50 protein-coding genes, 3 tRNA genes and 2 pseudogenes are annotated in these 51,910 nt (G+C 38.2%); 42 read left to right on the top strand and 13 right to left on the bottom strand.

Annotation, left to right across the window (positions count from 1 at the left end):
- Positions 1 to 104: 104 nt before the first annotated feature.
- Entirely contained in the window at positions 105 to 2,129 is a 2,025-nt protein-coding gene (locus J3U73_RS10550; RefSeq protein WP_267410406.1) for a hypothetical protein, read from the bottom strand.
- Between the two features lie 173 nt (positions 2,130 to 2,302).
- Here J3U73_RS10550 and J3U73_RS10545 point away from each other — a divergent pair, with 173 nt between their 5' ends.
- The gene (locus tag J3U73_RS10545) at positions 2,303 to 5,848 is read left to right on the top strand and encodes a TIM-barrel domain-containing protein (protein WP_267410405.1); all 3,546 of its coding nucleotides are present in this window, start codon (positions 2,303 to 2,305) and stop codon (positions 5,846 to 5,848) included.
- Positions 5,849 to 6,043: 195 nt separating this feature from the next.
- Positions 6,044 to 7,036 carry a tagatose 1,6-diphosphate aldolase gene (locus tag J3U73_RS10540; protein WP_220269207.1) on the top strand — a complete coding sequence of 331 codons (993 nt, stop codon included), beginning with the start codon at positions 6,044 to 6,046 and terminating at the stop codon, positions 7,034 to 7,036.
- A gap of 149 nt (positions 7,037 to 7,185) precedes the next feature.
- On the opposite strand, the gene J3U73_RS10535 is transcribed toward J3U73_RS10540, so the two are convergent.
- On the bottom strand, positions 7,186 to 7,947 hold the full coding sequence (locus tag J3U73_RS10535) for a MurR/RpiR family transcriptional regulator (protein ID WP_220269208.1): 762 nt from the start codon (positions 7,945 to 7,947) through the stop codon (positions 7,186 to 7,188).
- A gap of 120 nt (positions 7,948 to 8,067) precedes the next feature.
- Between J3U73_RS10535 and pfkB the strand changes: the two genes are divergently transcribed.
- From pfkB to J3U73_RS10525, 3 genes and pseudogenes are all read left to right on the top strand, one after another.
- Positions 8,068 to 8,997 (top strand): 1-phosphofructokinase, encoded by a 930-nt coding sequence (gene pfkB / locus J3U73_RS10530; protein WP_267410404.1) that lies wholly within the window; start codon positions 8,068 to 8,070, stop codon positions 8,995 to 8,997.
- A gap of 1 nt (position 8,998) precedes the next feature.
- A pseudogene (locus tag J3U73_RS10930) lies at positions 8,999 to 9,299 on the top strand (PTS fructose transporter subunit IIB); the annotation flags it as partial.
- A gap of 62 nt (positions 9,300 to 9,361) precedes the next feature.
- Positions 9,362 to 10,894: pseudogene (locus tag J3U73_RS10525) on the top strand (fructose-specific PTS transporter subunit EIIC); the annotation flags it as partial.
- Positions 10,895 to 10,932: 38 nt separating this feature from the next.
- Here J3U73_RS10525 and J3U73_RS10520 read toward each other — a convergent pair.
- A complete protein-coding gene (locus J3U73_RS10520) occupies positions 10,933 to 11,517 on the bottom strand; it encodes an NAD(P)H-dependent oxidoreductase (RefSeq protein WP_220269211.1) in 585 nt (194 codons plus the stop codon).
- Position 11,518: 1 nt separating this feature from the next.
- Entirely contained in the window at positions 11,519 to 12,055 is a 537-nt protein-coding gene (locus tag J3U73_RS10515) for a TetR/AcrR family transcriptional regulator (RefSeq protein WP_267410402.1), read from the bottom strand.
- Between the two features lie 769 nt (positions 12,056 to 12,824).
- Between J3U73_RS10515 and J3U73_RS10510 the strand changes: the two genes are divergently transcribed.
- Positions 12,825 to 13,487 carry an SLAP domain-containing protein gene (locus J3U73_RS10510; RefSeq protein WP_220269213.1) on the top strand — a complete coding sequence of 221 codons (663 nt, stop codon included), beginning with the start codon at positions 12,825 to 12,827 and terminating at the stop codon, positions 13,485 to 13,487.
- A 90-nt stretch (positions 13,488 to 13,577) separates the two neighbouring features.
- Here J3U73_RS10510 and J3U73_RS10505 read toward each other — a convergent pair whose 3' ends face one another.
- Positions 13,578 to 14,300 (bottom strand): GntR family transcriptional regulator, encoded by a 723-nt coding sequence (locus J3U73_RS10505; protein WP_267410401.1) that lies wholly within the window; start codon positions 14,298 to 14,300, stop codon positions 13,578 to 13,580.
- A gap of 183 nt (positions 14,301 to 14,483) precedes the next feature.
- Between J3U73_RS10505 and J3U73_RS10500 the strand changes: the two genes are divergently transcribed.
- From J3U73_RS10500 to J3U73_RS10430, 15 genes are all read left to right on the top strand, one after another.
- Positions 14,484 to 15,479, top strand: a complete 996-nt coding sequence (locus J3U73_RS10500) for a sugar isomerase (RefSeq protein WP_267410400.1) — start codon at positions 14,484 to 14,486, stop codon at positions 15,477 to 15,479.
- Between the two features lie 260 nt (positions 15,480 to 15,739).
- Complete coding sequence (locus J3U73_RS10495) at positions 15,740 to 16,162, top strand: PTS sugar transporter subunit IIA (protein ID WP_267410399.1); 423 nt, start codon at positions 15,740 to 15,742, stop codon at positions 16,160 to 16,162.
- Positions 16,159 to 16,629: a PTS sugar transporter subunit IIB gene (locus tag J3U73_RS10490; RefSeq protein WP_103753083.1), complete on the top strand. Its 471-nt coding sequence runs from the start codon at positions 16,159 to 16,161 to the stop codon at positions 16,627 to 16,629. Before J3U73_RS10495 ends, J3U73_RS10490 begins: the two co-directional genes overlap by 4 nt.
- Positions 16,630 to 16,646: 17 nt before the next feature.
- Positions 16,647 to 17,438: a PTS mannose/fructose/sorbose/N-acetylgalactosamine transporter subunit IIC gene (locus J3U73_RS10485; protein WP_220220785.1), complete on the top strand. Its 792-nt coding sequence runs from the start codon at positions 16,647 to 16,649 to the stop codon at positions 17,436 to 17,438.
- A gap of 11 nt (positions 17,439 to 17,449) precedes the next feature.
- Complete coding sequence (locus tag J3U73_RS10480) at positions 17,450 to 18,286, top strand: PTS system mannose/fructose/sorbose family transporter subunit IID (protein ID WP_103753081.1); 837 nt, start codon at positions 17,450 to 17,452, stop codon at positions 18,284 to 18,286.
- A gap of 55 nt (positions 18,287 to 18,341) precedes the next feature.
- The gene (locus J3U73_RS10475; protein WP_220220787.1) at positions 18,342 to 19,319 is read left to right on the top strand and encodes an SIS domain-containing protein; all 978 of its coding nucleotides are present in this window, start codon (positions 18,342 to 18,344) and stop codon (positions 19,317 to 19,319) included.
- Between the two features lie 402 nt (positions 19,320 to 19,721).
- A complete protein-coding gene (locus J3U73_RS10470; protein WP_220232803.1) occupies positions 19,722 to 20,426 on the top strand; it encodes a GntR family transcriptional regulator in 705 nt (234 codons plus the stop codon).
- A gap of 224 nt (positions 20,427 to 20,650) precedes the next feature.
- Positions 20,651 to 21,709, top strand: coding sequence for an SEC10/PgrA surface exclusion domain-containing protein (locus J3U73_RS10465; protein ID WP_267410398.1), 1,059 nt, complete (start codon positions 20,651 to 20,653; stop codon positions 21,707 to 21,709).
- 119 nt (positions 21,710 to 21,828) lie between these two features.
- Positions 21,829 to 22,347 (top strand): GNAT family N-acetyltransferase, encoded by a 519-nt coding sequence (locus tag J3U73_RS10460; RefSeq protein ID WP_267410397.1) that lies wholly within the window; start codon positions 21,829 to 21,831, stop codon positions 22,345 to 22,347.
- A gap of 208 nt (positions 22,348 to 22,555) precedes the next feature.
- Positions 22,556 to 22,627 (top strand) — tRNA-Gln (locus J3U73_RS10455).
- 231 nt (positions 22,628 to 22,858) lie between these two features.
- Positions 22,859 to 24,037, top strand: coding sequence for an aminotransferase class I/II-fold pyridoxal phosphate-dependent enzyme (locus J3U73_RS10450; protein WP_267410396.1), 1,179 nt, complete (start codon positions 22,859 to 22,861; stop codon positions 24,035 to 24,037).
- Between the two features lie 65 nt (positions 24,038 to 24,102).
- A tRNA-Tyr gene (locus tag J3U73_RS10445) sits at positions 24,103 to 24,184 on the top strand.
- A gap of 7 nt (positions 24,185 to 24,191) precedes the next feature.
- A tRNA-Gln gene (locus tag J3U73_RS10440) sits at positions 24,192 to 24,263 on the top strand.
- Positions 24,264 to 24,415: 152 nt separating this feature from the next.
- Positions 24,416 to 25,531: a hypothetical protein gene (locus tag J3U73_RS10435; protein ID WP_220269220.1), complete on the top strand. Its 1,116-nt coding sequence runs from the start codon at positions 24,416 to 24,418 to the stop codon at positions 25,529 to 25,531.
- An 81-nt stretch (positions 25,532 to 25,612) separates the two neighbouring features.
- Complete coding sequence (locus J3U73_RS10430; RefSeq protein WP_103753074.1) at positions 25,613 to 26,311, top strand: GntR family transcriptional regulator; 699 nt, start codon at positions 25,613 to 25,615, stop codon at positions 26,309 to 26,311.
- Positions 26,312 to 26,352: 41 nt separating this feature from the next.
- Here J3U73_RS10430 and tagD read toward each other — a convergent pair whose 3' ends face one another.
- Entirely contained in the window at positions 26,353 to 26,739 is a 387-nt protein-coding gene (gene tagD / locus J3U73_RS10425) for a glycerol-3-phosphate cytidylyltransferase (protein ID WP_103753073.1), read from the bottom strand.
- A 122-nt stretch (positions 26,740 to 26,861) separates the two neighbouring features.
- Here tagD and J3U73_RS10420 point away from each other — a divergent pair, with 122 nt between their 5' ends.
- The 11 genes from J3U73_RS10420 (at position 26,862) to trxA (ending at position 38,421) form a co-directional block, all read left to right on the top strand.
- Positions 26,862 to 27,593: a WecB/TagA/CpsF family glycosyltransferase gene (locus J3U73_RS10420; protein ID WP_267410395.1), complete on the top strand. Its 732-nt coding sequence runs from the start codon at positions 26,862 to 26,864 to the stop codon at positions 27,591 to 27,593.
- 3 nt (positions 27,594 to 27,596) lie between these two features.
- Positions 27,597 to 28,697, top strand: coding sequence for a glycosyltransferase (locus tag J3U73_RS10415; protein WP_267410394.1), 1,101 nt, complete (start codon positions 27,597 to 27,599; stop codon positions 28,695 to 28,697).
- A 67-nt stretch (positions 28,698 to 28,764) separates the two neighbouring features.
- A complete protein-coding gene (locus J3U73_RS10410) occupies positions 28,765 to 30,243 on the top strand; it encodes a nicotinate phosphoribosyltransferase (RefSeq protein ID WP_220269224.1) in 1,479 nt (492 codons plus the stop codon).
- Positions 30,240 to 31,070: an ammonia-dependent NAD(+) synthetase gene (nadE, locus tag J3U73_RS10405; protein ID WP_267410393.1), complete on the top strand. Its 831-nt coding sequence runs from the start codon at positions 30,240 to 30,242 to the stop codon at positions 31,068 to 31,070. Before J3U73_RS10410 ends, nadE begins: the two co-directional genes overlap by 4 nt.
- Positions 31,071 to 31,196: 126 nt before the next feature.
- Complete coding sequence (locus tag J3U73_RS10400; RefSeq protein WP_267410392.1) at positions 31,197 to 31,634, top strand: GNAT family N-acetyltransferase; 438 nt, start codon at positions 31,197 to 31,199, stop codon at positions 31,632 to 31,634.
- 295 nt (positions 31,635 to 31,929) lie between these two features.
- A complete protein-coding gene (gene alaS, locus J3U73_RS10395) occupies positions 31,930 to 34,572 on the top strand; it encodes an alanine--tRNA ligase (protein ID WP_267410391.1) in 2,643 nt (880 codons plus the stop codon).
- 48 nt (positions 34,573 to 34,620) lie between these two features.
- A complete protein-coding gene (locus J3U73_RS10390) occupies positions 34,621 to 34,878 on the top strand; it encodes an IreB family regulatory phosphoprotein (RefSeq protein ID WP_103753066.1) in 258 nt (85 codons plus the stop codon).
- The gene (gene ruvX, locus J3U73_RS10385) at positions 34,879 to 35,307 is read left to right on the top strand and encodes a Holliday junction resolvase RuvX (RefSeq protein WP_103753065.1); all 429 of its coding nucleotides are present in this window, start codon (positions 34,879 to 34,881) and stop codon (positions 35,305 to 35,307) included.
- A 1-nt stretch (position 35,308) separates the two neighbouring features.
- Complete coding sequence (locus tag J3U73_RS10380) at positions 35,309 to 35,614, top strand: DUF1292 domain-containing protein (RefSeq protein WP_103753064.1); 306 nt, start codon at positions 35,309 to 35,311, stop codon at positions 35,612 to 35,614.
- 55 nt (positions 35,615 to 35,669) lie between these two features.
- Positions 35,670 to 38,021, top strand: coding sequence for an endonuclease MutS2 (locus tag J3U73_RS10375; protein ID WP_267410390.1), 2,352 nt, complete (start codon positions 35,670 to 35,672; stop codon positions 38,019 to 38,021).
- A gap of 88 nt (positions 38,022 to 38,109) precedes the next feature.
- Positions 38,110 to 38,421, top strand: a complete 312-nt coding sequence (gene trxA, locus J3U73_RS10370; protein WP_220220797.1) for a thioredoxin — start codon at positions 38,110 to 38,112, stop codon at positions 38,419 to 38,421.
- 44 nt (positions 38,422 to 38,465) lie between these two features.
- Here trxA and mscL read toward each other — a convergent pair whose 3' ends face one another.
- Positions 38,466 to 38,831 (bottom strand): large-conductance mechanosensitive channel protein MscL, encoded by a 366-nt coding sequence (gene mscL / locus J3U73_RS10365; protein WP_103753061.1) that lies wholly within the window; start codon positions 38,829 to 38,831, stop codon positions 38,466 to 38,468.
- 72 nt (positions 38,832 to 38,903) lie between these two features.
- Positions 38,904 to 39,323, bottom strand: a complete 420-nt coding sequence (locus J3U73_RS10360; RefSeq protein WP_220269232.1) for a YslB family protein — start codon at positions 39,321 to 39,323, stop codon at positions 38,904 to 38,906.
- Between the two features lie 67 nt (positions 39,324 to 39,390).
- Here J3U73_RS10360 and murI point away from each other — a divergent pair, with 67 nt between their 5' ends.
- Both murI and J3U73_RS10350 read left to right on the top strand, forming a co-directional pair.
- Positions 39,391 to 40,179, top strand: a complete 789-nt coding sequence (gene murI, locus J3U73_RS10355; protein ID WP_267410388.1) for a glutamate racemase — start codon at positions 39,391 to 39,393, stop codon at positions 40,177 to 40,179.
- 17 nt (positions 40,180 to 40,196) lie between these two features.
- Entirely contained in the window at positions 40,197 to 40,811 is a 615-nt protein-coding gene (locus J3U73_RS10350) for an XTP/dITP diphosphatase (protein WP_267410387.1), read from the top strand.
- Positions 40,812 to 40,848: 37 nt separating this feature from the next.
- On the opposite strand, the gene J3U73_RS10345 is transcribed toward J3U73_RS10350, so the two are convergent.
- The gene (locus tag J3U73_RS10345) at positions 40,849 to 41,664 is read right to left on the bottom strand and encodes a mechanosensitive ion channel family protein (protein ID WP_220269235.1); all 816 of its coding nucleotides are present in this window, start codon (positions 41,662 to 41,664) and stop codon (positions 40,849 to 40,851) included.
- Positions 41,665 to 41,775: 111 nt separating this feature from the next.
- Between J3U73_RS10345 and J3U73_RS10340 the strand changes: the two genes are divergently transcribed.
- Together J3U73_RS10340 and J3U73_RS10335 are read left to right on the top strand one after the other, a co-directional pair.
- Positions 41,776 to 42,204 carry a DUF948 domain-containing protein gene (locus tag J3U73_RS10340; protein ID WP_220269236.1) on the top strand — a complete coding sequence of 143 codons (429 nt, stop codon included), beginning with the start codon at positions 41,776 to 41,778 and terminating at the stop codon, positions 42,202 to 42,204.
- An 18-nt stretch (positions 42,205 to 42,222) separates the two neighbouring features.
- Positions 42,223 to 42,600 (top strand): DUF1269 domain-containing protein, encoded by a 378-nt coding sequence (locus tag J3U73_RS10335; protein WP_220269237.1) that lies wholly within the window; start codon positions 42,223 to 42,225, stop codon positions 42,598 to 42,600.
- A 69-nt stretch (positions 42,601 to 42,669) separates the two neighbouring features.
- On the opposite strand, the gene J3U73_RS10330 is transcribed toward J3U73_RS10335, so the two are convergent.
- Positions 42,670 to 43,776 (bottom strand): aminopeptidase P family protein, encoded by a 1,107-nt coding sequence (locus J3U73_RS10330; RefSeq protein WP_267393868.1) that lies wholly within the window; start codon positions 43,774 to 43,776, stop codon positions 42,670 to 42,672.
- A gap of 145 nt (positions 43,777 to 43,921) precedes the next feature.
- On the opposite strand from J3U73_RS10330, the gene J3U73_RS10325 reads away from it, so the two are divergent.
- Positions 43,922 to 44,923, top strand: coding sequence for a substrate-binding domain-containing protein (locus tag J3U73_RS10325; protein ID WP_220269239.1), 1,002 nt, complete (start codon positions 43,922 to 43,924; stop codon positions 44,921 to 44,923).
- A 51-nt stretch (positions 44,924 to 44,974) separates the two neighbouring features.
- On the opposite strand, the gene J3U73_RS10320 is transcribed toward J3U73_RS10325, so the two are convergent.
- On the bottom strand, positions 44,975 to 46,342 hold the full coding sequence (locus tag J3U73_RS10320; protein WP_267410386.1) for a glycerophosphodiester phosphodiesterase: 1,368 nt from the start codon (positions 46,340 to 46,342) through the stop codon (positions 44,975 to 44,977).
- Between the two features lie 84 nt (positions 46,343 to 46,426).
- Here J3U73_RS10320 and J3U73_RS10315 point away from each other — a divergent pair, with 84 nt between their 5' ends.
- From J3U73_RS10315 to J3U73_RS10295, 5 genes are read left to right on the top strand one after another with little or no spacing between them, the layout of a single operon-like run.
- A complete protein-coding gene (locus tag J3U73_RS10315) occupies positions 46,427 to 46,759 on the top strand; it encodes a hypothetical protein (protein ID WP_220269241.1) in 333 nt (110 codons plus the stop codon).
- 12 nt (positions 46,760 to 46,771) lie between these two features.
- Positions 46,772 to 48,142 carry a bifunctional metallophosphatase/5'-nucleotidase gene (locus J3U73_RS10310; RefSeq protein ID WP_267410385.1) on the top strand — a complete coding sequence of 457 codons (1,371 nt, stop codon included), beginning with the start codon at positions 46,772 to 46,774 and terminating at the stop codon, positions 48,140 to 48,142.
- A 5-nt stretch (positions 48,143 to 48,147) separates the two neighbouring features.
- Complete coding sequence (locus J3U73_RS10305) at positions 48,148 to 48,738, top strand: YutD family protein (RefSeq protein WP_267410384.1); 591 nt, start codon at positions 48,148 to 48,150, stop codon at positions 48,736 to 48,738.
- Positions 48,739 to 49,515, top strand: coding sequence for a TIGR01457 family HAD-type hydrolase (locus J3U73_RS10300; RefSeq protein WP_267410383.1), 777 nt, complete (start codon positions 48,739 to 48,741; stop codon positions 49,513 to 49,515).
- Complete coding sequence (locus J3U73_RS10295; RefSeq protein ID WP_220220805.1) at positions 49,512 to 50,120, top strand: TIGR01906 family membrane protein; 609 nt, start codon at positions 49,512 to 49,514, stop codon at positions 50,118 to 50,120. Before J3U73_RS10300 ends, J3U73_RS10295 begins: the two co-directional genes overlap by 4 nt.
- A gap of 12 nt (positions 50,121 to 50,132) precedes the next feature.
- Here J3U73_RS10295 and J3U73_RS10290 read toward each other — a convergent pair whose 3' ends face one another.
- Together J3U73_RS10290 and J3U73_RS10285 are read right to left on the bottom strand one after the other, a co-directional pair.
- Positions 50,133 to 50,783, bottom strand: a complete 651-nt coding sequence (locus J3U73_RS10290) for a VTT domain-containing protein (RefSeq protein ID WP_267410382.1) — start codon at positions 50,781 to 50,783, stop codon at positions 50,133 to 50,135.
- A gap of 9 nt (positions 50,784 to 50,792) precedes the next feature.
- Positions 50,793 to 51,728, bottom strand: coding sequence for an NAD(P)/FAD-dependent oxidoreductase (locus J3U73_RS10285; RefSeq protein ID WP_323848381.1), 936 nt, complete (start codon positions 51,726 to 51,728; stop codon positions 50,793 to 50,795).
- Positions 51,729 to 51,910: the final 182 nt, after the last annotated feature.

Raw genomic sequence — 51,910 nt, 5'->3', positions numbered from 1 at the left:
TGATAGATTTCAATTTTATCTTGCTTAGATAATTTAGCCATAAAAATAACCCCCAAATTTGTCCTAAATTTGGGGGTCACTTCACTAGAGGCTAATCCTATTTTTTATTTTGAAAAGATAAGTTGAATTAACTCAAACGGTTTAAGTTCTTCGTTAATAGTTACGGAACTTCCCGTTTGCCGAAGATTGATTTGCTTGCGCGTTACTGTCGAACCATTTTTTCTAATTAAAGTGGCCTGATTATGAAGTAGCTTTTTACCAGTGTGCCAGTTAATTTCCCGGTATGAATCAGACGAAAAATTAGCTAGCCAGGCAATTTTACCATCAGCTTGCAGCAATAATTTTACATTAGGCATCTGTTCTAGGTAATCAATGGATGTGATGCTAGTAAGCATTTGTTGCAGTAACCCTTGCTTATAAGTAGAAAATTGTGCTTCCCAACCGTGACGTGGATCTTGGTCAACTGGCAGAACAAGTAGATGATTATCAATTACGGCCATAAAATTGCCTAAGCGCTCATCAACTGAATTATAGGCAGAGGACCAAATATTAACGTTACTTTCTGGATCGTAGGTAAGTTGCAGGTAATTACCGGTATGTTGCAGCATCGTAATGCGGGGATTAATGACACCATCAACTTTCTTCCCATCTGCTTGCTCAAAGGACTGGTAGCCAGTACGGCACTTATGCCAAACTGCTTTTTGAATATGAAGTAAGTTTTCTAAGCCGCGGTCCAGCAATACTTGAATGCTTTCACCATCTAACAAGACAACATTGTCCTGAAGAAGTTGCGTAATTTGCTGATTATTAAAATTTCTAAGAAGCTGGCCGGCAATAGCGATAATTTGCTTTTGTAGTTTAGTGTCAGCACTGACTGGCAAAATTGTTGTAGCAAATCCCATGGCACCTAGTAAACTGGCCCAATTTTTTTCATGCGGCAATAATTCCGTTACATCCAAGCCATACTTAGTTTGTAAGTTATAGCAAGAATCCTGGTCGACCAGGACCTTAATACCACGCAAGTGTTCAATAGGCAGTCTGCTTTGCGATAATTGGTTAACAAAAGGCTTCGTTTCAGCCAGCATTTCTGCGTAATGCCAGCTTTGGTTAATCCCATTACCCATCATATCAAATAGGTTTAGTAAAATTCCCTGGCTACCGATTAAAGCAGCCGTAATTATTTGAAACTGACTAAAAGTCGTTGATTTTACCAGGGGTGAATACATGTAATTTTCAAGTTCAGGATAAAGTTCAGTTTTTTCTCCTAAAAAAGCAGCTGTAATTCTCGTGTACTCTTCAAAAAAACGTCCATATTGATTTGGCGCAATTTCATTATAGGCTGGCAAGTGGGGACGGGCAATTTGGGGATGGTCCTTTCCGGCTTGTGCCAAAAATAGGTTATTCCAATCACGTCCTTCTAATGCATGCCAATCAGGATAAGATGTCATCTGCGCTAAGTCTGTTTCTGGGCTTACTTCGTGAACAGCTTGTTCGAGTAAGTGTTCTGTTTCGATCATTTCAGTTCGTGCTTGATCAAGATAGATTTTCCGTTCCAAGGTCGGTGGACCTGGCTGCAGCATTTTTTTAACGAATTCACTTCTAGTTTCTTTTCGGCCAAGTTTTTTCTCATAAAGGTGCATGTGGTAGTCACAAAAGCACATTAACCCAAGTGGTGTGTGATTATAATGACGAAAATCATCTTCTAACCATAATCGTTTAGGATGAATACTTGCATATTGCGCGTATATCTCTGTTAGGTATTTTCGCCATGTTGGATCAGCTGGGCAGGCCATATCGTTAGCCTTTTGGCCATTAAGATCAACAAACGTGTTAAAGCCAATTTGCGGATTAACATGATAGCCGCGATCTGAATGCATGATTGTTGTCCAAGGATTTAAGCTGGTGGTAACACCAATTGCAGCTAATTTTGCCTGCAACGGCTTAATTGCATTAAGCCAAACCTGAGTTTCTCTTTTAGTCAAATGGCTATGATTGAGCTCTTCACCATTAATGAAAAAAGCAACATCATCAATCTGTCCCTTTTTTACAAAGTCTAATAATTGCTGGTCTTTTTCTGCTGTATTGGTACGAGGATCAAGCATATAGCGCAAAGTATAAATAAATTTCATGATTTCATTCCATCCACATAGTAAATATGTAATATATTATTTTTTATAATCAATAAATAAAAGTTAATATTTTTCGTTAAAGTATGTCATAAAATCTATACCTATTATATAATTATATAATAAAACGCTTTCCAAAAATCTAGTAATTTTAATTTTTATCAAGGAGATAGCATATGCTAGGTAAAAATAATCGATTAGGTAAACAAAAGAAAGTTAGTAAATGTATTAATCGTTGGTCTATTAGGCGGTTTAATGCGGGCGCAGCGTCTGTCATAATCACTACGGGTTTTATTGGTGCTAGTGCCTTATATTGCGGTGTAAAGACGGAAAATGTATCGGCTGCTGCTATAGAAAACATTAGTGAAAGTAGTAATTCACAATCCCCAGCTGATAAGCAGGCAATAGAAGAAAATGGCTCTGAGCAAAATTCCGTACCAGATACTGAGCAGCCGCGAGAAACAAGTAAAGGAAATGAAGTAATGCAGCAATCAATTATCAATATAGTTAAAAAAGAAAATTATTTTGAGGTTACTTATGCAAATGGCCGAGTTGCCAGACTATATGTTTTAAGCCCCAAGATGTTCCGCTATTATCTTGACCCAACTAAAAAATATGATGAGCCCGAGCAATCAGAAGCGGATTTGAACGCTAAAATGCTGGCCAAGGGTCAGGATGCTTACGGTAAAAAGGGTTTGAAAAAAACAACTGCAACTAAAAGCAATAAGGGCTGGAAGCTTTCGACCGGTGCAATCGAGATTAATTTTGATCAAGCAGCTGGCACTATGAGTGTGACTAAGGGGAAGCGCACAATTTTACAAGAGGCTAAGCCAATCGAAATTACGGATAAGTCAAGTACACAGACTTTAAAGGATCCTGCCGGCAGTCATTATTTTGGTGGTGGTACGCAAAATGGCCGTTTTAATCTAACTGGTGACAATATTAAAATCGAAAATACAAACAATTGGGTTGATCAAGGTGTAGCATCACCTAACCCATTTTACTGGTCCTCGAATGGTTACGGCGTTTTACGTTATACCTTTAAGCCGGGACGATATGACTTTGATAGTGCAGCTGACGGTTTAGTAACGACAACGCACGATGAAAACCGTTTTGACGCAATCTACTTTTTCGATGATTCACCGTATGATTTAATCCATGACTATCAAGAATTAACCGGCTTGCCTGCCTTGACGCCAATCTATGGTTTTTATGAGGCCCATTTAAATGCTTATAATCGTGATTATTGGGTTGAAGTTACTCCTGATACCAACGGTGCAATCAAATATCCTGATGGAAAATACTATAAAGAGTATCAACCAAAGGAGTTGCCAGCAGAATACAAGGATAAAGCAATTCGTGAAACGCTAAATGGTGAGCATGGCGGCACGAGTTATCAGTTCAGTGCGCGTGCAATGCTTGACCAATATTTAGATCACGACATGCCAATTGGTTGGTTTTTGCCAAACGATGGTTACGGTGCAGGGTATGGTCAAACGGATACTTTAAAGGGAAATATTGCGAACTTGCATGACTTTATTAAATACGCTAATTCCAAGGGAATTCAGGTCGGTTTATGGACTCAACAAAACCTTTCTCCCGCAGATCCGGCTAACCCTAAGCCAGATGACCGTGATTTTGAGCAAGAAATTGCTGCTGGAGTGACCGCTCTTAAGACGGACGTAGCTTGGGTCGGCAATGGCTATTCCTTTGGTCTTAACGGTACGCAAACAGCCGCCAAAATGATCAAAAAAATTAAAGGCGACAGCTTGCGCCCATTTATTGTGACAGTTGATGGCTGGGCTGGCACCCAGAACACAGCCGCAGTTTGGACTGGTGATGAAACCGGTGGAGAATGGGAATATATTCGCTTCCAAATTCCAACCTATATCGGTGAGGGTCTGTCTGGGCAACCTAATGCAGCTTCAGATATGGACGGTATATTTGGTGGTAAAAATGCAATCATTAACACTAGAGACTATCAATGGAAAGCTTTTACACCAATTCAATTAAATATGGATGGCTGGGGCAGCAATCCGAAGAATCCGTTTGCCTTTGATGATGCCACCACAGCAATTAATCGCGCTTATCTAAAGCAAAAATCAATGTTAATGCCTTACATTTATAGTATTGCGTCTGAAGCGACTTTTGCTGGAAAGCCAATGGTACGGGCGATGTTCCTTGATTATCCTACCGAACCTGCCGCATACACTGATTTGGTTAAGTACCAGTATTTGTGGGGAGACAATTTCTTAATTGCCCCAATTTATCAAAATACTGCTAGTGATCAAGCCGGAAATGATATTCGCAATGGAATTTATTTACCAGACAAGAACCAGGTTTGGATTGACTACTACACCGGTAAGCAATATCAAGGAGGTCAGGTTATTAATAATTTTGCCGCTCCAATCTGGAAACTTCCAGTCTTTGTTAAAGCAGGTGCAATTATACCGGTTGCCCCAGCGACTAATACCCCGCAAGAATATCAGTCACTAAAGAATCAGCGCCAGTTTGAAATTTATCCTAGTGGACATAGCAGTTTTACTGTGTACGAAGATGACGGCATTTCGGCCCAATATCAATCTGGTCAGCACGCCGAAACTACCATTACCAGCAACTTAAAAAATACTACTTTAACTATTAATGTTGCTAAGACGAAGGGACAATATGCTGGCTTTGAACCAAATAGGACGACTGAATTTGCTGTGAAAACCACGCAAGAGCCAGCAACAATTAAGGTGAAAGCTGGCAATAAGAATATTTCTTTACGACAGGCACATGATCTGGCTGACTTTAATAAATCTAATAACGTTTATTTCCTTGATCAGAATTACAGCACTAACTCATACCTAGATAAGATGGCTGGTGCAGTGAAGCAAACTTTCTTAAGAATTAAGTTGGCTGCAACTGATGTAACTCGCAATTCACTTACAGTTTCAATTACCGGGTTTAACAAAGATACTGCTATTGTTAACCAGTTACCGGCTGAGAATGCAAATATTGCTCAACCAACTGCTTTAAAGCAAGACAATGAGGGAACAACTGAAAATGCAATCACAGTTACTTGGAATCCTGTAGTAGACAGTACAAGTTACAATTTAAAGGTAGATGGAGTTTTACATACCAATATTAAAGAAACCAAATTTACCTTACCAAATATTAGGCCAGAGTCTGCACACACATTCCAGGTTCAGGCGGTTACACCTAACGGAGCTTCCAAATGGAGCACTATTCAAACCTTCTCAGCGAAAGAAAGTATTTTGAAAAACACCGTAAAAATAACGTCAGTTAAGACTAGTTCCAACATTAAAGACACCAATATTTGGGAAGACGATCAGCCGGTTGAAAATCTTTTTGACCATGACTTAAGCACAATTGCACATTCTAATTGGTTCTCTGATGGCAACAAACAGGCGGCTACGCCAATGACGATAACCGCACAATTAGCTGAGCCGACAGATCTTGATCGTTTTGTTTATCTTCCGCGTAATGATGGTGGAACTAATGGGATTATTACGGCAATTAAGATTGAAGTAAGTTTAGACGGAACTAATTGGCAAGAGGTTGGTAGTGCTTCGAATTGGGCAAAAGATAGTTCAACTAAGGAAATTAAGTTTGCGCCGGGAACCAAAGCAGCTTGGATAAGATTTATTATTCCAACTGGAGGTTCAGTTAATGAGTTTGTTTCGGGAACCGAATTCTTAATCTATAAAAAAGCCTAAAATAAATGGTTAAATGTGGAAAAATAGTTTTTACCTTTAATTTTCTAATAAAGGCTGTTAGGGAGCTGTAAACTTTTTCAAAATTGATCTCAAAGCTGAAAAGTTTTTCGTAAATCCGACCGCTTCTTTAAATGCGCTTACAATGAGTATATAATAACCGTGTGCGATTAAAGAGAATGTTAAAGGAGATTTATAATGAGATCAATATCTTCCGCAGTTGCAAAACATCTGGAAAATTTGTCAACTAAAGATGGCGTAATTAGTGCGTTAGCAATCGATCAGCGTGGTTCTTTAAAGAAAATGCTGGCTGATGCTGCTAATAAACCTGCTGATGAAACAACAATTGTTGATTTTAAAAAGGCAGTTTCAAGTGAATTGACACCTTATGCCTCGTCAATTTTGACAGATCCAGAGTATGGCTTACCAGCAACTAAAGTCCGAGACAAGAATTGTGGTTTGCTTCTTTCTTACGAAAAGACTGGTTATGATACTACTGAGCCTGGCAGAATGCCAGATCTGATTGCTAACCAATCTGGGTTGCGCATTAAGAATGAAGGCGGGGATGCGATTAAGTTTTTGCTTTACTATGATCCGGATGAAGGCCAAGAAATCAATGATAAGAAGAAGGCCTTTGTAGAGCGGGTTGGCGCTGAAGCAAAAGCTAACGAATTACCATTTTTCCTTGAGCTATTGACTTATGACAGCAAGATTGAAGATACAAAAAGTGCAGAATTTGCCAAAGTTAAAGCTAATAAGGTTTTACAAGCGATGAAAGAATTCTCCGCACCGCAATATGAAGTTACTGTTTTGAAGGTGGAAATTCCATTTAATATCAAGTTTGTAGAAGGCTTTAATGGAAATAATGAGGTGGTTTACACACAAGAACAAGCTAAAGACTTGCTTAAACAGCAATCTGATATTACTGACCTGCCATTTATATTCCTATCTGCTGGCGTAACGAGTGAAGAATTTATTGCTGAAATCAAAATGGCCGAAGAAGCTGGAGCTGACTTTAACGGAGTCTTATGTGGACGTGCAACTTGGAAGCCTGCTATTAAGCCTTTTGCAAGTGAAAGTGAAGCAGCTGGGCGCAAATGGTTATCAACTAAAGGTAAAGAAAACATTGAAAACTTAAACCAAGCGCTCAAAGGAGCAAAATCTTGGCGTGATAAATTGACGGTTCAATAATCGCGAATAAGTTAATAAGACTATTACAAAGCACGATTCAGTGATTAATAACGGAATCGTGCTTTTGTCTGCGCTTATTTAATTATGATAAGAATTTACTTATAAAGCTCAATAAGCTGGCTGACTAGTAGAAAAACTAGCAGCCTTTTTTAGTTGGTCTTGAAAAAGTTGGTTCTGACTGAATATGCATCGCAAAAAATTCTCGTCATAATCTGCAATGGCAGGCGTGAGCGTACTTCATATTCGGGAAAGTAATTTGTTTTTGACTTGTAGCCAATGAAAGAAAGCGTTGAGAAAGCTAAAATGCTGCCAGCTGGGTTAGTAGTAAAAGTTAAAATAGGAATATCATTTTTTCGCAATGTTTTGGCTGCCTTGACCAATTCTTTTGTTTCGCCATTCAGCGTAATAAAAATAGCAAGAGCATCATGGTTTAATTTATTAGCAATTGTCATAATGATATTAGGATCGGAATGGAACTCACAGTATTTGCCAGTTAGCTGCAATTTAACCATCATTTCATGTGCAATCGATTCTGAAAGTCCCCGAGCAAATAAATAAACGATCTTAGCTTGTTTAGTCATGGAGATGCTATCTTCAATCGTACTGTAATTAAGGTTGTGCAGAGTATTATTCATTTCAATCTCGTTTTTAGTAATAACGCTCCTAATCTTGTCATCTGCATCATTCAAAACCGTAAAAGTAGAATTGGATTTACTTTTTAGTTTTAGTGCTTCGCGATAAGAAGTATAGCCACTGTAACCCATCTTTTGCATTGTGCGAACAATTGTGGCAGTAGAAACATTAGCAAATTGGCTTAACTTAACGATTGACATTTTAGCAATTTTATCCGGATTATTTTCGACAATATTCCAAAGATGCAATTCAGCGGAACTTAGTTCTTTTGTCGGCATGATTATACCTCTTTTGTAAATAGTTTTCTGTTATTTTTAGTAAACGCTATCATTTATGAAAATCGTTACACTTTATTCTCTTTATAATAGTACAAAAGGCAAGGAAAAGGAGAAAAAGCATTGATTTATACAATAACTTTAAATCCAGCAATCGATTTAGTAATTGTGACGAAAAAATTAGAACCAAAAGTTGTTAATCGAACGGAAAGTTTTGAATTGCAGCCTAATGGCAAAGGCGTCAATGTATCATTTATTTTAAAAAAGCTTGGCATTAAAAGTGTTGCGACCGGTATTGGTGGCGGGTTCACGCTTGACTACGTTACTAATGGATTAGCGGCAAAGGGAATCAAAACTAAATTTTTGAATGTGAAGGGTTTAACTAGAGTGAATGTTTTCACTAATGTCATTGACCAGAATACTGAATATAAAGAGGTTAATCCTGGACCAGAAATTAGCAAAGAAGTGCAGCAGCAATTTTTGGCTTATTTTGAGGAAACACTTACTGAAGAAGATTTAGTGGTAATTTCTGGTAGCTTTGCCCAGGGGATCGAACCAAGTTATTTGGTGCAAATTGCCCGGATTGTCGCTGCCAAAAAAGCGAAGCTGGTAATTGATAGTAGCTATTTGGCGGTGATTGATACCCTACCGTACCATCCGTTTTTACTTAAGCCTAACGAAACCGAACTGGCCAGTTTTTACCATTATCAAGGTGAAATGACTAGTGCCAAAACGGTTGAATTAGCGCAGAAATTGGTGCAGGCGGGCTGTCAAAATGTCCTAGTTTCGCTTGGTGCAAGAGGAGCAGCACTAATTAGTGAAAAAGAAGTTTTATTTGCCAATGCTCCTAAAATCAAAGTGGTCAATTCAGCGTGTGCTGGTGACACGATGTTGGGTACTTTTCTTGCCTTCATAGAAAAAGGTCAGTCAATTAGTGAAGCACTAAAAGTAGCAGTAGCTGCCGGCAGTGATACGGCAAGCAGAACGGGCTTGACGGATTTTAAATTAGATAAATTATTGCCGCAAATTACGGTTAAAGAAGGGATGAAATAAAATGGCTAAATATGATTTAGTGGGTGCGACTGGGTGTGCAACCGGCGTTGCCCATACTTTTATGGCACAAGAGGCTTTGGAAAAAGCCGCCCAAAAATTAGGCTATACAATTAAAATTGAGACTCACGGACAAACTGGGGTCGAAAATCGCTTGACTAGTGACGAAATTGGAGCAGCACAAGCAGTAATTGTCGCTTCAGATATTGATGTTGGTACAGAGAGATTTGCAGGTAAAAAACTAGTAGTTGTCCCAGTTGCCAAGGGATTAAAAGAGCCAGAAGAATTAATTAACAAGGCTCTGAATGCACCAGTTTATCGCCAAGATAAAAAACTGCAGTCAACGGAAACTGTGGCAAATAATCAAACTATTGGTAATAAGCTTTATACTTCATTAATGAATGGGGTATCCCACATGTTGCCGTTTGTAGTTGCTGGTGGGGTATTGATTGCCATCTCCTTTTTTTGGGGAATAAACTCGGCTGATCCGAAAAATAGTGAATACAACCAATTTGCTGCAATGTTAAATACAGTTGGTAGCACGACGATGAACCTAATGGCGCCAGTTTTAGGAGCTTATATTGCAGAGGCATTAGCTCAAAGGACTGGCTTTGTAGTCGGACTAGCGGCTGGTTTTATAACTTTTAACGGCGGTGGTGGCTTTTTAGGCGCAATTGTTGGTGGTTATCTGGCTGTTATCGTTGTCTGGCTTCTGCAGAAATTATTTCAGCCTTTACCAGATGATAAATTTAGGGGACTAAAATCAATTTTTCTATTTCCAGTCTTAGGCGTATTAATTACCGGTGCAATTATGTACTGGTTAAATACACCGATAAAAGCAATTAATCTGGGATTGATGTCATGGCTAAAAGGCTTTGAAAATACTAGTCCAGTATTACTTGGAATTATCGTCGGGATGATGTGTGCTGCTGACTTTGGTGGTCCGATTAATAAGGCTGCTTATGTAACGGGCACGGTTTTACTAGCCCAAGGCAATTATTACTTTATGGCTGGCGTTTCTGCCGCATGTATTGCACCACCACTAGCTACGGGATTTGCTGTTTTAATGAATCCAAAAGCATATACTAAGAGTGAAAAAACGGCGGGCTATGTCAACTTCTTATTAGGCTCGACACATATCACAGAAGGAGCAATTCCGTTTGCTGCCAAACACCCATTATGGAACATTCCTGCTTTTATGGTTGGTTCAGCTGTTGCATCAGTTTTAACTTACCTGACACGGATCACAGTTCCTGCTCCCCATGGTGGTTTCATTGTTTTACCATTGGTCAATAAGCCATTTTTATGGGTACTTTGGATTGTCATTGGAGCGATAATTTCTGGTGCATTACTGGCTTTAATTGCCGGCAGATTTGCTAAAAAAGAAGCTGTAGTTCCAAGTAATGAAAGTTCAACCATTACGGAAACTGCTCAAGATAATCCCGAAGACCATGATCCAAGTAAAATTTTGGCATTAAATAATATTCAAGTTGATGTTGATGTAAAAGATCGTGATGATGCCCTTAAGTATTTAGCTGATTTTGCAGTACAAAATAACTTGGCTACCGATGCCGCTAAGGTTTTGGCCGGTTACAAACAGCGAGAACAAGAGGGCAGCACGGGAATGACTGAAGGTTTTGCAATTCCGCATGCTCAATCAGCAGCAATTAATAAATCGGCGATGATAATCTTGAAATTGAAGAAACCAATTGATTGGCAGTCGCTAGATGGACAGAAAATCGATACTGTAATTTCATTCTTAATTCCAGAAGTAGATAGTAACTCACATTTAAAATATCTTTCCAATACGGCAAAATTATTAACTCATGAGGATTTCATTGCTAGTCTAAAAAAGGCTAATACACCGGAAGAAATCTATCACTTATTTAAAAATGAATAGCATATAAAAAAGGCAAGGCTTCGAAGAGACCTTGCCTTTTATTTAAAACGATAGTTGGCAATATAGTTTAAGTATTTTTGGCGTTTTGACAATTTAGCAAACGTGATGCCGCCAAAATGAAGCCAATGACGCCTCTTCATTCCAAGTTGCTTTAAAGTATGATTGATGAATACTCGTTTAATGGCGTTGCCACAGAAGAATTGAAGATAAAATTTGGGCGAGGTGGAAGTTGTTAGAACATAGGTATGCTTTATGTTGGTCAGTTCACCATGAATGCCAAGAGATGAAACGGTATGTGAAAGACCAGCTCCTTCCTTCATCACCTTGTCGATAAAGCCTTTAAGCATTCCTGGTATGCTGTTCCACCAAAGAGGTGTAATAAAAATAATACTAGATGAATTTTGTAACATGGTTAAATATTTTGTTACTAATGGATCATGTGTTTCGCCTTCATGGTATAACCGTAATTCTTCCTTATCGTAGACCGGATTAAAATGTTCAGCATAAAGGTCAATTATCTGGAAATGTTGCTTTTGCTTGTTTAAGTTAGTTTTCACCATGCTCAAAATGGCGTGATTAAAGCTTTTTTCATAAGGGTGACAATAGACTATTAACGTGCTCAAGTTAGTTCGCCCCTTTCATTATTTCTGTTAAAGTTTTGCGTACTAGGTCGGGTTGATAAGTAGTAACTTTATTTTTAATTAAAAAGGTATATCCTTGGATAAATGACCAAATTTGAATAAAAAAGTCTTGATTATTCATATTAGAGTTAGTGTTAATTTGATCAATTAATTGTAGTAATTTATGTAAAAAAGGATAAGTAAGATCTTTTTGCTTTAGAGCGATAATAGATTGGTCATTAAAAAACAGAAATTCCATCTTATTTGGGTGTTTTTGCATTTGATTGACAAAATAATCAGCAATTTGTAACAGCTGTTCAGTAGGTGAACTGCTGTTAAAGTCAATTGCTTCAATAAACTCCTGTGATAATTCTTGGGCTACTGCTTTAAATAAATCGTCTTTATCTTTAAAGTGTTTATAAAAGGCTCCTGTCGTTAGATTAAGCGCAGCCGTAAGTTTACGCAAAGATAAATTTTGATAGCCATTCTTATCAATTACTTGTATAGCCCGTAAAATTAATTGGTCTTTAGTATGGTTCATAGCAATTTTCTCCTAATAACAGTGTTACCTTTTAACTTATGATAACACTGTTACCCAAATCGAACGAATAAAATTGTTAATGCTAAAAAATTCAGCATTGAAGATACTGAAGATGCTATTGCTGATTACTTTAATCCTTTTTGCATGGTTGGCGTTCTGAACCGTGATCAGCACATGACACACATTTCAGACAATATTTGGGTAAAGAAAAAAGCTTCTTTATATGAGAAGCTTTACTGCATCAAATTAAGAGAACTTAATCTGCAATTTTTTTAGCATTTGCTAATGCCTTCATGATTGATGGGTTCTTTAAGTGACAATCCTTAATCATTTGAATGTCTTTTTCGTCTAATTCAACAGTATATTTACTCATAATTAGTTTCCTTTCTCCAAAATATAATTTAACTATAGCATTTTGGATCAAGGAATGAAAAGCCGGACTAGAAGTTTTTCATTTTTGTTGCAAATTACTAATTCGTCTAGACCATTTGCTTGGTACAAACGGACGTTCTTGTATTTAGCAAAGTTAGTGTAATTAGTTGCTATGATAGGGAATTATTAAATGCTGTTTGTTGTAATAAATATGTTACAAATATGACAAGCAATTTTTACTAAGTAACTTTTTCTTAAAAATCGAGTGATCACTTTGTTATGGTTCTGAAATTTTTACGCTGTAGTATGTATACAGTCAAATTGATTAGTAAGGACTTTACTTGTTAGTTTGATATAGAAAAAAAGATAGGGTTTTTTTATTAAGGAGAGATATTTTTTGAAGGTAAAATCTATCTTAGCTAAAACGGCGGCAGTAGCAGCTGTATCCATTACTGGTGTAGTTGCAATGAACAGTGAAAATCAGGAAACTGTTCACGCTGCAACAGTAGAAAATGATGCAGAAGTCGTGACTGTTAACTATGTTGATGGTAACTCAATCCGCGTTTGGAACAGCTATAAGACTCCTGAAGCTACTGGGCAAATTTTACCAAGTAATTCTTCATGGAAAGTTATTAAAACTGCTTATGATAAAAATGGTCACAAGTGGTATGACTTGGGTAAGAATCAATGGGTAAAAGCTGAGTATGTTAACAAAGGTTATTACCCAGAAAACGCTTCTAATCAAGAAGCAGTAGTTGCTGATAACAGTGCTGCAAATACAGCTAGCACAAATGTTTCTTACAATGCTACTACTCAAAATTATGCTGGTGGTTCTGATTCTGAATCTTCTGCTAAGGCATGGATTGCAAATCGTGAATCAGGCGGCTCATACAGTGCTCAAAACGGCCAATACATTGGTAAATACCAACTTTCAGCTTCATACCTTAACGGTGACTACTCTGCTGCAAACCAAGAACGTGTTGCCAACAGTTACGTTGCTAACCGGTATGGTTCATGGTCAGCTGCTAAGGCCTTTTGGCAAGCAAATGGCTGGTACTAATCGCCTGAAATAGATAATAAATATAAATAACAACTTAATAAGTAAAAAGGGTCTAGTCAATTCGACTAGGCCCTTTTTTGGTAGTTAATTTTAATGATCAATGGCATAAGTGAACTTGTCACTGCGCAAAACTTGTTGCGAAATGTGCATTGGCAAGTTGTGGTTATCATACACAAAGTCTTTAATTTGCATTAAGGCTGTTTTTTCGTCTACGTTTAATAAGAAAGATTCTTCTCTAGTGGCAAAAGTAATTTTAAAAGTTTTTTTGCCTGTGCTTGGAGATACCATGAAGTTCTTTTTCAATAGTTGGTATAACGGCGAATCAAGATCAGCCTTTTCAATCCCGGCAAATTTAGGTGGCAGCCAAATCCACTCAACGCAGAAAGGCATCTCATCAATGTATCTTAACCGTTTAATTTCAATTAATTGCTCATCGTCTTGTAGTTGCAAAAAACTTCTTTGCTCAGGTTGACCTGGGACTTCCTGAACGCTAATTAGCCGAGTAGACATCGTCTTTCCGGCTTTTTTTACGCTATCAGTGAGACTAGAAAAATGATGATTCTGTGTTTTGACCTCGTTACCCTGATCTGAAACATAAGTTCCTTTTCCCGGTAATTTAATCAAAATATTTTGATCAGACAATAGTTTTAAAGCTTTACGCACAGTAGTCCTGCTTAATTTGAATTCCTCTTGCAAAGTCATTTCTGAGGGGATGGCGTGACCTTCTCGATACTTTTTGTCATCAATGCGTTTTTTGATAATATCCGCTAAATGAATATAAAGGGGCGTATGTCCTTCTTCTTTTTCTAACATAAATCTGCCTATACCTTAATTAGTTTATTAATATTATAGCAAAAGATGTTTACTTAAGCACAGGTGTTAGTTTTTATTTGTTAAAAATAAATACATGTATTATATTTTTGGCCTTTACTTTTTAAATAAAGCGCTTTATTATGATAATTAAAAGATACAGGTATCATTTGAAGGGAGGAAAAGATGAAAATAGAAGAAGAAGTGAAAAAGGTAGTCAAGCAGGCGATAGCAAAGATAGCAAAGCACGGCAAGATTAAACAAATTTTGTGGGTAGGAGCTGGTGGCTCATTTGGTGGCTTTTATGCAGCTAATTATTTTTTGCAACAAGAAGCAAAAAACATTTTTACCGCAATGTATACCAGTGGTGAATTTATTTATGCAGCCCCGAAAAATCTGGACCAAAACACCTTAGTAGTTTTGTGTTCAATGAGAGGTACTAAGGAAACAATTGCTGCTTCCCAAATTGCACAAAATGCGGGCGCAACCACAATCTCCTTATATGTGGAAAAATCAGCACTATTAGACTACTCTGACTACCAAATTAAGTATGAGAGTTTGGCACTTGATGAAAGTAGGATTGAACGAGTTAATAGCAGTATTGGTCTATGTATTGCTATGAATGTATTAAATGAAGTTGAAGGCTATGATAATTATGCTGCTGCGATGGCGGCTTTTGCCGATTTAGATCCAATTTACCGCAGGGCGGTCGAATACACGACTCCTTTAGCCAAAAAATGGGCAGAATTAAATAAAAAGCAAAGGACAATCTACGTTATTGCTAGCGGGCCCGCCTATGGAGCTGCTTATATCTTCTCGATTTGTAATTTAGAAGAAATGCTGCAGTTGAATTCACCCACCATTCACAGCTACGAGTACTTCAATGGACCATTTGAAGTGACCGATAAGGGAAAATCAATTTTTCAATTGCTCGCTACTGGAAAAACGCGTCCAGAGGATGAACGTGCTTTAAGATTTGAACAAAGATTTGCTGGGGAGAAATTATACGTATTAGATGGTAAAGAAATTGGCCTAGATGATCTCCCAGAAAAGATTGCCCCATATTTTAACCATTCAATTTTTTCTTCTATCTTAAATAACGTTTATATGAGGGAACTATCATATACAACACATGAAAGTTATCTGACTCGGCGCTATATGTGGAAAGAAGAGTATAAGTAATGCTGCTAATTGCTGCAGCCCTTAACAAGAGCGCAGCTTTTGGCAGAATACCCTTAAGATTGATCAATAATTAAAAATCTCATTAAAAAGCAATGACACCGCTTTAAAATGATAATTATGCAAAAATAATTTAATTATTTTCAAAGAAAAGCTTTACAGAATTTAGGCATTATAATATTATTTAGATATACGTGTTAATACATCATACTTTTAGAAAAGACATTTTAGAATATTTGATTTTTGATTAGGGGTGAAAAGAAGTGAAAATAATTTTAGTTAGTCACGGCAAGCTTGCAAAAGGCATGAAGGATACAGTTGAGATGATTGCTGGTAAGCAAGACAATCTTGAGGCGTATGAAGCTTATGGCAGTGGTTCCGAAGACGAAGGTTTTATTACCGAAGTCAGACAATCTGTTGCTGCAATTAAAGAGGACAAAGTTATTGTTGTGACGGATGTATTGGGTGGATCTGTTAATAATGAAATGAGCCAGTTATTAAAAGATCACCATAACTTAACGCTTTTGACTGGCATGAATTTACCTCTGATTATTACTTTAGTTACCACAGTGAATGCGCAGGATAGTGAAGATGCTATTTTGGAGGCAATTGCCGAAGGACAGAAGGGAGTTTTATCAGTTAATAAGTTAATGAGCGAAGATGATGATGAAGGAGATTTATTATGATAAAGGTAATTAGGGTTGATCACCGTTTATTGCACGGACAGGTAATATTTTCGTGGACCAAGTTTGCAAATATTGAGCGCGTAATCGTAATTGACACAGCCACTGCTAAAGATGATTTTAAGAAAATGTCGTTAAAGTTAGCTAAACCAGAAGATGTTCGCTTAAACGTTTTTAGTGTCGATGCTGCAATTGCTAAAATCGATCAAATCAAGGCCTTGAAAGATAACATTATGTTGATCTTTGAAAATGTCACTGAATTGAGTAAATTTATTGATCAATTCGGACCAGTTGAAGAAATTAACTATGGCTTAATTCCAGCAAAGCCTGATGCCAAGCGCTTTAGCAATGCTGTTTACTTGACGCCTGAAGAGGTTAAATTATCAAAAAAGATGTGTGATCAAGGAATAAAGATTTCAATGCAACAGGTTCCTTCATCTAATAAAGAGCTTCTAAATAATGTTATTTAGAAAGAAAGGCTAGAAAAATGTTTTGGAAAGCATTAATCGTCGGACTAATTGGTGTTTTTGCCATGTTCGACTCAAGACTTCTTGGACGTGAAAATTTTGAACAACCATTAATCATCAGTACCCTAGTGGGATTGGCATTAGGAGATCCTGCCAAAGGACTAATGGTTGGTGCCACACTGCAATTAGTATCAATGGGGATTGTGGCTGTTGGAGCCGCTGTTCCCCCTGACATGGTTCTGGGCTCAGTTGTAGCCTCAGCTTTTGCGATTTTATCGCATACAAGTGCTCAAGCGGCACTAACTGTGGCTTTGCCAGTTGCGGTTTTAGGTCAATTGGTTGCTATTGTCGTCAGAATGCTGTTTTCTTCATTTAACTCGTTAGTTGAAAAAGCAATTGATGATGGCAAATTTAGAAAAGCTCGTAGTTATCATATCGTCTATGGTCCAATTATTTATGGCTTGCTTTATTTCATTCCAATCTTTTTTGCAATCTACCTAGGAACCGACGCAGTTACCGCATTGGTAAAAATGATTCCTGCTTGGTTGACAAACGGCTTGACCTTAGCAAGTAAAATTTTGCCAGCATACGGATTTGCGTTACTAATGTCAACCATGATTGATAAGAAAAATGCTGTTTACTTATTCTTAGGTTTCTTTATTGCGGCATACGGTAAGATGTCGGTAATCAGTGTTGCTATTTTTGCAGTGATTTTAGTAATTATCCTGAATAAGTTTATGAATAATAATGGTAATAACGATTCTGGCTCTTCTGCCAAAGATGATAGCCTAGATGATTTGGAAGAATTATAGGAGTAAAAATTATGGCTGAACAAAAACACACAAGTAAGCAATTACGTCATAAATTTTGGCAATTCTTCTGGCGGTCATGGGCCATTCAAACTTCGTGGAACTATGAGCGGCAGATGAACATGGGCTTTATGTATGGCATGGCGCCAACAATTGATGAGATTTATGGTGAAAAACCGGATAGCCCAGAAAAATTACAGAAGAAGAAAGAGGCCTATCACCGGCATATGGCATTCTTCAACTGTACTCCGCAGTTAACCTCGTTTGTTTTAGGTTTATCTTCGGCAATGGAAGAAGAATATGCTGAAAATCCTGATACCTTTGATCCGGAGTCAATCAACAGTGTAAAGACTTCATTGATGGGGCCATTGTCAGGAATTGGTGATTCCTTTTTCCAAGGAACAATAAAGATTATTGCCTTTGGGTTAGGAGTTAATATGGCCCAGCAAGGCAATATCTTTGGTCCAATCTTGGCAATGATAATTTCCATCATTCCGTCCGCTGCTGTTACTTATTGGGGCGGCAAATGGGGCTATCTGCAAGGAAAGAAGAATATCCAAAAGCTGATTGGCAACGGAACGATTAACCGCATTATGTCATTGATGAATGTGGTTGGTTTGATGGTAATTGGGGCCATGATCGCCACAATGATTGGGATTACGACGCCGATTAAATTTGGTAAAACTTTTGTTTTACAAACGACGTTGGATTCGATTTTCCCACAGATGCTGTCCTTGGCCTTTACCTTTGGCATGTTTTACCTAATCAAGAAAAAGGTTAATACCGCTTGGATTATGGTGATCTGTATTGTCGGCGGTATCTTGCTGAGTGTATTAGGAATTTTTAACTAAATATTGGTAACCAGTTATTTAAAATTTGATTTTATTGATAGGAGAAAAAATTATTATGGATTTTGAAAAAGTTAAGGCAATTGTTAGTGATATCAAGTCAAAGCAACCTAACATTGACAGGGTTTTGTTTGTTGGCTGTGGTGCTTCAATGGCTGATTTGTATCCAGGCTACTACTTTATTTCTCATGAAAGCACTAAGTTATTGTCTGCGATTTATACTGCCAATGAATTTAACTATGATACGCCAAAGGGTGTTGGTGAAAATACCATTGTCATCACAGCATCACTTGGTGGTACTACACCGGAATCAGTTGCTGCTACTAAGAAGGCCAGAGAGCTTGGTACCCATGTCGTAACTTTATCAATGGCAGAAGATTCACCTATTATTAAGGAAACTGAATATAAGGTAGTTCACGGCTTCCACGAAAACTATGCTGCTAAAACTGAAAAGATGACCTATTGCTTGGCTTTGGCAGTCGAGATTGTGCAAGAATTTGAAGGCTATGAATTCTACGATGAAGCTTTGGATGCATTCAAAGGGATGCCAGATTTGATTGAGAATGCGGTTAAGTCAGTTGGACCAATGGCAAAAGAATTTGGTGAAAAATACCGAGACGAAAAAACAATTTATGTTTTGAGTAGCGGTGCTTCACTTGGTGTAGCATACTCAACTGCTTCGTTCTTATTCATGGAAATGCAGTGGATTGCTGCCCCAACAGTTCATACTGGTGAATATTTCCACGGACCATTTGAACTTACAGAAAAAGACGCACCATACTTGTTATTCATGAATGATGGCAAAACTCGTCATTTAGACGCCCGCGCATTGACCTTCTTGCAAAGATTTGATGCACAAATCACTAATATTGATGCCAAAGATTATGGCTTAAATGAAGTGGCTAGTGAGAATGTGATTGACTACTTCAACCCAATGATTCACACCGGCGTAATGCGTGTCTTTGCTGAAGAATTAGCTAAGGCAAGAAAACATCCGTTAACTAAGCGTCGCTATATGTGGAAGTTGACTTATTAATTAAGTTAATTGAGCAATTTTAAGTGATTAGAAAAGGATCCTATGAAAAGTAGAATCCTTTTTTATTACAAATTTTATTTTAACTGATATAGTAAAATGACTTTAACTAGTAGGATAACTTTTGATTATCGGCAATTAAAAGCATACCGCCTACTAATTTTGCTGGAACAAGCTGTTAAAATGAAAGAATGGCTCGCTAGTTTAATAGCTGAATTGTTAGTTTCTATGCTATTAAGGTTAATATGAAAGCTATTTGCGCATAAAGTTGTAGCGTACTTTAATTTGATTTTGTTTTATACTGTTCATAATAAAAAGAAACAAATTAACTGGATAGATAGAAAAGTTTTTGGATAACTAATGCCGTTGGGGCAAAGTAAAGAATGATATAGGTAGTGGTGACTTTTGAAAGAGACAGGTTCGTTATATTCTCAGGTAATGGAGAAAATCAGACAAAAAATTATTACTGGTGAATACCCCGTTAACAGTAAACTGCCAAATGAGTTTGAGCTAAGTGAACAATTTGCAGTTAGCCGGGTTACTTTGCGTAAAGCAATTAAGGGACTAGCTGAAGACGGCTTAGTCGAAAAAATTCAGGGAGTTGGGACGTTTGTCCGCAAACCGCAAAAAGTAAAAAGAATTATTAGTTCACCGGCAGCTGAAAGTTTTTCTCAGATTGCCAAAAAAGAGGGTTTTAAGGCAAGCGTTGAGGTAATCAAGGTTAAGGAAGTAGAAACGCCACCTAAGTTACGCAAAATTCTGGAAACTAAGCATTCGTTGTTTATTGAAAGGGTTCACTCTGTCAATGACGAACCAATTATGTTGGAGTGCAATTATTTCCCATTACCACGTTTTGCTGGGTTAGCAAAAGAAGACCTAAGTCAGTCTTTGTACCAAATTTTGCAAGATAACTACCAAATTGCCAAGTTGAATTCTCGCGACTTGATTATTAGTGTTGCACTAGCCAGTTTGAGCGAAGCCAAATTTTTAAAGAAATCGATTGGCTTCCCGCTACTTCTTTTGCAAGTCTGTATTGAAGATGAGCATAATAATGTTGTTCATGCTGGGGAACAGTATATTATCTCCGACAGATATGAATTTCACGTATAATTAGCTTGTTAATCGACCAATATGGTTAAAGGGTGTATTGTAAGTAATGATTAAATTCCAACAAATGCTTCTGGCACTACACCTAATTTATTTGCTTTAACGGTTGAATTGTCTAATTTTGTTATTTTGAGTGGAAAAATTAATTGGCATTAAATTCTAAATAGATTTAGAATGACATATAAAGCCATCAGAGCCAATCAGTAAATACTCTTGAGGGAAGATAAATGAAAAAAAGCAAATTAGCTATTGCCATTATTAATGTTATTTTTTTGACAACTATTCCTGCGCTTGTACTGTATGAACCTACACCAGTTTCAGCAGCTACAGTTAAAGGTTTTGTCAAAACAAAGAAAAATAAAAAAGTCCGGCTTTATAAGCTTTCTGGAAAGCATTCCAATTATTATGCCAGTCCTAAGTATCAATACCCATATAGCAGTAAAAAGAAGATTGGTAAAAAGAAGCTAACAGCTTATAAGATAGGTAATAATTCACATTGGCTTTTAGCTAAGGATGCTAAAGTTATTAAAACGATTAAGCCAAATGTCAATGTTCAAGCTACAATGAAATTGCCAGCGGGTTATACCAGAGCTGAATTGCTTCAGGCTTATCAAGGGAATCCATCTAAGGAGTTTATTGATGCCTCAATGAGCGGGATGGATACTAATGATTTTAGTCGGATTAAAAACGGTGAAACCAAGGCCGATGATCAAACTATCGTTGATTTAAGCCAGCTTACGCCGGAACAAACCGATACTTTAACGACCTTTTCTCTGCGTCTGATCAATCAGGCTCGCAATGACTTGGGGTTAGATCCTTGGCGCGATAGTATTGGTGCGCGCAAATTGGCTCAAGATATTGCGACTGAATATGCGGTAAATAAGAAGACCATTCGCGATAGTCATTATGTCCCAGGCATCGTTCGTGCATGTAAAGCCAATGGCCTAGATTTAAATGATAATTACGTTGAAGACATGGCCGGCTTTTATAATCAAAATAATACGATGACAATGACTGAACTTAAAAAGAGCGTCTATTTTGGCTTAAAGCAAATGATGTTCGGCTATACTGGCAGTGGCGAGCAAGGACGAAAGCAGCGCAGTAATTACCAGGAATGGGAACATGCCGGCGACTTGTTTAATACGCAAGGCTCGCTTCACGATGGCGATTATAATTACTATGGTTTCAGCATCTCGCATACTGATGACATTTGTTCAATGCATTTTATTAGCGTACCGACTTATATTGCTAAGAATAAAAAGTATAATACTGGTTTTAAACCTTAAATAAATAATTTTTAGTTTTGAGACAGCTGCAAGAGGCTGTCTTTTTTGTCCTATTTTTTACTGCTAAAAAGAAATAATTGCGCTAAAATTAACCTTATTATTAAAGTGAGGATTTATGCATGGCAATTTATATTCGATTAGCGCAAGAAAGTGATTTAACGCAAATAATGGCAATTATTAATGAAGCAAAGCAATTGCTGAAAAGTGATGGTATCCCGCAATGGCAAAATGGTCGCCCGAATGAGCAAATTTTACTGGATGACATTGTCAAAAAGCGGGCATATTGTTTAATGGTTGATCAAGCAGTTGCTGGTATTGCTGTTTTGCAAACTAGTATTGAGCCTAGCTATGCTGCGATAGACGGCGAGTGGCAAAATGAAACCGATCAGTATGCCACTATCCACCGGATTGCGATTTCGGCTAAATTTCGTGGACAGCGTTTAGGACAAATATTTATTTCTAACTTAATTTCTCGTGGCCTGTTTTTAGGAATACCCAATTTCCGCATTGACACTCATGCAGTTAATCTCCGGATGCAGGCGCTGATTAAATCTGCTGGCTTTAAATATCGCGGCGTTATTCGCATCGATCAAACAAAAGATGGGCTCAGAAATGCCTATGAACTAAACTTAGTTTAAAAGTTTTAGTTACTGTGCCACGTAAAAATTTGCGCTAATTAATTAGGGCAAAATAGGACTTTGTTTTAACTAATTAAGGAAATGCAATATTTGCTTATGCGACCGCATGTGAGCTCAAATCAGAAAAAATAAATTTTTCTCTTGACTTGCGCACGACATTTTTCTATACTATTAAATGTTGAGCGGCCAAGTAAAAGCTCAATTGCATTGGGTTATAGCCAAGCGGTAAGGCACTAGTTTTTGGTACTAGTATGCGCTGGTTCGAATCCAGCTAACCCAATTGTTCTTACGAACACCCAACCCAAGAAAGACAGTTCATTAAGTTGAGCTGTCTTTTTTTGCCGTAAATTATTACTGGGTGCCGGGAGTAATTGGCTTGATTAGCCTTTGTAAATAAGTACATGATTAATTAAAGTGACTAAAATGAATTAGATATTAAAAAAATATGGTAGAAAATAGTTTTTATTAAATGTATAATTAACAAAAATGAAAAGGAAAGTTTGGTGAAAAAATGGTTGATTTAATAAAGTACACGAGAAAGGGCTTAGCAGACGCACCCTCGAATCCAATTTTGAAGTTTTCGGATTATGCCAGCAAGATTCCTGATGTAGTCAAGTTTACCTTAGGCGAACCTGATTTTAATACACCGGATCATATTAAAAATGCTGCCAAGAAAGGGATTGATGAAAATCACTCCCATTATGCACCGTCAAACGGAACAATAGGCTTACGCAAAGCGGCGGCAGACTTTTTGGCGCAAAAATATGGGCAAAAGTATGACCCAGAAACTGAAGTGCTGGTTACAAATGGCGTAACGGAATCGATTTTTGATACGGTTTGCGCTTGCTTGAATCCGGGAGACATTATGGTGGTTCCGACTCCAATATTTCCGCTCTATATGTCTGATGTCAATATTTTAAATGATGGTGCTAAAATCGTTACGATTGATACTTCAAAAGATGGTTTTAAGTTAACGCCAGCTAAGTTGCAAGCAGTTCTTGATGAATACGGTGACAAAGTACGGATGTTGGTCATGAATTATCCGACAAATCCGACTGGGGTAATGTATAGCCAAGAAGAGCTTGACGCCATCGCAGATGTGATTCGGGACAAACCAATCTTTGCCTTATGTGATGAAATATATAGTGAACTGAATTATGATCAGCCTCATGCTTCAATGGAAAAATCTCTGCATGACCAGGTAGTTCTGATGAACGGTGTGTCCAAAGCTTGGGCAATGACCGGGTATCGAATCGGAATTGTTTGTGCACCGCAGGCTATTTTGGAGCAAATTGCTAAGGTTCACCAAACCATCGTGACTACTGAGCCAACGCCAATGCAGGACGCTGCTGAGGAAGCCTTCAAAAATGGTATGAATGATTCTGAACCAATGAAGCGTGAATTTCAAAAACGGCGAGATGTTTTGTACCAGGGCTTAACCGATATTGGCTTTGAATGTGCAAAACCGCAAGGGGCTTTCTATATTTTTGCTAAAATTCCAGCAGGATTAGAACAAGACGATTCTAAATTTATCTATGATTTGGTTGATAAAGCACACGTTGCTGTGACTGCGGGCTCAAGTTTTGCTTTGGGCGGCCAAGGCTATATTCGCTTTTCTTATGCTGTCAGCATGGATCAGATCAATGAAGGCTTGCGCCGAATTAAAAAATACGTTGAAGAAAATAAGTAAATAATTTCGCAAATTTTTGCTTGCAATTACGCATGTTTTTAGTTAAGATAATTAACGTGCGTAACGGAGGAGTAGCGAAGTGGCTAAACGCGGCGGTCTGTAAAACCGCTCTCTCTGAGTTCGGCGGTTCGAATCCACCCTCCTCCATTATCACTGGGTTATAGCCAAGCGGTAAGGCACTAGTTTTTGGTACTAGTATGCGCTGGTTCGAATCCAGCTAACCCAATAAAAATTATCGAAAAAAGGCAGCTTTTGGGTTGTCTTTTTATTTTTCTAAAGTTTTTCCTGTGAATTGCGTCAATTAAACTTACCATTTAACTAATTAGTCTAAAAAATAGTACAATAAAGGCTAGTTTACTTTTATAAGAAGGGAATTTTATGTCGAGACTAGTTAACGTTGGTGCTGGAGGCGGCGAAATCAGTTGGCATGAAGCCCTCAAGGACTTACGTGCAGATGACGTTTTATTGCTGGAGCCAGGTTTTTATGAATTACCTGCAAAAACCTTGTTTTCCAACATTACGATTAAAGGCACTGGCAGTTTGCCAGAAGACACCACAATTCTAGGTTGTGTCAACTTAGCCACCGACAGTCAATTTGTTAATTTAGAAAATTTATGTATTAACACTAACAATGATTCTAATAGTTTATATGTACCGACAGAAGCTAATACATATTTAACGCTGCGAAATTGCGTTATTAAAGGTTTTGGCACGGATACGGCGGCAGTAGCTATTAATGGCAAGGCCACCTTGGAGTTATATTCAACGGTAATTTTAAATGGCTCTGTTTCAATTTATGCTGATGCTGATTTTCGGTTAGAAATGAATGATTCCTCAATTGAGCATGTTTCTGAAGAATTTGGTGCTCTAGCAATTGAGGGCCACGGGACGGCAATTATCAATAACTCGCGTGTTTACGGCAGTATTGATACCTTTACTAAAACAAATGCAGAGGTCGATTTAAACAATTCAATTGCTGATTCAATGCTCTTGCAAGGGCAGGTTTGGTTAAATATGCTTAACAGCAAGCTTTTGTCTACTGATGATACCTGCATGTATATTACGGAAGAAACATGGGTTAACATTGTTGGCAGTAATTTTAATGGGGGCATTTATCTTGATCAAAAACCGCACGTAATTGTGCAAAACTGTCAGATTAATCGCTTAATTGCTGTCAATGACGCAGTCATTACGCTTAGTAATTCAGTTATTATTAATCACGCCGATTTTCAAGACCACGTTAAATGTACTGCGCGACGCACTACTTTTAATGGTGGTGCTGATTACCAATATTTCTTGGCATTAGGTGATTATGCACTTCTTGAAGGGCACGATTTAATTTTAAATTCTAACGGTGCTGATCTAGCCGTTAAAGACCAAGCTCAAATGCGTGCTAGTGTGATTGCTAGCAGTGATTCTTCGATTACAGTTGAATGCGGTCAAAAAGCTGATATTCGTCTTTTAGGAATGAAGTGGACCACTAAGAAAAAATAAGCTAAAAAAATAAATTTAATAAAGCTTGTGCAAGGTAGACCAATTTGGATTATAATAAGAATTATCGTTGGAGGTGTACTAATGGAAGAGCCGATGTATATAAAAATTCATAATCAGATTAAACGTGAAATTGAAAATCACGTTTATCAAGTTGGTAGCCGGATACCGGCTGAACGACAACTTGCACTAAAGTTTGGGGTTTCAAGAATGACCTTACGCCAGGCTATTAAAACGCTGGAAGATGAGGGTATTTTAGAACAACGCCTTGGCAGCGGCACTTACGTGGCAAATCAAAAAGTCCAAGAGAAAATGTCGGGGATTATGTCTTTTACTGATATTACTCATGCTAACGGTCAGACACCTTCAAGTAAGTTGATTTCTTATCGTTTTGGTAAGCCATCTTTATCAGAAACTGAACGGTTAAATTTAAAAGATGACCAGGAGGTTTTGCGGATGGAGCGAATTCGCTATGCTGATAATGTTCCAATCTGCTATGAAGTGGTTACCATCCCACAAGAGTTGATTAGTAAAATTTCTAAGGCTGACATTTCTTCGCACTTGTATCAGGCCCTTGAAAAGAATGGTTATCAAATTGGTCGTGTTACTGAACATATTTCGGCAGCTGTAGCCAACGAAAATTCTGCGCGGCTGCTTGATGCCAAAAAGGGCGAGGCCCTAATAACACGTTTGCAGGTAACCGAGCTGTCAACAGGGCAGCCATTTGAATATACGCGTGCAAGTTATGTGGCCGATCGCTTTGAATTCACTTTTTCCAAATAAAAAACTCTGAACTGGTTAATATCAACTAGTTCAGAGTCTTTTTATTTCAGGTCCTTTTTGATTTTAGTGGTTGAAATTCCCGGAGTGCGGGGCAGGTACACGACATCGCAAACTGATTTCAGAAAATCGAATTTACCTTGCCAGTCACTGCCCATAACAAAAGTATCAATATGATACTTAGTGATATCCGTCACCTTTTGGTCCCAATCTTCTTCGGGAATCACTTCGTCTACATAGCGAATAGCCTCAAGAATAAACTTGCGTTCAGCATAATTATTATATGATTCTTTGTGTTTTTGAAATTCATTAAATTCATCGGTTGAAAGGCCAACGATTAGGTAATCACCTAATTCACGTGCACGCTTAAGTAAACGAACATGACCATAATGCAATAAATCAAATGTGCCGTAAGTAATAACTTTTTTCATATTTGGTGCTCCTATTGCTTTGACGATTTAATATTATCATATTTGTAGAAAAGGTAAAACATATCCCGTATTAACTAATAGTCTGCTAAAATAAAGTTAATTAACCACGAGAGGAGATTATCATGGATAAAGTAGATGTTTTAGGTGTTGATTTTGATAACAAAAGTTTTCATCAATTTCAAAACGAATTTATCGGGCGAATCAATGTTCACCAGTCAACATTTGTGGTTACTGCTAATCCTGAGATTGTGCTGGCAGCCAACGAAAATCCTGAATTCATGAAAATTTTAAACTATGATGCGGACTATATTACTCCTGATGGAATAGGAATTATTAAAGCTGCTAATATACTGGGTACACCGTTAAAGGAACGAGTTACTGGCTATGATTTATTTACTTGGTTAATGAAACTAGCCAATGACCGTAGCCTTCGCGTCTACTTAATCGGAGCAAAGCCAAACGTTATCCATGCAATTCAAGCTAAAATAGCCCATGAATATACTGATATTCAACTAGTCGGAGCGGAGGATGGTTATTTCAAAGAAGATTTGGAAGTAATAGCCTACCAAATTGAACGCGCTGAGCCTGACTTAGTATTTGCTGCGTTAGGATCACCACGCCAAGAGCAGTTATTAGCACTTTTACGCCGTAATCTGCTCCCAGCCTTAATGATGGGAGTTGGCGGTAGTTTCGATGTCTTTTCGGGTATGGCTAAACGTGCGCCACAATTATGGCAAAGAGCTCATCTTGAATGGTTTTACCGTTTGCTTAAAGAGCCATCGCGGTTTAAGCGTGTGAGCAAGTTGCCAAGATTTATGCTTGATGTTCATCAAGCTAAAAAGGAAAAGAAATAAAACATGAAAGTTCTGCATGTCAATGCTGGTCTTGAATCTGGCGGTGGGTTGACCCATATTATCAATTTACTAAAAGAAGCCAAAATCGAAAAAAAGGATTTTACATTGTTATGCTTAGCGGATGGACCAGTTGCTAAGGCCGCTCAAGAAACAAAAATAAATTATCATGTTTTGGGGGTAAAGAGTCGCTATGATTTTACCAGTCTTCGCCGCTTATCCGACTTTATCAACCATGGTAATTTTGACATTGTGCATACTCATGGACCGCGAGCTAACCTCTATTTAGCTTTAATTAAGGGAAAAATCACGGCGAAGTGGTGCGTTACCGTCCATTCTGATCCCTATTTAGACTTCAAGGGGCGAGGTTTTTTAGGCAAAGTCTTTACCCGCCAAAATATTCGTGCGCTCAAAAAAGCTGATTGTATTTTTGCGATAACCAAAAGATTTGCCGACTTAATCACTACCAAAGCTGGCATTTCGGCCGCTAAAGTGCATGTAATTTATAACGGTACTTTTTTCCATGATGATTCAGCCATTCCGGCTAAATATGAGCACCCGCATTTTAACATTGTTAATGTTGCCCGCTTAGAAAAAGTAAAGGGGCAAGAATTGCTTTTGCAGGCACTAAAGAAGCTCGACAATGGCAATGTTCACTTGTATATCGCAGGTGATGGAACCCAAAAACGGTCTTTGCAAGAGTTAACGCAAAAATTGGAGTTGGGTCCACAGGTAACTTTTCAGGGCTTTATGACTCATAAGCAGTTGAAGCATCTCTACCGGCGAATGGATCTTGCGGTTCTAACTTCTTATTCTGAAAGTTTCCCCTTAGTCCTTTTGGAAGCAAGTGATAATCTTTTACCTATTTTATCGACTGATGTGGGTGACATTGAAATGATGATACCTGACAAACGCCATGGCTTCATCGCTAACACGGGCGATGTGGCATCGATTACGGCGGCACTGCAAGCAGCAGTTAATACTCCTAAAGAAGAACTTAAGCAGATGGCATTTTGTGAAAAAGCTTATGTTGCGGATAACTTCTCTTTGAATAAACAATTGTCTAGTATTCTTACCGTCTATCAGTCCTTAATAAAAGGTGACTAAATTGTTTAAACTTGCTTAAATGTTTATAATTAAACCAAAACTATTATAGATAAGTTAAGAGGACATAATGTTTTACCAAGAATTAGATCAAGATGATTCCTTGACCTTACATACAGATTTGTATGAAATTAATATGATGTATACCTACTTTAAAAAAGGGATTTCCGAACGTAATGCCGTTTTTGAAGCTTATTATCGCAAAGAGCCATTTGGCAACGGCTACTCGGTTTTTGCCGGTCTTGAGCACGTGATTTTATATCTCCAAAACCTGCATTTTAAGGAAAGCGATTTGAAGTATCTTAAAGATGAAGTAGGTTATGATGATGACTTCATCGATTATTTACGTAATTTCAAATTGCAACTAACTGTTCGCTCAATGAGTGAAGGCGAAATTGTTTTTGCTAATGAACCACTTATTCAAGTGGAAGGCCCGTTAGCACAATGTCAATTGGTTGAAACAGCAATTTTAAATATTATTAATTACCAAATTCTTTTAGCAACTAAGGCAGCGCGGGTGAAGCTGGCTGTTCAGGGCGATGGCGTCATGGAATTTGGAACGAGAAGAGCCCAGGAAACAGATGCTGCATTATGGGGAACAAGAGCGGCTTATATCGGCGGTTTTGATTCAACAAGCAATGTTCGTGCCGGTAAGTTATTTGGAATCCCTGTTTCTGGAACCCATGCGCACTCTTTAGTTGAGGCTTTTGGCAGCGAATACGAAGCCTTTAAGGCCTATGCCGAAACTCATCATGATTGTGTCTTTTTGGTCGACACCTATGACACAGTCAGAAGCGGCGTTCCAAATGCAATTCGGGTAGCCGATGAAATGGGGGATAAAATCAATTTCCAAGGTGTCAGGATTGATTCGGGTGACATGGCTTATATCTCTAAGCAGGTAAGACATGAACTAGATAACGCTGGTTATCCTGATGCCAAGATTTATGCGTCTAATGACTTGGATGAAACGACAATTACTAGTTTAAAAATGCAGGGAGCTAAAATCGACGTTTGGGGAATTGGTACTAAGTATATAACAGCTTACGACCAGCCGGCTTTGGGTGCAGTTTATAAATTGGTTTCAATTGAGAATGATCAGCACCAAATGCGTGACACATTAAAGATTTCTTCTAATGCGGTTAAGGTTTCCACCCCAGGTAAAAAACAGGTTTGGCGGATATCTGCTAATACTGAAAAGAAAAATGAGGGTGACTGGATTGCCCGTGCTGGTGTCGACCCGCGGAAATTTGATTCGCTCTATATGTTTCATCCGCAATATAACTACATTAATAAGATAGTGACAGATTACACGGCTCAGCCGCTGCTTCACGATATTTTTGTAAATGGTAAATTAGTATACGAAAAACCAAAATTAATTGATATTAAGAAGTTCTGTGCTGCTAACTTAGATGGTCTATGGGATGAATACAAGCGAAGTCTGAATCCGCAAGAATACCCAGTGGATCTTTCTCAGGATTTATATGACAGTAAGATGAATATGATTCAGGACATTCGTAGTCAAATCAATAAAGGAGAAACTACTCGATGAGACCATTACAAAAAGAAATTATTGCTTATGAACACGTCTTGCCTAAAATAGATCCACAAAAGGAAATTAGACGGTCAGTTGATTTTTTGAAAAACTATTTAAAGGCTAACCCATTTTTAAAAACCTACGTATTGGGGATTTCTGGTGGTCAGGACTCGACTTTAACCGGTAAACTGTGTCAAATGGCCATTACCGAAATGCGGAAAGAAAACGGAGATCAGTCTTATCAATTTATTGCGGTTCGCTTACCCTATGGCGTGCAAGCCGATGCTGCTGATGCCGCTGATGCGGTTGCTTTTCAACAGCCTGATCAAGATTTAATTGTCAACATCAAGCCTGCTGTTGATGCTATGGTTGCTAGTTTAACTGCTGCTGGCGAAAAAATTTCGGATTTTAACAAGGGCAATATCAAGGCCCGTGAAAGAATGGTTGTACAATACGCAATCGCTGGTGCCAACAACGGTGCAGTCGTTGGCACTGACCATGCTGCAGAGAATTTTAGTGGCTTTTATACTAAGTACGGTGATGGTGCAGCCGATTTAACCCCATTGTTCCGTCTGGATAAACGGCAAGGCAAACAGATGCTGCAAGAATTAAATTGCCCTGAGCATTTGTATCTGAAAGCACCAACTGCTGATTTGGAAGAAGAACAACCTGCTCTTCCAGATGAAACGGCTCTGGGCGTTCGTTATCAAGATGTTGATGACTATCTTGAAGGGCGTGAAGTTTCGGAAGAAGCTGCAGAACGAATTGAAGACTTGTGGCGTAAAAGTGAACATAAGAGACGGCTGCCAGTAACCGTTTTTGACGATTTTTATCTTAAGTAAAGAAACAAAGAAGCTTATTAAAGCTTCTTTTCTTTTTCCTTAATGTTATTGACAGTTTGCTGATACCGGACGTAAATTGGGTGTAATGATATTGGTAATTAAAAATAAGCTTAGGAGGAAAACAAGATGATTCGATCTGCACAGGAAAGCGACGCGGAACAAATTCAAAAAATTAATCAAGAACAGCTTGGGTACGATTATCCTGTGGCCAAAACGGCTGCCAATCTCAAACGGCTACTTGCTGATCAAGAGCACCACCTTATTCTCGTTTATGTTGACGATACATCTAAGAAGGTAATTGGCTATATTCATGTCGAACTATTTGAGGAACTTTATTTTGCCCCAATGTATAATATTTTGGCGTTAGCTGTTAGCCCACTGGCACAGCATCAAGGAATTGGTTCCAAGTTAATGACTGAGGTTGAGCACATTGCACAAAAAACTGGTATTACTGAAATTAGGCTAAGTTCTGGGGAGGAACGAACCGGTGCGCACAAATTCTATGAGCATTTGGGTTACACCTACCTTAAAAAGCAAAAACGCTTTGGGAAAAAGTTGGGATAAATTATTTAAATAAATATGCATACAGCCGTAATCAAACTTAACTGCTTATTGACAAAGATAAGCCAAGTAGTACAATTGTTTTTGACTTAAGATATGTTTTTTAGGCTAATCAATCAAAGAGAGAATCGGTTGCTGAGAAAGATTTATTGATTACTTAAAAAATGCTCCTTACGTTTTTATATAATAAAGATTATTAAGAGGTAACAAGCACTGTTGCAATTGAGGTGGTACCGCGTTTTAGGCGTCCTTAAAGATAGCAATGGTGTTTTTTATTTTGACAAAAGGGAGAAAATTAATGAAGAAACTGACAAGTTCTGAATTTAGACAAATGTTTTTAGACTTCTTTAAACAGCATGGTCACATGGTCTTGCCTAGTCAGTCACTAATTCCACAAGATGATCCAACTCTTCTTTGGATTAACTCTGGTGTGGCGACAATGAAGAAATATTTTGACGGTTCCGTTGTGCCGAAGAATCACAGAATCACAAGTTCGCAAAAATCAATCCGGACAAATGATATTGAAAATGTCGGTAAAACGGCGCGACACCAAACTTTCTTTGAAATGCTTGGCAACTTTTCTGTAGGTGATTACTTTAAAAAAGAAGCAATTACTTGGGCTTGGGAATTTTTGACCAGTCCTGATTGGCTTGATTTTGATCCGCAAAAATTATACTGTACCGTTTATCCTAAGGATACCGAAGCCCAAAAGATTTGGCTTGAAGTCGGAATGCCGGAAGATCATATTGTCAAACTTGAAGAAAACTTTTGGGATATTGGGGAAGGTCCTTGTGGTCCCGATTCCGAAATTTTTTATGATCGTGGGCAAGAAAATAATGATGTGGCCGAAGATGATCCTGAAAACTTCCCTGGTGGGGAAAACGCGCGTTACCTTGAAATTTGGAACATTGTTTTCTCACAATACAACCACTTGGCAAATGGTCAATATGTTGATCAGCCCCATAAGAATATTGATACCGGTATGGGATTAGAGCGTGTCTTGTCAATTTTGCAAGATGCTCCAACCAATTTTGAAACAGACCTCTTCTTACCAATTATCCATGAAACAGAAAAAATGACTGCCAATAAGAAGTATGGCGAAAATAAGGCAGATACAACTGCTTTTAAAATCATTGCTGATCACGTAAGAACAGTTAGTTTCGCAATTGCCGATGGCGCTTTGCCTTCCAACACAGGACGTGGCTATGTTTTACGGCGGTTAATCAGACGGGCAGATTTAAATGGTCAACGGTTAGGAATTAAAGGCGCATTTTTGTATAAATTGGTTCCAGTAGTCGGCAAGATTATGGAAAGCCATTACCCTGAAGTCACAGACCAGAAGAGCTTTATCGCTAAGGTAATCAAGAACGAGGAAGAAAGATTTCAATTGACGCTTGATTCCGGCTTGAGCTTATTAGACAATTTAATTCAAGCTGCGAAAAAGGATCATGATAAAACAATTGCGGGTAAGGATGCGTTCAAGCTCTTTGATACTTACGGCTTTCCGTATGAATTAACCTTTGAGACCGCTCAAGATGCAGGCTTAAAAGTTGATAAAAAGGGCTTTGATGCAGAAATGAAGGCACAAAAAGATCGTGCCCGTAAGGCTCGTGGTAATCTGCAATCCATGGGTGCACAAGATGAAACCCTGATGAACTTAAAGGATAAGTCAGAGTTTGAATATGGTGTCTATGAAGAAAAGCACGCTAAGCTAATCGACATTATTGTTGATGATAAGTTAGTTGATAAAGCCGATGGCGAGCAGGCTACGTTAATTTTTGACAAGACCCCATTTTACGCTGAACGCGGTGGCCAAGTGGCTGATCACGGTGATATCTACAACCATGATGGTGATTTGGTAGCTAAAGTAACAGACGTGCAACATGCACCAAACGACCAAAACATGCACTTTGTTGATGTTATTTTGCCACTGGAAAAAGGACAAGAATATACCTTAAAGATTGACCGCGTCCGTCGTGAAGGCCTGCGTCATTCACATACCGCAACGCACTTGCTACACGCCGCTTTACGGAGTGTGCTCGGTGAACATACCCACCAAGCAGGAAGTTTAGTTGAACCAGATTTTCTCCGCTTTGACTTTACTGCCGTTGAGCCAATGACTCCTAAAGAACTTAAGTCAGTTGAAAACATGGTTAACCAAAAGATTTGGGAAGCAATTGATGTTAAAACGACTATTACTGATCCCGAAAGCGGAAAAGAAATGGGCGCTTTGGCTTTGTTTGATGGCAAATATGGCGATCAGGTTCGGGTAGTTCAAGTTAGTGATTTCTCCATTGAATTTTGTGGGGGAACGCACTGTGCTAATACCAACCAAATCGGTATTTTTAAGATTACCTCGGAATCAGCTATCGGAGCCGGCTTAAGACGAATTGAAGCTGTAATGTCGAAGAAGGCTTATGAATACTTAGCTAACCGTTCAGAATTACTGGATGAGATTCAAGCTAAAGTAAAATCGACTAAACCGCAAGATATTTTGGATAAGGTTGACAGTCTAGAACAAGACTTGCATGATAGTCAAAAGCAAGTAGAAGAACTTAATTCTAAGATTAATCAGATTAAAGCCGGAGCAATTTTTAATAACGTTGAACAAGCCGGTGACTTAACGGTTATCGCTCAAAAAGCTGATGTTAACGGCATGAATGACTTACGTGAACTTGCAGATACGTGGAAGAGCGGTAATAAGTCAGATGTCTTAGTTTTAGCTGCTGGAAAAGATGGCAAAGCAAACATGATTATTAGCTTGAATCAAAAAGCTCTTGATCACGGTTTAAAGGCTGGCGATTTAATTAAACAAGTTGCCCCAATCTTCGGTGGTGGCGGCGGTGGCCGTCCAAACATGGCTCAAGCTGGTGGTAAAAAACCTGAGTGTCTTGACGAGGCGATTAAGCAAGTTCTCACACTAGTTTCAAATAATAAATAATTGAGTTTATCCTGCTTTTCAAGTAAAATTAAGCAAGGAGGAATAATTATGAGTTCGCTAGATAAGACAATGCATTTTGACTTTAATGAAAATAAAGGCAAAAATGTTTATGATACTCTGCAAGATGTTTACAATGCCCTTGAAGAAAAAGGGTATAATCCCGTTAATCAGATTGTTGGTTACTTATTGTCTGGTGATCCGGCTTATATTCCACGGCATAATGACGCTCGTAATTTGATTTTAAAGCACGAACGTGATGAAATTATTGAAGAGCTTGTTAAAAGTTATCTTGGAAAAAACAAATAGATGAGACTGCTTGGTTTAGATGTTGGATCAAAAACTGTTGGTGTGGCTGTTAGCGATGAGCTAGGCATAACCGCCCAAAAGGTCACAACAATTCCAATTGATGAAACACGATTTAATTTTGGCATGCGCCCACTGAAAAAAATTGTCCGTGAATACGATCCAGATGGTTTTGTCTTGGGTTTGCCCAAAAATATGGATGGCTCATCTGGAGCATCTGTTGCTCGCAGTAAGGCATACGGTAAAAGGCTGAAAGATAAATTCGGATTGCCCGTTTATTATTCTGATGAACGATTAACGACAGTTGAATCAAGTCGTGTTTTGGTCGAAGAAGCCGGAATTCATGATCGGCACAAGCGTAAGAAAGTAATCGACCAAATGGCCGCGGTTTTGATTTTGCAGAATTATTTAGACTTAAACCGAAAGGATTAATATGACACAAGAAGTTCACGGTGATGACCGTCAAATTACCTTAGTTGATGATCAAGGTAATGAAGAATTATACGAAATTTTATTCACATTTCATTCAGATGACTATGATAAGTCGTACGTTTTGCTTTATCCTGCTTCAGCTGGTGAGGATGAAGAAATTGAGGTTCTTGCTTTTAGTTATGATGCAGACGATGCAGGCGATGTAACCAGCAGTGATTTGCACGAAATTGAGGCAGACGATGAATGGAACATGGTTCAAGGAGTTTTAAATACCTTCTTGGATGATGATCGCTTAAGTGGTGAATAAACAAAAAAGACTGGCTTAGCCAGCCTTTTTTATTAATAGAAATTTTTTGAAGAAAATGAATGACAAAATATTAGAAACATTAGAATTTGCAAAGATTACGGATCGCTTGCAGGAAATGGCAATTACCGCCCCGGCAAAAAGGCAGGCGGCTAATTTGGTACCTAGTAGCAAATTTTCGTGGGTACAACAAGCTTTAAAGCAGACATTAACTGGCGCCAATATGCTGCGCATCAAGGGGCAACTACCCTTAACGGACTTTATGGATGTGAAGCCAAGTACGAAACGACTGCGGATTAATGCTAATTTAAATGCGGCTGAGCTTGGTAATTTACTGCTGGTTTTAACTTTGGCTAATGATGTCAATGACTTTTTAGAAGACATTGATGATGAAGAGCTTGATCTGACTGCAATTGAAACTATTCTGGAAGATTTAAATGTTCCAGAAGACTTTTTTAATCAGTTAAAAAAGTCGCTAACTTTTGATGGTGAAGTACTCGATACCGCGTCAAGCGAGTTGGCACAATTACGGCGAGAATTAAAAGCAAACGATGAAGAAATCAAAAAGCGCATGGACGGCTATCTTAAGGGAAATAGCAGTAAATATTTGTCTGAGCAAATTGTTACCATTAGGGATGAACGTTACGTTATTCCGGTTAGACAAGAATACCGCAATAAATTTGGCGGTGTAGTCCATGATCAGAGTGCCAGCGGGCAAACCCTGTTTATCGAGCCTAGCAGCGTCCTTAATTTAAATAATCGGGTGCAAAACCTGTTAGCTCAGGAACGCAGGGAAATTCAGCGAATTTTACATTCTCTTTCTTCGCAGGCACGGCAAGAAGTTGATTCGATTGAGCAGATTGCTGCTGCATTAACTGCGTTAGACTTTATTCAGGCTAAAGCAAAATTAGCACGTGAACTGAAGGCGACAGAGCCTCAACTAACTGAAGATCATTCGCTTGTTTTTTTGCAGGCGCGACATCCGTTAATTGATCCCAAAAAAGTAGTTGCTAATGATATTCGTTTGGGTGAAGATTTTGACACAATGCTGATTACTGGTCCGAATACCGGTGGTAAGACAATTACGTTAAAGACCGTGGGCATTTTGCAATTAATGGTGCAAGCAGGACTATTCATTCCTGTTGCTGAAAATAGTAAGGCTGGCGTTTTCAAGGATATTTGTGCCGATATTGGTGATGAACAGTCAATCGAACAATCGCTTAGTACTTTTTCTTCGCATATTAATGGCATCATTAAAATAATGAAAAATGTTGATGAGCAAACTTTAGTTCTAATCGATGAGATTGGAGCTGGAACTGATCCCGAGGAAGGGGCAAGTTTGGCAATTAGTATCTTGGATTTCTTGCGAAAAAAGCAAGCTAAGATAATTGTTACCACTCATTACCCTGAGTTAAAACTGTATGGCTACAACCGCCCCAAAGCAATAAATGCTTCAATGGAATTTGATTTAAAAACTTTATCACCAACTTATCGCCTGCAAATCGGTATTCCTGGGCACAGTAACGCCTTTGCAATTGCACGGCGCTTAGGAATGCGTGAAGATGTTGTAAAAAATGCGGAAGGTCTGATGTCTGATGATAATGCAGATATTAACCAAATGATTGCCGAACTAGCCAAACAGACTAAAAAGGCGTCAACTGCACGCCGGCATTTAGAAACCAGCCTTGATCGGAGTAGAAAACTTGAAGTAAAATTGCAGCAAGCACTTGATTGGTATAATCAGCGTGTGCAAAAGCAGTTAGAATTTGCTCAGGAACGGGCCAATGAAGTTGTTGCCAAAAGCCGAAAGAAAGCCGAAAAAATCATTGAACAGCTGCAAAAGCAGCCGAATAATGTTAAGCAAAACGAACTGATTGATGCGAAGGGAAAGTTAACGCAGCTTGAAAAGCAAAATGAAAACCTAGCTCATAATCGCGTCCTGCAAAAAGAAAAAAGACGGCATCACGTCAAGGTGGGCGACCAGGTTAAAGTTTTATCTTACAATCAAACAGGAACAATCACTAAAAAACTATCTGAGCATCAATATGAAGTCCAGATGGGCATTATCAAAGTAAAAGTGAGTGATCGTGATGTTGAAAAGATAAATCAGCAAAAGCAGCAAACTAAGAAAACCGTCCGTGCTGTTAGTTCCAACCGGCGAAGTAACGCCCGTAGCGAACTTGATTTACGTGGACAGCGTTATGATGAGGCAATGACCAACCTTGATCGGTATATTGATTCTGTTTTGCTTGCTGGCCTTGATGTCGTCTCAATCATTCACGGAATTGGAACAGGTGCAATCAGAAAAGGTGTGTGGCAATATTTGCGTTCGAGTAGTCACGTAAAAAGCTTTAATTATGCTCCTGCTAACGAGGGTGGTAACGGTGCAACTATTGTCCATTTGAAATAAAACAGCTTACTTGTAAAAAGTAAGTCGGCTTGCTATAATGAATTTTATAAGATAAGAAATATTGCATTATATATAGGGAGGTATATTCATGGTTGATGAACTAACAGATCAGAACTTTGAAGAAGAAACAAAAGATGGCGTTGTGCTAACAGATTTTTGGGCAACTTGGTGTGGTCCTTGCAAGATGCAATCGCCTGTTGTCGATGAATTGGCTGAAGAACGGCAAGATGTTAAGTTTACGAAGATGGATATTGATCAAAATAAAGAAACACCAAGTTCTCTTGGCATTATGGCTATCCCAACTTTACTCATTAAGAAAAATGGGGAAATTGTTGACCGGATAACTGGCTATACCCCAAAGGCCAAGCTTGATCAAATTCTCAATCAATATACTGATTAAACGCAAAAAAAAGAGGCTTTCTCAGAAGAGAGAGCCTTATTTTTTTAGTTATTTTTTGCTTGGAGCAAATCCCGAATATCTTTTAAGTAATCTTCAGCAGATGGCTGAGCTGGAGCCGGTTGCGGTTTGGTTACTTTATTGACAGCCTTCACAAGTAAGAAAACAATGAATGCAATAATTAAAAAGTTAATCACAGTGTTAATAAATGAACCATATCTAAAGGTTGCGCCGCCAACCTTGACTACTAAATTTGATAAATCAATTTTGCCAATAAATAGACCAATTAATGGGTTAATTAAGTTTGTTACCAATGAATTTACAATATTAGTAAAAGCTCCGCCGATGATAACACCAACAGCCAAGTCGATTACATTTCCACGTTCAATAAATTGTTTAAACTCTTTTAGCATCTTTATTTCCTCCATTCTCACTTTAATCATATTGCAAAAATGGGCAAAAACTCAATTAAAAAGCTTTTAAACTTAGTCAAATTTGGCTGCTATTTGAACGATTTTCCTTTTATCATCAATCTTTAGTTCGCACTCTGTAGTCCGACCAGTTTCTTTTTGGACTGCTTCTGCTAAAATTCCGGCTTCTAGAGAAAACTCATGACTATCGCTGTTCAAGCGATCGGTTACACTTTGGCCGCTTAATTCAAAAACGGTCTCAGTTCGCCGCTGCTTTACTCTTGTTAAATCGCCAAATTCAGTGGTAGCAAAAAAACTGACTACGTCGTCAAAAGACGACAAATCATATTTGCGGGCAATTTTTTTGCCACCCCAATATAAGATTGCATCATTGTCTTCACCTAAAATGGTGGGTAAAAGAAAGTCGCGGTATAACTGATTAACAAAATACACGTGTTCGCTTTGTTGCTTGTTGTCTTGCATAAAGAATTTCATCCCTTTTATTTTCTTTTATTTTACCGTAAAATTGAGAGAAATAGAAAAAATTGAGGGGATTTATATTATGGATAATCGGCCAATCGGCCTGTTAGATTCTGGCGTTGGTGGTTTAACTGTTGTCAAAAAAATCATTCAAGAAATGCCAGGCGAATCAACTGTTTTTATCGGTGATAATGCCCATATCCCATATGGTGATAAGATGAAAGAAGAAATAGTCGAACTGACTAGAAACAGTGTCAATTTTTTATTAAGTAAAAATGTTAAGTTGATTATTTTTGCTTGCAATACTGCCACGGCAGTCGCAATGGATATCATCCAAAAAGAAATAACTGTTCCAATTATCGGCGTGATTCAATCTGGAAGCAGTGCGGCAATTCGCGCAACTCAAACTAATCGGGTTGCAGTAGTTGCCACGCAAATGACAGTGGCACTCCATGCTTACCAAACAGAAATTAATGCGCGCGATCCTAAAGTTCAGGTGACAGAGCTTGCGGCACCACAATTAGTGCCTTTGATTGAAAAAAATGCTGGCAGATCAAACTATTTGTCAGCCTTGCAGCAAACCCTAAAGCCACTTGAAAATAGCACATTTGATACCTTGATTTTAGGTTGCACGCATTATCCAATTATTCGTGATGAGTTCGTTCAGTGTCTGCCGACTGGGGTTCAGGTAGTCGATCCTGCAGATCAGGTAGCGGAAAGTACCTTTGAATTGATGAAGCGAAAAGGGCTGTTGGGTGCCAGTACCCAAGCTGCTCAACATGAATATTACACAACTGGTGAAGTTGAGTTAGTAGAAAAATTGGGCAAAATAGTGCTCAATGTCGCTAATTTTACCGCTCATCATTTATAAAAAAGAAAAGGCAAGTTATGAAAGAAATTTTGTTTGCTACGACCAATTATGGCAAGGTTAAGGAATTAAAAGAGGCTTTTAAAAAAGCCAAAATAGATGTTGCTATCAAAACTAACAAAGATTTGGCCTATGCGCCAATTGTTGAAGAATATGGAACAACCTTTGAGCAAAATGCTAAATTAAAGGCGCATGCTCTGGCTGAATACAGTCAAATGGTGACTATTGCTGATGATTCAGGATTAATGGTGGATGCTCTTGATGGGGCGCCCGGAGTTCGGTCCGCTCGGTTTGCCGGAGAGGAGCATAATGACAGCAAAAATAATGCTAAATTGTTGGTAGAACTTGGTGGGGTAAAACCTGAAAAAAGGACAGCACGTTTTAATACCACGATTGTGGCTTCGATGCCGGGCAATTTTGCTCAGGATCTAGTCGTTTCGGGTCAGTGTAGTGGCCTTATTCTGGCGGCTCCTCGAGGAGAAGATGGCTTTGGCTATGATCCTTTGTTTTATGTTCCGGAAAAAGGCAAAACCTTTGCTGAAATGACGGTTGAAGAAAAAAATAGTTTGTCACACCGTGGCAGGGCAATTCAAAAATTATTGGCTGCTTTTCCTGCCTGGCTAGCGCAATTTTAAAAAAAGGTTAATCCTAATATGGGACTAACCTTTTTCATTATTGTGCTAATAAAATGCCATTTGCTTGCAGCGTTTTTAAGTAATGCGTCAAATATTGATCTTGAACAGCTTTTTCATGCCCTGGTTCGACTTGAAAATGAATGACATATGTAGCTGTTTGAGCTGTCTGTGCGGTAATCCCGATAATATTGGGACCTTGGACAAGGACATTTTTACCTAAGTTTATGTCATTATTTACTTGTTCAATGAGTTGATGAACCTTGTTAAAGTCGTTGGAAACTTTTAACTGCAATTCAATATCAAGACCAATACCGCCGTGGGCGAGATTTTGGACGATTGAGATATTGCGGTTAGGGATGTAGATAATCGAACCATCTGTTCCTTTTAGTCTGGTTGTCCGTAATCCTAGCTGAACAACCACTCCAGTTTGATTATTAATCTGGACAATGTCACCAACATCAAATTGATCTTCACTTAAAATGAAAAAGCCGTTAACTAAATCACTGACAAAGCCCTGAGCTCCCATGCCTAAAGCAAGAGAAAAGATACCGGCACTAGCTAGCAAAGTCCCAATTGGAATACCCAATATTGATAAAACAGCAAATAAATAAAAGAAGATAACTGTATAAGAAAAAATACTATTAATTAAAGCCGCAACTGTTTTCGATCGCTTGGTTTGTGGGCGCTTGCTATGGTTTAAATAATGATTAATAATTTTTTTGCCAAATTGATTAATTAAATAGAATATCAAAGATGATATTGCTAATTGCCACACAACTGAGATTAATTGCTCGCCAATTTGATCCCAATTGATTTTTAAAACTTTTTGGTTGATTTGAAACGCTTGTTTCATGGTTCCCGCCTTTCTTATATGCATATTAACTATAGCAAAATATTACATATAGATTGAGATTGAAGCATTTTCATGCTAGACTTTTTTTAGGTATAGAATTGGAGGTTGAAGATGATAATGTCTTATGGTGCATTAGCAGGTATAATTGCTGCGGTTGCATTATTAATTTTAGTACTTTTTGCCATTCCTGTGCTTATTCGTGCCACAAAGGCGACAAAACAAGCAGAAGAAATGATTAGGAGTACCAATGAATCAATACAGCAGATTTCAAAAGAAGCTGATGTCTTGCTTCAGCAAACAGGTGATTTACTTGATAAAACCAATGTGTTATTGGCTGACGTGAACGTTAAAATGAAAACCCTAGATCCGGTGGTTCAGGCAGCCGCAGATTTAGGAGTTAGCGTTTCGGATGTTAACGCGTCCTCCCGTAAGATGGCAAAACGCGTCAGCAACTTCCGTCTGAAAGGCAATAACGGAATAATGTCTTCTGCTTTATCGTCGATGTTTGCACGTCGTAGGCGTCGTAAAGGTAAGGATTAGTAAAAAGGAGTTACTACGATGAGAAAATTTACTGATTTTGTATTAGGTGCTATTGTAGGTGGAGCAGCAGGTTTCTTGGCTGGCTCATTGCTTGTTAGTGATAATCAAATTGATGAATTAAAGAGAAAAGTTAAGAATAACGATACCGTTCAAAATTTGAAGAAAAAATATGATAACGGTACAGAAGTAGTTAAAAATCAATTGGCATCATTCCCTAAGAATGTTGAGGATGATTCTGAATTAAAGGATTTTGATGACATTGTCATTGATAATTCAGAAGATGATGACCCAATTCAAAAAGACAATGCGGAAAAATCAGTTGATGATCTGCATAATGCTGAAAGCCAAGAAGATCCAGGTGTTTTGCCAAAAGATGATACTCTACCAAGACCTTAACAATTAAATTAACAAAAAATGCACTAGCAGGAACAATCTTCCGCCAGTGCATTTTTTATTATAGAGAAATTAATCGTTGAGCGGAATGTACTTGAGCTCTTTGTCAGTATGTGTAAATGGTTGGTAACCGTCTTTAGTGACAACGCCGCAGTCTTCGATTCTTACACCTGCAACACCAGGGATGTAAATGCCAGGTTCAATCGAAAAGCACATGCCTTCCTCAATAATTAAGTCATTGCCTTGAACAATTGAAGGGTACTCGTGTACATCCTTGCCAATTCCGTGACCTAAGCGGTGAATGAAGTATTTGCCGTAGCCGGCCTTAGTAATCACGTCACGGGCAACGCCATCAAGTTCAGAAGCTGTCATCCCTGGTTTAACAGCATCGATTGCGGCTTGTTGTGCCTCACGGTCGATCTCGTAGATTTCTTTTTCCTTTGCGCTTGGTTTGCCATAAGCAACTGTCCGACTAGAATCGGATGCATAGCCGTTATGCATAGTTCCAAGATCAAATAGCACTAATTCATTAGGCACTATTTTGTTCATTGTTGGGCCTAAATGAGGATTAGCAGCATTTGCACCAGCTTGCACGATTGTTTCAAAACTTTCGTGCATAACACCTTTTTGCAGTTTTAACTGGTAATCAATTTGACCAGCAATGTATCTTTCGGTTACGCCAGTCTTAATGGCGTTAAAACCGATTTGGAAAGCAAAGTCAGCTTCTTCACCGGCAGCTTGTAATTGCTTAATTTCTTCAGGCGTCTTATACAAACGAATTTTAGCGATAAAGTTAGACACATCGGCATCAAAGTTTGCATCAGGGAATTGTTGATGGAGCAATTGGTAGTGAGAAACAGACAAATTATTTTTCTCAAGCGCCCATTTTTGGTATGCTGTAGTTCTGTGCTTAACTTTGTCAGCAATTACAGCCCAAGGATCTTCTGAATCAAGGTAGCCATAAACATTGCCATTCCAAGCAGAATTTTTGGCTTCTTCTACATTTAGGGCAGGAACAAAGACGAATGGGTCTTGGTCCTTGAAAGCTAGAAGAGCGAAAATTCGTTCATGCGGCTCCATATCATAACCTGTAAAATAGGCTATTGTGGTTGGATTTGAAATATAAGCTACGTCGTTATTAGAACTCTGTAGCCATTCTTGCAATTTGGTTAAATTCATAAACTTTTCCTTTCGTATCAAGCGGTAATTAAGAAAAGTATATCATGTTCTTGAGTTGAAAAAATGAAAGAATAGCTGTAAACGCTTGCATTTTTTACAAAAGCATGATAAATTTTATATTAGTACATAAGATAGGGGAAATAAGATGCGTAAACAAGATATTACAATTTATGATGTTGCTCGCGAGGCCAAGGTATCAATGGCTACAGTTTCACGGGTTGTTAATGGTAACACCAACGTGCGTAAAGATACGCGTGACCGGGTAATGAAAGTGATTAATCGTCTGCACTACCAACCGAATGCTGTGGCGCAGGGTCTAGCCTCTAAGAGAACAACAACTGTCGGGTTGATTGTACCGGACTTAACCAATCTTTATTTTGCTGAACTTTCAAAAGGAATCGACGATATTGCCCTTTTGTATAAGTATAATATTATTATTACGAGCATTGAGAATCGTTTAATGCGTGAAGACCAGGCAATCCAGGGCCTATTGAATAAGCAGGTTGATGGGGTTATTTACATGTCTGATAGTTTGCCAGAAGAAGCTGTCGAGGCTTTTAAACGGACTGATACACCCGTTGTCTTGGCAGGAACAAAAGACAACCACAAAGAATTTCCTTCCGTTGCAATTGACTACAAGAAAGCCGATACTGAAGCTTTGAACTTGCTTTATAACGATGGTAAAAAGAACTTAGCACTTGTATTGGATGATCCAGATACGGTTGTTAATGCCGAAAACCGCATTCCAGCCTATAAAAAATTCTTAGAAGAACATAATTTAGGTGCAGGTCATATTTATAGCAACATTAAGGATCATTCCGATGGCTATAACCTCTTCTCACAACTAAGTCAAGATGGTATTGATGGTGTAATCGTAACTAGCGATGTTACTGCTGTCGGTATTTTAAATTCAGCAATTGATGGCGGAAAGAAAGTTCCAGATGACTTGGAAATTATTACGGCTAGTGCAACTCAAATTGCTTCTGTCGTTCGTCCGGCTCTAACAGCTATTCGTCAACCCCTTTATGATATTGGCGCTGTAGCTATGAGAATGCTGACCAAATTGATGAGTAATGAAAAAGTAGACAATATGCAAATTGAATTGCCATATGAATTATTGAAAAAGCAGAGTACTTCAAATAACTAAATGATTTAACTAAAAACCCGTTACACATTTGTGTAACGGGTTTTTGCTACGTTAATTTAATTGCGCTGCTAATTTAATTTTTTGGGTAAAAGTAAGTTCTCTTGGCGCTTGTAGCGGTTGATATTGCGTCAAGGCAATATTAGGATAACGGCTCATTCGCGGTAAATTATGATAATTTTTCCAACTGGTTTCGTCGAAAAAGCCGTAAAAGAGAATATCACGGGCCTTGACCCAGCCTAGCGATGTTTTGAGCCACATGCTCTTAGGGCTACCGTTGAAATTATAGATGCGATAAAGCTGGTTAAGGGGCAATTTCTTCTTAGTTTTTGCCTGGTTTTCTGGATAACGGTAAAGCGCAACTTCTTCTTGCGGTCGTGCGATGACTTGCTTATCTTGGTACGGGGCAACATCTTGCGGCTTTAAATCCAGGGTAACAAATTCGGCGGAAATAAAGGTTTGGTTATCTATTTGATAATAAAGCTGGTTATGTGCCCGCACACCATACGATACCTCTAATTTCTGTCCAGGATAAACAAACTTTTTACGCTTAATTCGAACATATGGGTTCATCATTGTGGCAGCTTTTTTATTGCCAAAATATAATCCCTTGCGGTGGATATCGTATTTATGCGTTCCTTCTTTTGCCAATTTGTACTTGAAACCGGTACTGGGAAAGTTGGTCACGACACCATCAATGTTTTTGTTAATTAGCCAGTGCCACAATTCAGGCGATTCGTCCATTTCTGTCCAAACAAAAACCTGCTTGTTTAGCTGGTGCAACCAATGTATTAGCCAAGAGTGATTTAAAATTAGATCAGATGACACGTTGACTGCATTAACTTGCGGAAGATTACTGAAGTTCATTCGTTTTAAACTGCCGACGATTAAAATTAAATAAGCATCAGGCAAAATTTCCCGAAAATGAAATAAACTGGCGGCGGAAAATGAATGAATCATGACCCGTTTTTCCATGTGATATTTTTTAATTGTTGCCGCAATTTTATCTTCAAGTTCATAAGAAGAATCAATTGAGTGATCTATTTTTGTTTCTAAAATAAATTTTGTATCTGGCTTTTTTTCATAATGTTCAAATAGCTCCGCTAGACTTAGCACATGTTCACCGTTATCATATGTTAATTGACTAAGTGCTCGCCAAGTATTTTGTGATACAATTGCATGTGTATGGGTAACTCGAAACAAATCATCATCATGCGAAACAACCAATTCTCCATCCGATGATAGATGAAGGTCGAGTTCAACGTAATCGGCGCCGGAGTTGAAAGCTGAATCATCACTCTGAATAGTTTCTTCAGGGTATTTAGTGGGATCCCCGCGGTGCCCAACAACAGTGAAACCAGTTGTTGTCAAAAAGATTAAGCTAAAAAAGAGAGCCGTAATTAGATGGCTTTTACGTTTCATGTGTACACCTCTATCGTTTATTACAATAGCATGGTTGCACATTTTTTGCTATATGTAACAGTTTTAATTTCATAGGTATAATTAATGAATCAACAATATGAAGAATTAGATTTAATTGAAGAAATCACTCGTAATGATAATAGCAAGTATTTTGAAATTTCGAATATAGATCAGAATGGGATTGCTGAATTAGCGGTTGATCGGGGCAAAATCAAGAATGTGCGCATTTTGCAGTTGAACATCCCACGAACGAAGGCATTAGTTACTTATGAAAAGTACATCAATAAAACTTATCAGCTTGAAACGTTGACTAATGAGGAAGATTGGAAAAATCCTGACTGGGTGGAATGGCAAAAGCCTAGGGGTAAAATCTTGGACGCTTATAAGATGATTTTAAAATCCAATCAGATTGGATAGAAAGTGGGAGAAATGGAAAAACTACGCATTTTACATACTAATGATTTGCATTCACACTTTGAACACTTTCCCAAAATTGGTCGGTATCTTCATGAGGCTCAAAAAGATCAATCAGTTGATCAAATTTTCACGTTTGATGCTGGTGATTTTATGGACCGTTCCCACCCTTTAACGGATGCAACTTACGGGCAAGCTAACATTAAATTAATGAATTCTTTTCATTATGATGCAATTACGATTGGTAATAATGAGGGAATTTCCAACTCACATGAGGTGGTTGAGCATTTATTTGATCATGCTAAATTTCCCGTCATTTTAGCCAACCTCCGTGAGGAAGATGAGTCAATGCCGCATTGGGCCGTTCAAAATAAGATTATCACTACCAAAAAGGGTACCCGAATTGCCTTAATCGGTCTAACTGCCGCATATCCGCTTTCTTATGAACCTAACCACTGGCACGTTAGAATGCTAAAAGAAACAATGGATGAGGTGTTACCTAAAATTGCTGGACAGTATGATGTGCTCATATTATTAACACATGTTGGTCTTAACATGGATATGTTTTTGGCCAAAAATTATCCCCAGATTGACTTAATTGTCGGCGGTCATACACACGATTTATTAAAGCATGGCAGAAGAGTAAATGGTGTCTGGATTACGCAAACCGGTAAGTGGGGTAATTACGTTGGTAACACTTACATGGAGATTGATGATCAGCACCATGTGACTAAAATAACGCCGCATGTAGAGCCAACTAGCTTAATGAAAGAGCATAATGGCGATATTGAGACAGTTCTAGGCTATTATGAATGCGGTAAGGAAATATTAAACCGTGAGCAAGTGGCAAATTTACCGGAAAAATACAATGATGATTATGAGGCAACAATTAATGTTTCAATGGATGCCATTGCTGATTTTGCTAAAACCGACTTGGCAATGCTGAGTACTGGACTCTTTCTGCAACCTTTTAAACGCGGCATCTTAACCAAATATGATTTACAAGTGGCTTTACCGCACTCCATGCACGTTGTTAGATCAAAATTAAAGGGCAAGGATTTGTGGCGCTTGGTCATGGAGATTGAGAAGAATCGTCATTATCTCGATCATTTTCACTTGCAGGGGATGAGTTTTCGCGGCAAAATTTTTGGTCAAATGCATTACCGTGGAATCAAATTTGACCCGATAAGCAGAATAGTTTACGTTAAAGGCAAAGAAATTGATCCTGCTAAGGAATATGAAATTGCGGTGTTAGATCACTATGTTCTAGTGCCGTTTTTCCCTACTTTAGCTATAGTTGGTGATAATAAGTTTTTATTCCCACAATTTTTACGTGAAGTAATTGGGGATTATTTGGCCAAAAAATATCCTATTAACAGGAAGTGAACCTAATGACGGAAAAAGCCGTTGAAGTAGTTAAGATAAAAACTGACAAGGAAAATAAGTTTGAGAAAAAGCAGCCTTTTCGGCATCCATTGGCTGCTGTTTCGTTAGAAAACGATCGTTTAAAGATTAATAAACAGTTATACCAGGTCATGGTGAATAAGGAAGATGCCCTTGATCTTGAGGTATTAAGCCAGAAATATGACCCATATCTTGATCAATATGATTTTTTGGTTGGGGATGTTTCCAGCGAACATTTACGTCTCAAAGGCTTTTATAAAGATAACGTACAGACAGCAATTGATCGAAAAGAACAGACGATTGCTGACTACTTAATGGAGTATTGCAATCCTGGTGGTCCTTATTTTATCTTGCAATTGCTGAGTCCAGTGCACCATTATCGCAATAATAACCGGAAAAAATGGGGCAGTTCATATCGTAAGCGTAAGAAGGGCCAACCTAATAAAAAGAATGGTGTTGCTTTCAAGCGTTACAAGGTCCGACCTGCACATTATAAAAAGCCGGAAACAGTAGCGGTTAAAAAAGAACAGAAAAATAATCATACTTTTGTAATTAAAAAAAGAAAGGGCAGCAAGTAAGTGAAAGATTACCATTTATTTTTAGTGGACCTCGATGGCACTATTTATCGTGGAAAAGACACTATTGCGTCCGGAGTGCGTTTTATTCACCGAATTAAAGAAGCAGGTAAAGAGTGTCTTTTTTTAACCAATAACACTACCAGAACACCTCAAATGGTTGTTGACAAATTGGCTCATCATGGCGTTAAAACGGACGTTTCTCATATTTATACGCCGAATATGGCAACAGTTAGTTATATTTTGGAGCAAGAAGATTGGCAAGCCAAGAAGATTGGCGTTTATTTAATTGGCCAAATTGGCTTATTACAAGAATTTTTAAAGCATCCAGAATTCGAGTTAAATGAGTCCAATCCGGATTATGTTGTCGTGGGGCTTGATACTGATTTTACTTATCATAAAGTTCAAGTTGCAGCTACTGCAATTCAAAATGGGGCTAAGTTTATTGGTACTAATGCTGATGTTAACTTGCCTAGTGATCAGGGGCTAATGCCAGGAAACGGCTCTTTGTGTGCAATGGTTGCTGTTGCCAGTGGTCAAGAACCGCTATATATTGGTAAACCATCTGCAATCATTATTGAAAAAGTGTTGGCTAAATTTCATTGTTCTAAAAAAGACGCTCTTTTAGTGGGCGATAATTATGAAACCGACATAAAAGCTGGCTTTAACAGTGGGGTTGACCAATTATTGGTAACCACAGGAATTACCCAAGCTGCTGATCTAATTGGCAAAAAGCAACCAACGATTTTGGTCGATAGCTTGGATAAGGTAAAATTATGAGCAAAAAAAGTAACATTTTGACAATCATTTATCACTTTATTTTTGGCGTTACTAGTAGTGTTGTGGGCGCTATTATTGCCAGCTGGCCATTATTGCTAGTTTTTGTAATTGTGCAAAAAACTAATAAGACTGTTAATTTGTCAATCGGGCAGGTTATGCACAACTACAATCAGTTAATGTGGTACTTAATCTGGCCGTTTAAGCACAAACTGAAGATGAGTAATTTACCAACTTCGTCATTAGCTGCACAGCATTTTGCAGATGTGAAGAAACTGTTGGTTCTAGCTGTTTTAGCCTTTTTATGTTGTCTGCTTATTTTTTTGTGGAACAGGAGTCAAAAAAATAAAGCATTGAAACTAAATAAAGTTTGGGCGCTTTTATTTTTACTATTGCCAATTGCTGTTTTACCATTTGCACTAACAAATTTTGATAACTTTTTTGTTGTATTTCATCATTTGCTATTTGCTGGTAGCAGTACTTGGCTGTTTGATCCGGCTACTGATCCAATTATTAATGTGCTGACTGAAGGCTTTTTTGCCTCATGTTTTGCAGTCGCAGGAATTATTTACGAGTTATATTTTGCTAATCAGCTTTTAGAGCGCTAAAAAAGGAGTTCCTTAGTGGAACTCCTTTTTTTGTGTTAGCCGTTTTTTGAGGGCAACAATTAAAATCGGCAATACTGAAATTAGAATAATTGCAAGAATTAACATGGAAAAGTGCTCTTTGACGAATGGAATGTTACCAAATAAGGCACCGATTATTGTAAAAAGACCACTCCAGATAATTCCGCCGATTACGTTATAAATTGCAAATTTACCATAATGCATTTTGCTTCCGCCAGAAATGAAGGGAACAAAGGTCCGAATGAATGGAATGAAACGACCAATAACAATTGTGATCGGACCATGGCGCTCAAAGAATTTTTCGGCTGCCATTCGATTTTTCTGATTAATCAGTTTATTAAACCAAGAATGTTTTTCTCCTGCATTAACTGAGCGTGCCCCAATTTCATAATTACATGCATCACCTAAAATGGCGGCTAATAAAACTGCTAAATAAACTAACCAGATATTAATATGATATTTGGGGTTTACTGCCATTGAACTTGCTGCAAAAATCAGCGAATCTCCTGGTAAAAAGGGGAAAATAACAAGTCCGGTTTCGATAAAAATAATGCCAAAAATAATCAGGTAGGTCCAGTTGCCAAACTGGTTGACTATTTCAATCAGATGGTGATCAATGTGAAGAATAAAATTGATTATTGTCATAAGTCGCTCCTAAATACTGGTTGAATGAATTGTTAAGGTTTTTTCTGGGAAAAGCGAGCGCATAATTGCGGTAATTGCAATTTGAGCTTCGCCAAAGCCAAGTCCGATTACAGGAACGCGACCAGGGTAAATGGCACTATCACCAATCGCATAAATACCTGGTATATTAGTTGCCATTTCCCGCGTGACATCAATTTGGCCGTTGGTCAGATTAATGCCCCACTTACGGGCAATACTGTTATCTGCTCTAAAGCCATAGGCAACAATAATTTGATCAAAGTGGCGCTTAATGATGTCTGTTTCTCCCATTTGTTTGAGACCAACCTTAAGTTGATTATTCCTTAATGTAATTGTTTTAGGAAGATAAGGAGTTAGAATTTCAACATTTTTTAAACTTTTCAATTGCTGTATTGAAGATTCTAAACCGCGAAATTCATTTCGGCGATGAATTAATTTGACCTGCGTGTTGCTTTGCTCCGCAAGTTCAAGTGCCCAATCAAGAGCTGAATCACCGCCACCAAAAACGGCAACTGTTTGACCGGCGTATTTAGCTAAATCTTGAACAAAATAATGCACGCGTTTTTCAATTGCCTCATCCATTTTTAGAGGCAATTTCTTTGGTTTAAATGAACCAGTTCCGGTAGCAATAATGACGCTTTTTACCTCAAAATCACCATCAATAAGAAATTTATCTTCTTCTTGCTCAATAGAAGTAACGCGATGGTTTAATGAAAAAGTGGTCTTGCCAGTAGCGGATTTCTTTAAGCGACTAATTAAATCAAAGCCAGTAATTTGATCAAAAACAGGAATATCAGAAATTTTTTTATTCGGATATAAAAATTGTGGTTGTCCACCAACCTCCTTTAAAGAATCAAATGTAATTGATGTTAAACCATGTAGGTGGGCAAAATTTGCACAAAATAGACCGACTGGGCCAGCACCGATGATTGCTATATCAAATTTTTTAATTTTTAAAACTCCCCTCTAAACGTTGATATAACAACTTTAGCATGAAAAAATTTCTAAGTCACTTTAATAAATCGTAAAAAAGACTTGCAAAAGTAAAAAAGAGTTGCTAATATTAATAACTGTCGTCGGGCGCAAGGCAAGAGCCAAGCGGAAGAGGG

It is taken from the genome of Lactobacillus sp. B4005 (genome assembly GCF_026536045.1).
Lineage (GTDB): Bacteria > Bacillota > Bacilli > Lactobacillales > Lactobacillaceae > Lactobacillus > Lactobacillus panisapium.
The sequence above is the reverse complement of the archived record's forward strand: the minus strand, read 5'-3'. Positions and strand labels throughout refer to the sequence as shown.

Coding starts and splice junctions, on each gene's coding strand:
- J3U73_RS10550 (WP_267410406.1), bottom strand. CDS start 2,129: ATGAAATTTATTTATACTTTGCGCTATATGCTTGATCCTCGTACCAAT.
- J3U73_RS10545 (WP_267410405.1), top strand. CDS start 2,303: ATGCTAGGTAAAAATAATCGATTAGGTAAACAAAAGAAAGTTAGTAAA.
- J3U73_RS10540 (WP_220269207.1), top strand. CDS start 6,044: ATGAGATCAATATCTTCCGCAGTTGCAAAACATCTGGAAAATTTGTCA.
- J3U73_RS10535 (WP_220269208.1), bottom strand. CDS start 7,947: ATGCCGACAAAAGAACTAAGTTCCGCTGAATTGCATCTTTGGAATATT.
- J3U73_RS10515 (WP_267410402.1), bottom strand. CDS start 12,055: ATGAACCATACTAAAGACCAATTAATTTTACGGGCTATACAAGTAATT.
- J3U73_RS10505 (WP_267410401.1), bottom strand. CDS start 14,300: ATGTTAGAAAAAGAAGAAGGACATACGCCCCTTTATATTCATTTAGCG.
- J3U73_RS10500 (WP_267410400.1), top strand. CDS start 14,484: ATGAAAATAGAAGAAGAAGTGAAAAAGGTAGTCAAGCAGGCGATAGCA.
- J3U73_RS10490 (WP_103753083.1), top strand. CDS start 16,159: ATGATAAAGGTAATTAGGGTTGATCACCGTTTATTGCACGGACAGGTA.
- J3U73_RS10485 (WP_220220785.1), top strand. CDS start 16,647: ATGTTTTGGAAAGCATTAATCGTCGGACTAATTGGTGTTTTTGCCATG.
- J3U73_RS10480 (WP_103753081.1), top strand. CDS start 17,450: ATGGCTGAACAAAAACACACAAGTAAGCAATTACGTCATAAATTTTGG.
- J3U73_RS10475 (WP_220220787.1), top strand. CDS start 18,342: ATGGATTTTGAAAAAGTTAAGGCAATTGTTAGTGATATCAAGTCAAAG.
- J3U73_RS10465 (WP_267410398.1), top strand. CDS start 20,651: ATGAAAAAAAGCAAATTAGCTATTGCCATTATTAATGTTATTTTTTTG.
- J3U73_RS10460 (WP_267410397.1), top strand. CDS start 21,829: ATGGCAATTTATATTCGATTAGCGCAAGAAAGTGATTTAACGCAAATA.
- J3U73_RS10450 (WP_267410396.1), top strand. CDS start 22,859: ATGGTTGATTTAATAAAGTACACGAGAAAGGGCTTAGCAGACGCACCC.
- J3U73_RS10435 (WP_220269220.1), top strand. CDS start 24,416: ATGTCGAGACTAGTTAACGTTGGTGCTGGAGGCGGCGAAATCAGTTGG.
- J3U73_RS10430 (WP_103753074.1), top strand. CDS start 25,613: ATGGAAGAGCCGATGTATATAAAAATTCATAATCAGATTAAACGTGAA.
- tagD (WP_103753073.1), bottom strand. CDS start 26,739: ATGAAAAAAGTTATTACTTACGGCACATTTGATTTATTGCATTATGGT.
- J3U73_RS10420 (WP_267410395.1), top strand. CDS start 26,862: ATGGATAAAGTAGATGTTTTAGGTGTTGATTTTGATAACAAAAGTTTT.
- J3U73_RS10415 (WP_267410394.1), top strand. CDS start 27,597: ATGAAAGTTCTGCATGTCAATGCTGGTCTTGAATCTGGCGGTGGGTTG.
- J3U73_RS10410 (WP_220269224.1), top strand. CDS start 28,765: ATGTTTTACCAAGAATTAGATCAAGATGATTCCTTGACCTTACATACA.
- nadE (WP_267410393.1), top strand. CDS start 30,240: ATGAGACCATTACAAAAAGAAATTATTGCTTATGAACACGTCTTGCCT.
- J3U73_RS10400 (WP_267410392.1), top strand. CDS start 31,197: ATGATTCGATCTGCACAGGAAAGCGACGCGGAACAAATTCAAAAAATT.
- alaS (WP_267410391.1), top strand. CDS start 31,930: ATGAAGAAACTGACAAGTTCTGAATTTAGACAAATGTTTTTAGACTTC.
- J3U73_RS10390 (WP_103753066.1), top strand. CDS start 34,621: ATGAGTTCGCTAGATAAGACAATGCATTTTGACTTTAATGAAAATAAA.
- ruvX (WP_103753065.1), top strand. CDS start 34,879: ATGAGACTGCTTGGTTTAGATGTTGGATCAAAAACTGTTGGTGTGGCT.
- J3U73_RS10380 (WP_103753064.1), top strand. CDS start 35,309: ATGACACAAGAAGTTCACGGTGATGACCGTCAAATTACCTTAGTTGAT.
- J3U73_RS10375 (WP_267410390.1), top strand. CDS start 35,670: ATGAATGACAAAATATTAGAAACATTAGAATTTGCAAAGATTACGGAT.
- trxA (WP_220220797.1), top strand. CDS start 38,110: ATGGTTGATGAACTAACAGATCAGAACTTTGAAGAAGAAACAAAAGAT.
- mscL (WP_103753061.1), bottom strand. CDS start 38,831: ATGCTAAAAGAGTTTAAACAATTTATTGAACGTGGAAATGTAATCGAC.
- J3U73_RS10360 (WP_220269232.1), bottom strand. CDS start 39,323: ATGAAATTCTTTATGCAAGACAACAAGCAACAAAGCGAACACGTGTAT.
- murI (WP_267410388.1), top strand. CDS start 39,391: ATGGATAATCGGCCAATCGGCCTGTTAGATTCTGGCGTTGGTGGTTTA.
- J3U73_RS10350 (WP_267410387.1), top strand. CDS start 40,197: ATGAAAGAAATTTTGTTTGCTACGACCAATTATGGCAAGGTTAAGGAA.
- J3U73_RS10345 (WP_220269235.1), bottom strand. CDS start 41,664: ATGAAACAAGCGTTTCAAATCAACCAAAAAGTTTTAAAAATCAATTGG.
- J3U73_RS10340 (WP_220269236.1), top strand. CDS start 41,776: ATGATAATGTCTTATGGTGCATTAGCAGGTATAATTGCTGCGGTTGCA.
- J3U73_RS10335 (WP_220269237.1), top strand. CDS start 42,223: ATGAGAAAATTTACTGATTTTGTATTAGGTGCTATTGTAGGTGGAGCA.
- J3U73_RS10330 (WP_267393868.1), bottom strand. CDS start 43,776: ATGAATTTAACCAAATTGCAAGAATGGCTACAGAGTTCTAATAACGAC.
- J3U73_RS10325 (WP_220269239.1), top strand. CDS start 43,922: ATGCGTAAACAAGATATTACAATTTATGATGTTGCTCGCGAGGCCAAG.
- J3U73_RS10320 (WP_267410386.1), bottom strand. CDS start 46,342: ATGAAACGTAAAAGCCATCTAATTACGGCTCTCTTTTTTAGCTTAATC.
- J3U73_RS10315 (WP_220269241.1), top strand. CDS start 46,427: ATGAATCAACAATATGAAGAATTAGATTTAATTGAAGAAATCACTCGT.
- J3U73_RS10310 (WP_267410385.1), top strand. CDS start 46,772: ATGGAAAAACTACGCATTTTACATACTAATGATTTGCATTCACACTTT.
- J3U73_RS10305 (WP_267410384.1), top strand. CDS start 48,148: ATGACGGAAAAAGCCGTTGAAGTAGTTAAGATAAAAACTGACAAGGAA.
- J3U73_RS10295 (WP_220220805.1), top strand. CDS start 49,512: ATGAGCAAAAAAAGTAACATTTTGACAATCATTTATCACTTTATTTTT.
- J3U73_RS10290 (WP_267410382.1), bottom strand. CDS start 50,783: ATGACAATAATCAATTTTATTCTTCACATTGATCACCATCTGATTGAA.